We start from the raw sequence: 57,421 nt of genomic DNA on the forward strand, positions 1-57,421 counted from the left end.
GGAGGATCTCCATGGTCGCGTGGAAGAAGGCCGTCATGGCCTTGGTCGGGGCGGGCGCCGTCGTGGGCGGCGGCTGGTGGGTGGCGCAGCGGCAATCCGGGCCGGCGCTGCCGAGCAGTGCCGAGATCGGCGGCGAGCAGGCGGCCTTCGCGCTGCTGGACTGCAAGGCCCGCCTCTTCGACGGCTCGCCGGCCATCGCACTGAGCTTCACGCAGCCGCTGGACGCGAAGCAGGATTTCGCCGCCCTCGTCACCGCCCAGGAAGGCAGCGCCCCCACCGTCAAGGACGGCAAGAAGGAGGCGCCCGCCGAGGCCAGCTTCAAGCCGCTGGCCGCCCGCTGGGTGCTGGGCGACAACCCGCGCGTGCTCTACCTGCCCTTCGTGACGCCGGACCGCAGCTTCCGCTTCGTGTTCAACGCCCAGCTGGGCGCGCGCGGCGGCGCCAGGCTGGCCACGGCCCAGACCTGCGAGGCCTTCAGCGAGGCCATGCCCGACGCCTATTACTTCGCCAGCCGCGGCCTGGTGCTGCCGGCCGGCCAGAACGGCGGCCTGCCCGTCGTCACCATCAACACGCCCGAGATCGATGTGCAGTTCCTGCGCATCAAGCCGGCCTCGCTGCCGGCCTTCCTGGAGCAGGTGGGCGGGCGGCGCGAGCGCAACGTCAACGCCGGCGAAGAAGGCTGCGAGGAGGGCTGCTACTACGACGGCTACAGCGACAACCAGCGCCGCCTCAAGGGCACCGTGGGCGGCTGGGTGCTGGACGAGCTGCGCGCGATGAGCGACAGCGTCTACATGAGCCGCTTCACGACCGATGCGCGGCCCAACCGCCGCAATGTCAGCTTCCTGCCGGTGGAAGGCATCAAGGAGCTGCAGGAGCCCGGCATCTACGTGGCGATCATGAACCAGCCCGGCCGCTTCGGCTGGGACTACCAGGTCACGCATTACTACGTCACCGACATCGGCCTGCATCTGCGCCGCCATGCCGAGCAGCTGGATGTGTTCGCCACCTCGCTGAAGGGCGGCGGTGCGCTGTCGGGCGTGGAGCTGAGCCTGGTCGACGAGGCCGGCAAGGTGCTGGCCCAGGCCCAGTCCGATGGCGACGGCCACGCCGTCTTCACCGGCCGCAGTGACAAGGCCCGCGCCGTGCTGGCGCGCAAGGGCAAGGAGATGTCGGTGCTGTCGCTGCGCGATGCCGCGCTGGACCTCAGCGAGTTCGACGCCACCGGCCACCCCTCGCGCAGCAACAAGCTGTTCGTGTACGCCGGCCGTGACCTCTACCGGCCCGGCGAGGCCTTCCAGGTCTCGGTGCTGGCGCGCGATGCCGACGGCAAGCCGCTGGCCAAGCCTCTGCCCATCACGCTGACGGTCAAGAAGCCCGACGGCAGCAAGCTCGTCGAGCAACTGGTGCAGCCCGGCCAAGGAGTGACGGGCCGCCCCGAGCTCCTTGACCCCCCTCGGGGGGCGAGCCAGGCCAAGCCTGGTTCTGGGGGCAAACAGTCCTTGGGCACCGGCTACTACCAGCAGGGCATCAGCCTGCCGGCCGATGCGCCCACCGGCGGCTGGACGCTGCAGGCCCGCGTCGACCCCGGCGCCAAGCAGCCCGACGCGCAATGGGCCTTCAAGGTCGAGGAGTTCCTGCCCGAGCGCATGAAGCTCACGCTGATGGCACCCGAGGCGGTGCTGACCGGCCAGGGCGGCCTGAACGTGCAGGTCCAGGGCGACTATCTTTATGGCGCCCCCGCCGCCGGCAACCGGCTGCAGGCCAGCGCCTATTCCGAGCGCCTCGTGATGGCGCTGCCGGCCAAGCTGCCCGGCTTCATCTTCGGCGACCTGGCCGACGACAAGGCCAAGAACCGGCAGGACCTGGAAGAGCAGGAGCTGGATGCAGAGGGCAAGGCCAGCATGGACATCGCGACGGCCTTCGGCGAGCGCAAGTCGCCGATGCGCATCCGCGCGGCCTTCAGCCTGCTGGAGTCCGGTGGGCGCCCCGTGGTGCGCGCCATCGAGCGCAACTGGTGGCCGGCGCCGATGCTGGTCGGCGTGCGTCCGCTGTTCGACCGCAATGTGTCGGCCGAGAACGGCCTGGCCGAGTTCGAGCTGGCGCGTGTCGACTCAGCCGGCAACTTCAAGCCGGCCAAGCAGGTGCAGGTCAAGCTCATCTACGAGGAGCGCCAGTGGTATTGGCGCTATGACGACGGCCGCGGCTGGAACTCGGGCTTCAACGTCAACGAGGAGTTGATCGAGGCGCGCAGCGTGGCCCTGCAAGCCCGCAGCAAGATCGCCCTGCCGGTGCGCTGGGGCCGCTATCGCCTGGAGGTCCTGGACCCCGACACCGGCCTGACGACGCGCTATGGCTTCTATGCCGGCTATGGCGCCCAGGATGCCGACGACATGGGCAACCGGCCGGACCGCGTGCAGCTCAAGCTGCAGGGCGCGCCCTTCAAGCCGGGCGACGTGGCCAAGCTGGCCATCAAGCCGCCGCATGACGGCGAGGCCGTGGTGACCGTGGAAGGCGACCGCGTGCTGTGGACCAAGCGCATCGCCGTGAAGGCCAAGGGCACGGACATCGACATTCCCGTCGACGCCGCCTGGGCACGCCACGACCTCTACATCACCGTGGCCGCCTTCCGCCCCGGCAACCAGGGCGACAAGGTGACGCCGGCCCGCGCCCTCGGCCTGGTGCATCTGCCGCTGAACCGCGAGGACCGCAAGCCAAAGCTGGCGCTGACGGTGCCGGCCAAGACCCAGCCCTCGGTGACCCTGCCCGTCGGCGTCAAGGTGCCGGCCCTCGCGGGCAAGCCGGCCATCGTCACGGTGTCTGCCGTGGACGTGGGCATTCTCAACATCACCAACTTCAAGACGCCCGACCCGGCGGACTACTTCTTCGGCAAGCACCGCTACGGCGCCGACATGCTGGACCTCTACGGCCGCCTCATCGAGAAGATGGAGGGCAACGCGGCCAAGCAGCGCTTCGGCGGCGACGCCGGCAAGCGCGACTCGCAGAGCATGCCGCGCAAGGTGCTGCTGGTGGACCTGTTCAGCGGCCCCGTGCAGCTCGACGCCAAGGGCGAGGCCACCATTCAACTGAAGCTGCCCGACTTCAACGGCACGCTGCGGGTGATGGCGGTCGTGTCCAGCGCCGACAGCTATGCGTCCGCGCAGGCTGAAACGGTGGTCGCCGCGCCGCTGGTGGCCGAGCTCAACATGCCGCGCTTCGTGTCGCCCGGCGACAAGGCGACCATCGCGCTGGACGTGACCAACCTCAGCGGCGCGCCGCAGGAGGTCAAGGTGGCCGTGTCGGCCAGCGGCCCCGTCAAGATCAGCGGCGGTGCCGAGACGCTGAAGCTGGCCGACAAGCAGCGCCAGATCCTGCGCTTCCAGGCCGAGGCCCTGGATGCCTATGGCCTGGCGCCCATAGCGATCAAGGTCAGCGCCGGCGCCATCAACCTGACGCGCGAGGCGGCGCTGCAGGTCCAGCCCCTGACGGCGCTGACGCGCGAGAGCCGCCGCCTGCGCCTGGAACCCGGCGCCACGCAGACGGTCGACAAGGCCCTGCTCGACCCCTACTGGAGCGGCTCGGCCAGCCTGGCCCTGACCGTCTCCACCACGCCGCCCATCGACATCAAGGACCAGGTCAAGGGCCTGCTGATGTACCCCTATGGCTGCCTGGAGCAGACGACGTCGAGCGCCTACCCGCTGGTCTTCATCGACGACGAGGCCGCCAAGCGCTGGGGCATGACGCCGGTCCCGCGTGAAGAACGCGCGAAACGGCTGGACGGCGCCTTCGCCCGCCTGGCCGGCATGCAGCAACCCAAGGGCGGCTTCGGCCTGTGGGCCTCCGGCAACCCCTACGAGGCCTGGCTGTCGGCCTATGTGACGGGCTTCCTGCAGGACTCGCGCGACGCCGGCTTCGCCGTGCCCGAGGCCATGCTGAAGCGCTCGATGGACAACCTGCTGGAGCAGTTCCAGCGCGCGCCGGCCCAGCAGAGCGCGCCGCCCAAGGACCCCAAGCGCGACGACAAGGGCCGGCTGACGGACTACCGCGACGCCGAGCTGCTGCGCGTGTCCCACTCGCGCTTCGCCGAGGCCGCGCATGCCGGCTACATGCTGGCCCGCGAGCAGAAGGCGCCGCTGGCCACGCTGCGCACCCTGCACGACCAGCACCGCGCCAACGCGCTGTCGCCGCTGCCGCTGGTGCACCTGAGCCTGGCCCTCAAGCTGATGGGCGACGAGGCCCGCGCAAGGCAAGCGCTGGACGACGCGATGCTGCGCGGCTACGGCTACCAGGTCGACGATGGCTACTGGGGCTACTGGCTGGGCGACTACGGCTCACGCGTGCGTGACCGCGCCCTGGCCTATGCCCTGCTGCTGCGGCACAAGGTCCAGCACGACAAGCGCGAGAACCTGCTGTTCGACCTCAGCGACGACTTCGGCCGCCGCAACTACTACTCGACGCAGGAGCGCCTGGCCCTCTTCCTGGCCGTGCAGTCCTCCAGCGCCAACGCCGGCAAGGACGACGCCTGGAAGACGGCCGTCACCATCGGCGCCAAGGCCGACCCCTGGACGGGCAATGGCGTGGGCCAGCAGAGCTTCGGCGGCGCCCAGCTGAAGAGCGGCATCGCGCTGAAGAACGAGGGCACGGCGCCGCTGTTCATCGACGTGACCGCCCAGGGCTATCCAGTCAAGCCTCAGGCCCCGAGCAGCGACCGCATCTCGGTGGAGCGCGCGATGTTCACGGTCGAGGGCAAGCCCGTCACGGCGCGCCAGTTCACGACCGGCGAGATGTATGTGGTGCGCCTGAGGGTGAAGGCCAGCCAGGCCATCAAGGACGGCCTGGTGGTGGACCGCATTCCGGCCGGTTTCGAGATCGAGAACCTCAACTTGAGCCAGGGCCCCAAGGCCGGCGAGTTCACGGTGGAGGGCGTCAACATCGCCCAGGCCAATGCCAACGAGCGCATCGTCCACACCGAGTACCGCGACGACCGTTTCGTGGCCGCCGCGTCGCTGGGCGACAGGCTGGAGCTGTTCTACCTGGTGCGCGTGGTGACGCCGGGCAAATATGTGGTGCCGGCGACCTTTGCCGAGGACATGTACCGGCCGGAGATCCGCGGCATTGGCAAGGCGGAGGGGGAGATCATGGTGGTGGACAAGAAGTGAGGTAGAGCCATGGAAGCACCACGACTCGGATATCTCAGCCTCGAGGGCGACAAGCCCATGAAATTTACGGAGGGCGGGATTGAACCCCTTCCCCCTTGGACCCCTGAAGAAGCGCAGGCCGCCAATGTTGTCAGCAAGGCGATCAAAGCCTATGCGCAAGCCATCTCAGATCTTCTTGAAGGACGACTTCAGCATCTCCGCGGATCATTGCCTGACTATCTTGAAAGCCCAGGCAGCTGCCTAGTTGCGATATGCACCGATGGGATCGTCGTTCGATACGAACGGCGCTCGCAAGAAGAACCCAACCGTGTGGTTGGAGTCTTTCGACAGTCGATTCGAGCGGTGGCCACCTTGCTGTCGCAAAAGCTAGTGCATATCGAATCTGCGGAAGAGCCTCAACCACCGCTGGCGAATTTCGGCGTCGAACTAAAGTTCACGGCGGTGGCAGATGGCGTGCCAATCGACCTGTCGACGTCCCGAGTCTGGTTTCAAGTTGCGGCGCCGACTTTGCATGATCCGCTGCCAGCTGGAGCCAAACCACACTGCATGTTGTCGGTTCGCAATGAACTGGTTGTGGAGCTGCATGGAGCGTTGACGCCAGACGCTGAGAAGGCGAATGAACAGCCATTTGTTGCGCGTTCAGCCATGAGGCTTGGAGCGGGATGGGACTGCATAGAGGTGTTTCCTGGCTTAGATCTAGCGCCCTGGATTCCCGAATCAGCTGCTTTGTGGGCAGAACGTGATTTGATGGGAGCCGCGCTAATCGCCCACACGCTTGCAGCGCAATTGAACAGCCTAGACCCAAGAGCGTCGGCTCGTCGGCACTACGCCGCACTGCTCAACGCTTTCAGAGCGTTGCTCGATTCGAATCCTGATCGAGAGCAAGCTCTTCAGTCGTTCCTGCAACTCAATCCCATCTTGCTTTGTCCTACGCAAGTCAAGATGTGGCCCAAGCTAGCGTTCGGCGCGACCATCACTGACTTTGTATTCCGCGAAGCCAGCAATGAATACCTGCTTGTAGAGCTTGAACGATCCACGCTACGGTTGTTCCGCAAAGATGGACATGCGACCGCTGAGCTCACGCATGCCCATGGCCAAATCGTCGATTGGAAACGCTACCTGGAAGACAACTTGCAAACGGTTCAGCGTGAGCTGGGCCTGACCGGCATAACGCCGAACCCAAATGGGCTATTGGTGATCGGAAGATCAGCTTTATTGGGTCCGCAAGATCGCCGCAAGCTCCAGACCATGATGAACGAAAGTCCCAAGCTACGCGTTCTGACTTACGACGATGTTTATTCAAACGCAAAGGCTGTGTTTGAAAACTTGCTTGGACCGATGTGGGATGTCGGCGGTAGCACGCAAATCTTTTATCCAAGTCCTAGGTGAGCGTTGTACGGACACTGTGTTTGCGTCGCATGCAAGACGAAGCAAGCGATGGCTACACCCCCATCGCCCTCCCAATCAACCGATGAAAGTGATGCACCCCCTGCTCCCGCGTCGGCGAGTAGCGCCCGTGCTGGTAGAAGCGCGAGCGCAGCCCCTGCTGCACCGTCATGACGACGGCCTCGTCTTCCATTTCGACCTCGTCGAGCGCACCGCCGGCGCCGCTGCCCAGCAGCTCGGGTTTCCAGACATAGGAGCGGAAGCGCACCCGCGTGCGCGCCGGCCCGACGGGCATGACCTGGTTCAGCGACAAGCCCCAGGGGTAGAAGTTCAGCATCAGGTTGGGGAAGACCCACCAGTAATAGGCCGCAATGCGCTGGCCGAACTCGGCGGCCTCGGGCGGCAGGTCGAAGGCCGTCTCGTCGGCGCGCGCCACCGCGAGCTGCAGATTGCTCCACTCGTGCAGCTCGTAGCGGTACTGGCTCAGGTCCAGGGTCTGCGTCAGGCCAGGGTGCACGAAGGGGATGTGCAGGCCCTCGAGGTAGTTCTCGACGTAGAGGGCCCAATGGGCATCGAACTCGTAGTCGCGGCTGCGGCTGGCGTCGAGGCGGAAGTCCTGCAGCGGCAGCCAGTGCAGGCGCTGCAGGGCCGGGCCGAAGAAGGCGTGGAAGCTGTCCAGCGGATCTTCCAGCGCGACAAAACCCTGGCCGCCCCAGTCCCGCAGCGCGACTTGCGGCAGATGGTCGCAGGGGCGCGGGAAGTCCAGGGCCTGCTGGAACTCGGGCATGAAGACCATGCGCCCGTCCAGCTCGAAACGCCGCGAGTGGTAGCCGCAGCGGATCTGGGCCGCGTCCTGGCAGGGCTGGTGGATGAGGAGATTGCCGCGGTGGGTGCAGACATTGCTCAAGCAGCGCAGCGCCCCGGCCGCGTCGCGCGACAGCAGCAGGGGTTCGTCCAGGCTGCCCGGCAGCAGCGTCTCGGGCTGCAGGCTGCCCGGCGCCGCAACGCCATGCAGGTCGGACAGCCATTGCCAGCTGCGCGCCAGCACGCGTTCGTACTGCAGGCGCTGCGCGGCGGGGTCGAGGTAGAAGGCCTTGTCCAGCGTCTCGGCGCGCGCGACCTCGGGGTGGATTTGCCAGCGGACATCGGGCGTGGGCTTCATCGCAGTGCTCAAGCTCCGGCGTTGATGCTGATGACGACGCGCTGCTCGGACAGATTGGCCTCGAAGCCCGAGCCGTGCCGCAGCCAGGACGGAAACAGGATCAGGTCGCCCGGTGCCAGCTTGAACTTGGCCATCTCCATGTTGAATTCGGTGTGCTGTTCGGCACCGACAAAGCCGATCAGCGGATTGGGGTTGTCGAAATGCAGCTGACTGCTGTTCTCGTCGCTGGCGATGCACAGCGCCGCCGACACGCGCGAGTCGGGATGGGTGTGGTGCTTGAGCAGGCTGCCCGGGCGCTGCACGTTGAACCAGGAGTTCGTCAGCCTTGCGCCGTCGAAGCCCAGCTCCTGGGCATAAGCGTCCATCAGCCGCGCCAGACCCTGCGTCATGCCCTTCAGATTGGCGTGGGCCTCTTCCAGCTGCGTGACGACCTGGGCGCGCCGGTCGAAGGACGACAGGGCGTCGCCCAGCAGGGCTTCGTGGCGCTGGGTGTCGAGCTGCAGGCAATGCGCCAGGATGGTGGCGAGCTGGTCAGGGCTGAGCACCTCGGTGTAGCGGTGCACGAGGGTGGGGAAGAGCTTCCAGGCTTGTTTCTGCATGAGGGCGGTATCGCGGTTCGCGTCGATTCTGCGGTGGGCGCCCAACCCTCCGGCCGCGTGTTTTTCCCCCTGTGCAAGCCCTAGCATCCAAGCCATGCGTACCTTCTTCTTCGCCCTGCTGTTCTCCTTCGCCTCGGCGGCCACTTGTGCCGCACCCCTGCCGCCCGCCGCGCGCGCCGAGGTCGATGCGCTGCTGGGGCGCCTGCAATCCTCCGGCTGCGAGTTCAACCGCAATGGCAGCTGGTATGCCGGCGCCGAGGCCAAGGCTCACCTGCTGAAGAAGCTGGACTATCTGGAAGGCAAGGACCTGGTGAAGACGGCCGAGCAGTTCATCGAGAAGGGCGCGTCCGCCAGCAGCACCAGCGGCAAGGCCTATCTGGTGCGCTGCGCCGGCAAGGCGCCGGTGGAGAGCGCGCAGTGGCTGAAGGCGGAGCTGCAGCAGCTGCGGGCGGCGCGCTGATGCCATGAGCCGCCTGCGCCGCGCCGAGCTGGCCGTCGCCGCGCTGTTGACGGCCGTCCTGCTGCTCGACTTCCTTTTCCCCCTGCCCACGCCCGCCAGCGACTCCCCCACGCTGACCGTCCTCGCTGCCGACGGCAGCCCGCTGCGCGACTGGCCCGGCGATGACGGCGCGCAGCGCCACCCGACGACGCCCGAGGCGGTGTCGGCGAACTACACCGAGGCCCTGCTGCACTACGAGGATCGCTGGTTCCGCTGGCATCCGGGCGTCAACCCGGTGGCCCTGGTGCGCGCGGCCTGGCAGTGGGCGCGGCATGGGCGCATCGTGTCGGGCGGGTCGACGCTGACCATGCAGGTCGCGCGCCTGGTGGACGACAAGGCCGCCGGCCGCAGCGTGCCGGCCAAACTGCGCCAGATCGTCCGCGCCCTGCAACTGGAACTGCACTTCAGCAAGCACGAGATCCTGTCGCTCTATCTCAACCTCGCACCCATGGGCGGCCCGCTCGAGGGCGTGGAGACGGCCAGCCGCGCCTATCTCGGCAAGGGCGCGGCCGACCTGTCCAAGGCCGAAGCGGCCCTGCTTGCCGCGCTGCCCCAGTCGCCGACGCGGCTGCGCCCCGACCGTGCGGTCGCCGCTGCGCAGACGGCGCGTGACAAGGTGCTGACGCGCATGCAGGCGCTCGGCGTGTGGAGCGCCGCCGATGTGGCGGATGCCAAGCTGGAGCGCGTCTTCGCCCCGCCGCTGCGCGCGCGCTGGCTGGCGCCCCTCGCGGCCGAGCGCGTGCGCCAGGAGGCGAAGCGCAAGGGCGGGGCGCCCGCCGTCATCCAGACCACGCTGGACGCCGGCCTGCAGGCGCGGCTGGAGCAACTGCTGACGGACAGGCTCAACAGCCTGCCCGATGCGGTGTCCCTGGCCGCCCTCGTCGTCGACAACCGCACGCTGGAAGTGCGCGGCTATGTCGGCTCGGCGGATTTCAACGACGCGCGCCGTGGCGCCCATGTGGACATGGTGCGCGCCAAGCGCTCGCCCGGCTCCACGCTCAAGCCCTTCCTCTACGGCATGGCCCTGGACGAGGGGCTGATCCATTCCGAGAGCCTGCTCATCGACGCGCCGCAGAACTTCGGCGGCTATGCGCCGGGCAATTTCCAGGCCGATTTCTCGGGCCCGGTCAGCGTGGCTGAGGCCCTGCAGCGCTCGCTGAATGTGCCGGCCGTCGACCTGCTGGATCGCCTCGGCCCCGAACGCTTCGCCGGCCGGCTGCGCCATGCCGGGTTGAGGCTGCGCATGCCGGCCAATGCTTCGCCCAACTTGAGCCTCATCCTCGGCGGCGGCAGCACGACGCTGGAGGAGCTGGTCGGCGCCTACACGGCCCTGGCTCGCGACGGCATCGCCGCCCGGCCGCGCTTGACGGCCGATGAACCGCTGAAGGAGGCACGGCTGATGAGCGCAGGTGCCGCCTACATCGTGCGCGAGATCCTGGAGAACGGCGGCAGGCCCGGCTCGCCGTTTCGCGAGAGCGGCCAGCGCGTGGCCTGGAAGACGGGCACGTCCTTTGGCTTTCGCGATGCCTGGGCCCTGGGCGTGACCGACCGCTACACCTTCGGCGTGTGGATTGGCCGGCCCGACGGCACGCCCAACCCCGGCCACTTCGGCGCCAACTCGGCCGCGCCGCTGCTGCGCGACCTGGCCGCCGCGCTGGGCCCGGCCGAGGCGCGGCAGCAGCTGGCACCGCGCCGCAAGCCCGACAACGTGACCGCCGTGACCGTCTGCTGGCCGCTGGGCCTGGCGGAGTCGGCTACCGAGCCGGCCTTGTGCCTGCAGCGCCGCACCGCCTGGACGCTGGACGGCGCCGTGCCGCCGACCCTGCCCGACCGGCTGCGCCCCGGCCCCTTGGCCGAGCCCGTCTGGGTGGCCGGTGGCCAGCGAGTGCAGCCGTCCTGCGCGGCCGCTGCCGAGCGCTTCGAGGCCGTGCGCTGGCCGGCCCTGCTCGGCCCCTTCCTCGACGCCGAGCAGCGTCACCCGATGGAGCGCCTGCCCTGGCGGGCCGACTGCGCGGGCAGCCAACCCGTGGCGAACCGGCTGCGCGTCGTCGGCCTGGAGCCGGGCACGGTGCTGCGTCCCACGCCCGGTCAGCGCGAGGTGGTGGTCAAGCTGCAGGCCATCGGCGCCCAGCAGGGCGCGACCTGGCTGCTGGACGGGCAATGGATGGCCGACAGCCCCAAGGCCGCGGCGGCCCAGACGCTGCGCATCGAACGGGCCGGCAACCACCGCCTCACTGTCATGGATGGCCAGGGTCGCTGGGCCAAGGTGGACTTTTCTCTGGCCCAATAGCGGGCATGCACGTCAATCTTCAAGCGCTGGCGGAGCGCATCACCGAGCTCGAGATCAAGGCCAGCTTCGCCGAGGACACGGTGGAGCAGCTCAACCAGGTCATCGTGCGCCAGCAGGAGCAGATCGACCGCCTGATCCGCGAGCTCGTCGAGTTGCGCAACCGCGCCACCGCGGCCGAACCGGGCGAGGCGCGCAGCCTGCGCGACGAACTCCCTCCCCACTATTGAAGGGAACCAGCGGCGGCGGCGCGTCACCAAAGTGGCCTAGGAGATGCCATGACGACACCGAAGCTGGAATTGGCGGATGCGCCGCACTACACCCGCGTGCTCAAAGAAGAGCTGAAGAACAGCGAAGGCGCGGTGGTGCCGCTGCGCTACATCTACGACCGCAGTGACAAGCAGCCCGCGCTCATCTTTGTCGGCCCGGTTGGCCCCGGCATGGTCACCTTGCTGAAGAAGGCAGACTCGGGCATCAAGGTGCTCAGCGGCTTCATCGCTCAGACCGACGACGAGATCCTGTTCTCGATGGGCAGCCAGATGACGGACAGGTTCCTCAAGGAGGAGCTCGCCGCCATCCCGCTGCGCACCCCGGTGTCGCGCGTGGCCAGCGTGCAGGAAGCGCTGGACCTGAAGGCCGGCAAGGTGCCCGCACCCAAGGCGGTCAAGCCGGCCCCCGCCGTCAAGGCCCCGGCACCCGACGAAGGCGTGCTGCTGGACAAGGCCGAAAAGGCGTTCGCCGCCATGAAGTCGCGCGTGGCCGTCGCGCTCAAGACGGGCGCGGACAACCACAAGAAGCGCCTGGCCGAGGCGGTCAGGGAGTACAGCGAGCTGGTCAAGGCAAAGTCCGGCAAGGAAGCGCTGGTGACGGTGGTGAGCATCGGCAAGGTGCTGGCCCACATCGAGGGCGCCAGCCCGCTGCTGGACCGGGTCGGGGCGCTGGAAGAGCAGCGCGACAAGTTCAAGAACCCGGCGCTGCATCCCAAGCACCTCAGCGAGATCGACGGCGCCTTCGAAGCCGTGCGCCGCGAGATGTCCAAGGACAGCTTCGACGAGGCGCTGCTGACCCGCAAGCTCGACGCCGTCGAGAAGCTGCTGGACGACGCCTTCGACTGCGCGAAGATATTCCGCGACGAGAAGGCCGAGAACGAGGCGCTGACGCGCGAGATCGACCAGAAGGACCGCAGCCCCATCGGCCGGTCCGAGCTGCAGGTGCTGGCCCTGCAGGACAAGGTCATCAAGGCCCTGCAGGACAAGGCTCCGAAAACCGTGCTGGTCGCTGACCGCTACGAGCCGTTCACGCAGCTCATCACCGAGCAGAACAAGCTGCTGACTGCCCTGCGCAAGGCGCTCAAGCCCAAGACGGCAGTCGACCTCAGCACGGTGGCCGGGCGCAAGTCGGTCTATGCCTACAACGACGCATCGACCTGGGTGATGAATCCGGTCGACTACAAGAACGGCACGTCGAGCTCCAGCATGACGTCGCAGCAGCTCGCGCTGCTCCAGCAGGGGCAGCTCAAGTCCAACACGACGGCGGGCGGGTCGGTGCTCAAGGTGGGTTTCGAGGGCCACACCCACATCAACGGCGGCAGTGGCGGCCTGGCCTTCGTCTACGAGCTGGACGTGGCGCAATACAAGGTCACCCCCATCGTCGTGGACACCGCCAGCTCGCGCGGCAACGGCAAGGACAAGAACAAATACGCCTGGGACACCGGCGGCGCGCTCGACTACTTCCCACCCAACGCCAAATACTGAGCCCGGACCGAGGACAGGACCTGCGGCCTGTCCGACGCCTGGCGAAGGACGGGCCGCCTGCCAGCGGACCGGCATGAGCCCGGACCGAGGCCCGCTCTCAGGGCTCCCCCTCCCAGTAATCCAGCCCCGCCTCGCGCCGCTGCAGCAGGCGCAGTCCCGGCGCGAAGGCGCCCACCTTGCCCGAATCCGGGTAGACGCAGATCTCCGGCTCCTTCTGGTTGCTGATGCTGAGGTAGTGCAGCGGCGCGTCCGACGTGTTGATGATGTGATGCGGATACTCAGGCCCGGCCGGGATGTTGATGGTGTCGCCGGCGCGGATGGGCACCAGCTCGCCGGCCACGCGCAGCGTGCCCTCGCCCTGCAGGATGATGAACATCTCCTCTTCGGCGTAGTGGTAGTGGTAGGGGCAGCCCATCTGGCCCGGGGCCAGGATGTCGAAGCTGGCGCCGAGCTGCCGGGCGGCGGTGCCCTTGGACAGGGAGGCGCTCTCGGTGTCGTAGCGCGGCGCGCGCACGAAGCGCTCGCGCGGCGCTTCCTTGAAATTGCGGATCAGGGTCTGACGCAGTTCGGCGGGGGTGGGCATCGGGATCTCCGTGAAGCTCCTGGGACAATGGCGGCTGAATGAATCCGCCCCTGCATCTTCCAAGCCCGACCGACGATCTGCAATCCGCAGCCCACCAGGTCCTGTCAGCAGTTTTCGGCTACACCGCCTTCCGTGGGCAGCAGGCCGAGATCGTCGAGCAGGTGGCCGCCGGTGGCGACGCCCTGGTGCTGATGCCCACGGGCGGCGGCAAGAGCCTGTGCTACCAGGTGCCCGCCATCCTGCGCCACACCCGCCAGCAGGGCGTGGCCATCGTCGTCAGCCCGCTGATCGCGCTGATGCACGACCAGGTCGGCGCGCTGGAGGAGGCCGGCGTGCACGCCGCCTTCCTGAACTCCAGCCTGACCGGCGAGGAGGCCAGCCGCGTCGAGCGCGAGATGATGAGCGGGCGCCTGACCCTGCTCTATGTCGCGCCCGAGAGGCTGACGACGGCGCGTTTCCTGGCCCAGCTGGCCTCGCTGGACGAACGCGGCCTGCTGTCGATGTTCGCCATCGACGAGGCCCATTGCGTCAGCCAGTGGGGGCACGACTTCCGCTCGGAGTATCTGCAGCTGTCCCTGCTGCACGAGCGCTTCCCGGCGGTGCCGCGCATCGCGCTGACGGCCACGGCCGACGAGCTGACACGGCGCGACATCATCGAGAGGCTGCAGCTGCAGGACGCCCGCGTCTTCATCAGCAGCTTCGACCGGCCCAACATCCGCTACCTGATCGCCGAGAAGAGCGCCTCGCCGCGCGAGCAGCTGCTGCGCTTCATCCGCGACGAGCATGAGGGCGAGGCCGGCATCGTCTACTGCCAGAGCCGCAAGAAGGTGGACGAGACGGCGGTGTGGCTGGAGAGCGAGGGCATGAAGGCCCTTCCGTATCACGCCGGCCTGGACGCCGACGTGCGCCGCCGCCACCAGGACCGCTTCCTGCGCGAGGACGATCTCATCATGGTGGCCACCATCGCCTTCGGCATGGGCATCGACAAGCCCGATGTGCGCTTCGTCGCCCACCTGGACCTGCCCAAGAACATCGAGGCCTACTACCAGGAGACCGGCCGTGCCGGCCGCGACGGCGCGGCGGCCGAGGCCTGGATGACCTATGGCCTGGCCGACGTCGTCAACCAGCGCCGCATGATTGACGAGAGCCCGGCGGACGAGGTCTTCAAGCAGGGCCAGCGCGGCAAGCTGGACGCGCTGCTGGCCCTGGCCGAGGCGACGGATTGCCGGCGTGTGCGCCTGCTGAACTACTTCGGCGAGGAGGCTGAGCCTTGCGGCAACTGCGACAACTGCCTGAACCCGCCCCAGACCTGGGACGGCACCGAGGCGGCGCGCAAGCTGCTCTCCTGCATCTACCGCTTCCACCAGCGCGGCGAGCGTTTCGGCGCCGGCCATCTGATCGACGTGCTGCGCGGCAAGGTGACGGACAAGACCCGGCAGTACGGCCATGACCAGCTGTCCACCTGGGCCTGCGGCGCCGACCTGTCCGAGCAGCAATGGCGGGCGGTGCTGCGCCAGCTGATCTCGCTGGGCCATGTGGCCGCCGAGGGCGAGTTCAGCACGCTGGCCCTGCAGGACAGTGCGCGGGCGGTGCTCAAGGGCGAGGTGGAGTTGCGCCTGCGCGAGGCCGAGGAGAAGAAGCCGCGCAGCAGGTCCAAGACCTCGCGGGGCGGTGCGCGACCCAAGGCCGATCCGGCGCTGGGCCTGGATGCCGAAGGGCAGGAGCGCTTCGAGGCGCTGAAGGCCTGGCGCTCCGAGGTGGCCAAGGAGCATGGCCTGCCGGCTTATGTGATCTTCCAGAACACGACGCTGGCGGAAATGGCCCGGATCCTGCCGGGCGACCTCGCCGAGCTGGGCGAGATCAGTGGTGTGGGGGCGAAGAAGCTCGAGGCCTATGGCCGCGAGATCCTTCGCGTTCTGGGCCGCTGATTCAGCGGACCGCGGCCGTCAGCTCCGCGCTGGCCACTTGCGTGGTGTCCGGCGTGCGGCGGCCTTCGATGACGACGCGGGGCAGCTGAGCCACGACGGTTTCGGCGGCGCGCGTGCCTTCGATGACGACGCGCTCCAGCTTGACGATCTCGGGCGCGTCAGCCGGCGCGGTGATGGTCATCCAGGTGGCGCCGGTCAGGGCGACCAGGGCGACGAGGACGGCGGCGCTGACGGCTTGCAGGCGGGTGCGGGCGGCGGTGGTGGTGCTGATGCGGTTCATGGCTTACTTCTTTCTCTCTGGTGTGCCGCCAGTGTGTTCTGGAGAGCTCTTGCGATCTAAGGGTTTGCGATAGGTTGCGGCTTTTCGCGGATGAAATGCGTCCGGCGTGGATCAGCGGAGCCGTCGTCAGGAAGGCGCGCATGGGCCTGCGTTCCGTCCTTAGATCTGAGGGCGCGCCCTGACCCCACGGTCGCGCGGTACCGGGATACTCCTTCCCTAAAAGCTAGGGAGAAAAGTCATGGCACGGGGCAACGACGTCCAGCTCGGTGGTATCACCGACCTGAATCTGCTGGCCGACATCAAGCGCGGCTTTGTCGACGCGCTGGAGGTCCTCACCTATGTGGACCGCCTGCGCAAGGTGCTGAAGACGCTGAACGGCCTGCGCCTGGGTTCGCGCGAATCCAGCTCCCCCGCCTCGCCCTATACCGACATCGTCGCCCGCTGGCGCATCGTCCATTCCTTCCGCTGGAGCATCGTCGACGGCAAGGACGGCGCCCCGGACCGGCTGCTGCTGAGCGTCAACTTCGACGGCGGCTGGGAGCCCTATATGCGCGTCATCTGGGATCAGCTCGGCTCGACGCTGGACTTGATGCTCTGCCACACCGAGGGCTATACGCTGTCGCGCAACTGCAGCTTCGAGACCTATGCGCGCTGGGTGCGCGAGCACGAGATCTCGGCCGACTTCCTCTTCATCGAATCCGGCCGCAGCGTCGGTGACACCGAGTACCTGGCCAGGCTCGAGGCGGCCCAGCGCGGCCGCGCCAACGAGCTGGAGTTCAACCGCCTGCGCGCCCCGGCCTCCGGCGAGACGCCGCCCCTGCCGAGCGGCGACAAGGAGCGCTTCGCCATGGCCGCGCGCGGCCTGCCGCCGCTGGCGGGCCTGTACACGCTGCAGCGCTTCTTCGGTGCCGAGGCGCCTGACCGCGACTGCCTGCTGCGCGCGGCACACGACGTGCTGTTCGAGCTGCGCGAGCTGAACACCGCCGAGCAGTTCCCCAACGATGGCGGCAAGACCGCCGGCGGCCAGCTGCGCCTGCGCCATCACGAGATGCTGGCCTGGTTCGAGCAGCCCCTGCCCGAGCCCGAGGTGCAGGCGCGCGAGCTGTCGCTGAAGCCCGGCGACCTGCAATGCTGCGTGCTGACCAAGCCGCCCGGCAACCGTGGCGGCCTGGTGATGCTGCGCGTGGCCCAGCCGACGCAGGCGGTGGCCTGGCTCAGCACGGCGCCCGTGCAGCGTGACAACCAGGATGGCGAGGCGCTGGGCGTCTGGCGCCAGGTCGCGCTGACGCTGAGCGGCCTCAAGGCTCTGGGCGTGCCCGCTTCGCGCCTGGAGCGCTTCCCCCAGGCCTTCAAGGAGGGCATGGCCGCCCGCGCCGGCCTGCTGGGCGACGTACGCCACAACCACCCGGCCCACTGGGTGCTGGCGCCTCATGTCAACGGCATCGACCGCATCGCTCCCGCGGACGCCCATGTCCTGGTGCAGCTGCGCTTCGCGGCCGCCGAGCCGGGCGAGAACTTCACGGCGGCCGACGACAAGCGCTTGAAGGAACTGGCCCAGGAGCTGACCTTGGGCACCGGCCTGGCGCTGATGGCCATCGAGCCCATGCGCAGCAATGCCGCCGACAAGGAGCATTTCGGCTTCAAGGACGGCATCAGCCAGCCCGTGCTGGGCGGCGAGGCGACCGGCACGGCCTGGGACGACCGCGTCAAGACCGGCGAGGTGCTGCAGGGCTTCCCGACCGAGCGCGACAAGGGCTATGCCGTGCCCGAGCGGCCCGACGCCCTGCTGGATCGCAGCAGCTTCCTGGTGGTGCGCAAGCTGCGCCAGTACACCGGCCGCTTCGCCAAACGCACTTACCAGGAGGCCAAGAAGATCGGCCTGGACCATGCCCTGGTGCTGGCCAAGCTGATGGGCCGCTGGCAGGACGGCCGCGCGCTGGCGGCGTCTGGCACCAGCGGCAACGACTTCAATTTCTCCAAGGATGCCCAGGGCTCGGCCTGCCCCTTCCACTCCCACATCCGCCGCACCAACCCGCGCGACCTGGCCGGCACGGCCTTCTCCAGGAGCCGCATGCCGCGCATCCTGCGCCGCGGCATGAGCTATGGCGCGCCGGTCCACCCCGACGCCCCCGACGACGAGGACCGCGGCCTGGTCTTCATGGCCTACAACGCCCACCTGGCCGAGCAGTTCGAGGTCGTACAGCGCTGGGTGGCCGGCGGCAATGCCAGCGGCGGCTATTCGGCCCAGAGCGACCCGCTGCTGGGCGTCGTCGACGGCAGCGGCGGTCCGCGCCTGTTTCCCTTCGAGGTCGACGGCCAGCCTCACCAGATCGACCTCGGCCCCGACCCCTTCGTCACGCTGCAATGGGGGGCGTACTTTTTCGTGCCTTCCATCGCCGCGCTGAAGGGCCTGCCGGGCCTGGTCGAGTTGCCCCTGCCGCTGCCGCCCGCTGTCGCCCTGCCCGAGCGCGTGCCCGACTTGCAGGACAAGGCCGCCATGCAGCTCTGGCTGGAAGACACCACCAGCCGCGACGCCGCCTGGGCCTGGGTGCGCGCCCAGCCCGGCGGCGTGGTCGACACGGCCTATGGCGTGCTGGTGGGCGCGGCCGAGCGCGTCTGCGAGGTGCTGCGCAACGCCCCCGACCGCTACTCCAACAGCGGCTATGGCGAGCGCATGCACGACTCCATTGGCGTGGGCTACCTCGGCCAGGACGACGACAGCGGCCACCTCGACCTGGCCCCCGTCATCAATGCCGCCATCGAGGCCTACAGCGAGGCCCAGTGCTATGCCACGGCCTACCAGGTCGCCAAGGCTGGCCTGATGCAGTTGAAGAAGGAAGCCCGCACGCTGCTGGACGCCTTCCCGGCTTCACAGAAGCCGAAGGACCTGCCCACCGACACGCCGCTGGACTTCGAGCGCCTCAGCGAGGGCGTGTTGGCCGCGCTGTGCAAGATCTGGTTCGGCCAGCCCGACGGCCGCCACATCTGGGGCACCGAGTTCCATGCCGAGGCGCCCGCCCAGGGTGTGGCCGCGCGCTGCCCGCGCGACCTCTTCAAGGTCTCGCGCCATGTCTTCGGCCCCTACCCGACCGATGCGGTCAAAGCCGAGGGACGCGCTGCCGGCCGCCGCTTCACGGCCGCCGTCGAGGCCTGGCTGGCCGACCCCGGCGTGCAGCTGCCGCCGCTTGCCGCAAAGATCATTGCCGCCGCCAAGGCGTTGCCAGATGCCACGCCCGACCTGCCCGCGCGCACGCTGGCCGGCATCATGCTCGGCTTCCCGCCCACCACGCATGCCAACCTCGTGACCGTGCTGGCCGCCTGGGTGCAGACGCGCAAGCTGTGGGAGTTGCAGCCGCAGTGGAACCAGGTCCGGCCCGAGACGCAGGACGCCCCGCCTCCTTACGCCGAGGCCGTGGCCTGCCTGCGCCCGGCCCTGGTGGCGACGCTGAACGTGCGCCCGACGCCCTTCCAGATCTGGCGCAAGGCCAAGGTGGCTCACCGCCTCGGCCAGGTGGATGTCGAACCGGGCCGCGTCGTCGTCGTCGGCCTGGGTTCGGCGACTCAGCAGGACCCGCAGCGCCACCACGTCGCCTTCGGCGGCGACCGCGCCGACCCCAACGGCCCGCCGCCGCATGCCTGCTCGGGCTATGGCATGGGCATGGGCGTCATGCTGGGCGTCATCGCGGCGGTGCTGGATGCCGGGGTGCTGCGCTATACGGGGGCGCAGACGGTGGTGGCGATGGGGGTTTGAGTTTGCAGAGACCTTCGGCGTCCCTGGTGCTCGCGCCACAGAACGCGGAGTTGTCGAGCCTCATGCGGCGGGCATGGGATGGCGCGCAGGCCTCGTCGCAGCATCCAATCCAACCATGAAAACACTCTACGAAGCCGCCAACGCCATCGAAGCCCACATGCTGGTCGACCTGCTGAAGCAGGAGGGCATCACCGCGCAGATCCAGGGCGAGGCGCTGCAGGGCGCGATGGGGGAAGTGCCCATGTCTGGCCTGGTGCGCCTGCTGGTGAATGAAGAAGACCACGCGGCAGCCCGGGCCATCATCGAGCGCTGGGAGAAGACCGAGGTTGCAACGACGCCCAGGCCACAGGCCACATCCCGGTCATCCGGCCTGCGGGGCTTGCTGCTCGGGCTGGCGCTCGGCGTGGGCGCCACCTATGCCGTGTACCGGGCCCCCACGTCGATCGACGGCGTCGATCACAACCGCGACGGCGTGCTCGACGAGAAGTGGACCTATGCGCCCAGCGGCATGCCGCTCAAGTGGGAGGCGGACAGGAATCTCGATGGCAAGGTCGACTACGTCGCACACCACAACGCGAGGGGCATCGTCGAATCCGCTGAGTCGGACGACAACTTCGACGGCGTTTTCGAAACCAAGCAGGGCATGCGCAACGGCAGTGTCGAAGTCGCCGAGACCGACACCGATGGGGACAGCTTCCTCGATCTCCGAAGCCTCTACGTCCACGGTGTGATCGCCACCACGGAGTACATCAACCCTGCCACGGGCCGGCCGCTGCGGGTCGAGCACTTCAAGCTGGGCGTGCTGCAGTTTGCGGATGTCGATACGGACAAGGATGGCGGGCTGGATCTGAGGATCAAGTACACCCCGTTGGCCGAGGTGGCCTCCCGGGAACCGCGGCCCAAATAGAGGAGAAAGATGTTCAGCCGCTTCTTCAAGAAAAAGCCGCCGGAGCCGGCCGGTCAGTTCGTGATGGCGAAGCTCAACGCCCGATTGCAGCCCATGCATCGCGGAGAGTTCTTTGAAGATCCGCTCGATGCGGTCTTGAAGGAGCACCGCCACGGCGAAGTGAGCGGCGGTGGAACGATGCAGGCGGTCAGCGGCGAGATCGAGTACTGCGATCTGGAGATCCTGATGCCCGCCGCGACACCCGAGGCCTTGGCCCTTGTCGTCACGACGCTGGAGAAGCTGGGCGCACCCAAGGGCTCGAAGCTGACGGTGGAAAGCACCGACGAGAGCCGCTTCTTTGGTTCAGCCGAAGGCCTGGCCGTCTATCTCAACGGCACCGATCTGCCGGAAGAGACCTATCGCGACTGCGATTCCAACCATGTCTACGCCGAGTTCGACCGGTTGCTCGAAGGCGAGGGCCGGGTGTTGAGCTGGTGGCAGGGGCCGACCGAGACGGCCTTCTATCTGTACGGCTCTTCCTTCGAGGAGATGAAGAGGCGCCTGGCGGATTTCCTGGCGACCTACCCGCTGTGCGCGCGAAGCCGCGTGGTGCAGATCGCCTGAAGGGCAATCCCGAAAGACATCGTCCATGCCCAAGCTCGACGTCTCCCAATGGCAGGACCATCCCGCCAAGACGAATCGCCTGACCGGCCAGAGCAACGGCCCTTTCAGCGAGCTGGTGCTGGGCGATCAGGCCAAGCTGTCGCAATTCGGCGTGCACCTCGAGCGGCTGCCGCCCGGCTCCCGCTCTTCGTTCCGGCACTGGCACGAGACCGAGGATGAGCTGGTCTATGTGCTGGACGGAGAGGTGGTGCTGATCGAAGACGAGGAGTCGGTGCTGCGTACCGGTGACGCCGCCGCCTGGAAGGCCGGCGTGGCCATCGCGCATTGCCTGGAGAACCGGTCGGCGCAGCCGGCCACGGTGCTGATGGTGGGCACGCGCGCGTCCGCCGGCGTCGTGCACTACCCGGACCATGGCCTCGTCATGCGCCATGACGAGAACGGGCACAAGTTCTTCCGAGCCGACGGCTCACCCGTGCCCGAGCCTCAGGACTGACGAGCCGGCGCCGCGCCGGCCCGCCGCAGCGTCAGCAGCTGACCTTGGCGTAGTTGGTCCCCGCTCCCGCCGCCGCCGGCAGCTTCTGCTTCACGCAGGACGGCGCCTGCAGCGAGTAGCTGTAGGGAATGCCGAGCGGGAAGTTGGCCGTCGTGACCCAGTCCGTCGCATCCCGCGACGGTGAGGAGCCGCTGGCCACCCAGGTGATGCCATAGGTGGCGAAGTCGGCCGGGCTGGCGATGTTGTTGCTGCGCAGCTGCCAGTAGCCGATGGAAGAGCTGTCGCGCGAGGTCACCGGGTTCTGGGCGTTCTCGAACCAGTTGCCCTCGATCAGCGAATAGCCGCCCATGCGGATGTTGGCGCCCGAGGTCTTCACGCCGCTGTAGAGGTTGTTGTACAGGTGGGTGTAGCCGGCGCGCTGCAGCGGCAGGCGCGAGGTCACGTCCTTGTAGTAGTTGTGGTGGAAGGTGATGAAGCGGTCGCTGGCGTCGCTGTCGCTGGAGCCGATCAGGCCGACCTTCTGGTGGTCGTGGATGTGGTTGTAGGAGTAGGTGATGTGGTGGGCGCCGGCCTTGCTGTCGATCAGGCCGTCGAACTCCAGGTCGCCCGCGCCGCTGCATTCCTTGGTGCTGCTGAACAGGGTGTTGTGGTCGACCCAGATATAGCCCGGCGTGCCGCCGCTCTGGCCTTCGATGCCGATGGCGTCGATGGAGCCGGGCAGCAGGCCGATGGTCATGTTGCGGATGATGATGTTCTGCGCGTTGGCCTTGACGGCCAGGCCGAAGTTGGCCGACGAGCCGTTGGCACCTTCGATGGTCACATTGCTCTTGTTCTTGACCTCGACGATCGTGCCGGCCGGCTTCTGCCACTGGGCGCAGGAGTCGGTGATGGAGCCGAAGTCGAAGGTGCCGGTGTAGCGCAGCACCAGGCCGGAGCTGCCGTCATAGGCATTGATGGCCGCCTGCATGGCCGCGGCGGTGCTGACCGTCACCGGCGTCTTGCTGCCGCCGCCCGTCACGGTGCCAGCATAGCCGCCGCTGGCGCCGGCCGGGGCGGGCGCGGGTGTCGGTGCTGGCGCCGGGGCAGGCGTGGGTGCCGGTGTCGGTGCGGGCGTTGGAGCCGGGGTGGGTGCAGGTGTCGGTGCGGGAGTCGGTGCGGGTGTGGGCGCCGGGCTCGCCACCGGGCCGAGCGCGCATTTCTTGGTGATGCCGGGGTTGGGGTCGGAGCCGAAGGTGGCCGTCGTGCAGGCGATGTTGCCGCTCAGGTTCTTGATGACCCATTTGTCCTTGATGCCATAGGACACGGCGCGGGTGCTGGTGCCGACCTTGCAGGTCTCGCCCTCGTCGGCGCATTTGGAATAGCCCGAGGGCCAGTCGACGGCCTGGGCGGCCGAGGCGGCCAGAACGAGGGACAGGGCCGTGCCGGCAGTGCGCACGACGGGCAGGGGCGGGGGCGTCAGCTTCTTGGTGATCATGTTGATTTGTCTCCGGGTCGTTGTGGGGGCGCGCGTTTTCCGTCCGGATGCGCGCAGCTCGCCGTCACGACGGCCGGGAGGGGCCGCCGCGAAGGCTGTGGGGGCAAGGGAAGCAGGAAAACCGGTGCCGACGTCAGGTCGCACCCGGCCGATCCACGCGCAAGGCGTGCCGACTGCAGGTCGGTGCGGCATCGCCGCACATCGCGCAGCAACTATGGAACGTTGTTCCGATAATTTGGATCCGTGGTTTCACGTAGCCCGTGCGCGTGACGCGGGGGGCTGGTCGCGGGCATGGCGGCTGCCGGGCCGCGCTTCAGGTCCGGGTCTTGGGCAGCACCACCGTGAACACGACCAGGCCGTCCTCGTAGCCATAGACCAGGCTGCCGCCATGGCCCTGGGTCATCTGCTGGGCCAGGTAGAGGCCCAGGCCCAGGCCGGAGCGGTTGCGCTCGCGGTTGCCGGCCCGCTTGAAGGGGTCGAACAGCATGGGCACCAGGGCCGGGTCGATGGGCTGGGCGGCGTTGGCGATGCGCAGGCGCAGCGCGTCGGTGTCGTCATACAGGCGCACGGCGATGGGCTCTGCCTGGTCGCCATGGTGGCGGGCATTGCTGAGCAGGTTGCTGATGACCTGGGCGAGGCGGTCGGGGTCGACCTCGGCCAGCAGCACGGGCGGCGCATCGAAGGCGACGACGCGATGGGGGTGGGCCATGCGCATCTCGGCGATGAGGTCGCGCGCGAGGGCGACGAGGTCGGTCGAGCGGCGGTCCAGCTGCAGGCCCGAGCTGCTCTTCACGCGCGACAGGTCCAGCACCTGGGTGATGAGGCGCTGCATGCGGCCGCTGCTGTTGCGGATGCGCGTGCCGAGCTCGCCGCCGCGGCCGTCGCCCGCCGGACTGCGCTGCAGCGCGTGGGCGGCCATGGTGATGCTCTGCAGCGGGTCGCGCAGGTCGTGGCCCAGCATGGCCAGCAGCTCGGTGCGCAGGCGGATGCTCTCGGCCAGCTTGGCCGCATGGGCGCGCACCAGGCCGTCCAGCAGCTGCGTGGCGAGGTCCAGCTCCAGCAGGGTCCAGGGGACGGCCTGGCCGCGCGCCGTCTCCTTCCAGAGGTCGAAGGAGCCGCGTGGCGTCAGGCGCGGGCCGAGCGGGCCGGGCGTGTATTCCTTGACCGGCTTGCCGCCCCAGTGGATGGTCTCGATCTGCTCGGGGCGCAGCAGCACCACCCAGCCGTCGGCCGCGGCATCGAAGCGCAGGGCCAGCACGCCGCACAGTGGGGCGAGCCGGGCGCGCAGGGCGGCGGGCAGCTGGGCCGCGTCATGGCCGTGCAGCACATCGCTGCGCGCGGCCTGCAGCGAGGCGGCGGCGTTGCGGTCGGACAGCCAGCGCAGCAGGGCCTCGGCGGCGGCACCGTCCACGCCATGCGCGCGCAGCTTGCCACCCTCGCCGATGACGACGGCGCCGGCATGCAGCAGCTGGCACAGGGCCGGTGCCTCGGCGGACAGGGCACTCAGGGTGTCGTCGGCCTGCAGCACCTGCTCGGCGATGCGGGTGGACAAGCCGGCCGCGCTGCGCAGCTCGTCGGCGCGCTGGCCGGCGAGCAGGGTCTGCACGCGCGACGCGAGCAGCTGGCCGACGACGTCGCAGGCCATGCGCAGCGCATAGGGCACGCGGCGCGCCGTGTAGTGGTGGCAGGCCAGCAGGCCCCACAGCCGGCCGTCGACGACGATGGAGATGCTCATCGACGCGGCCACGCCCATATTGCGCAGGTACTCGATGTGGATGGGCGAGACGGCGCGCAGGATGGCGCCGCTCATGTCCAGCGGCTCGGGCGAGAGCGACTGCACGGGCACGGGTGTCGTGCTCACATCGCCGATCAGGCGCAGCGTGTTGACGACATAGAGGCGGCGCGCCTGGGCCGGGATGTCGCTGGCCGGATAGCGCCGGCCGAGGAAGGACTCGAGCGCCTCCGTGCGCGCCTCGGCGACGACGTCGCCGGAGTCGTCATGCCGGAAGCGGTAGCCCATGACGCGGTCGAAGCCGGTCAGCTGGCGCACCTCGGTGACGGCGGCGGCCAGCAGGGCCTCGATGCTGTTCAGGCGCTTGAGCCTGTCCATGGCCCGGTGGGCCATCAGCGAGAAGGTGGTGAGCTGGCTGGCCGCCATGGGCTGCAGCTCGAACTCGACGATGAGCAGGCCCTCGGCGCTGCGATGCGGCACGACGTCGAAGACCTGCTCGCCAACGCGCAGCTCCTGGGCCAGCGGGAGCGGCGCATCCGGTAGGGCCAGCGCGGCCAGGGACTCGGCCAGCAGCGCGTGCAGGGCGGCGTCGGCACCGAAGTGGCCGGGCTCGAGGGTGGCTCCGAGCGCCGGCAGCGTGCAGGGCGCCAGCAGGGCCGTCGCATTGGCGCTGGCCTGGCGCAGCACGCCGGCGGCGTCGAAAGCCAGCAGCACGCCATGCGACTGGATGGCGCCCGGCGTGTGGATGGGCTCGCGGTCGCAGTTGTCCAGCGTGACGGCCGGGTCGCTCGGCAGCGTGCTCATCGCGGCGCCGCCTCGCTCAACTGCGCATCGAAGGCCTGCTGCAACTGCTCGAAGGCCTGCACGGCCGCGCGGCAGGCGGCGGCAATGGCGGGGGCGTCGTCGCCCAGGGCCGCATGCAGCTCGCGCAGAAAGGCCTGCCAGCGCTCGCCCGTGCCCCGGCCGCGGCCCTGCAGATAGTGCAGGGGCTGGGGCGCGAGGCTGTCGGCGAGCCGGCGCGCCAGCACCTGGCCGCCCAGCTGCGAACCTTGCACGACATAGGCCACGCCCCAGGCCGCGGGTGGCCGCGCCCAGTCGGCGCGGCCTAGCGCGGCGGGCGTGTCATCGGGGCCGAGATCGGCCGCCATCCAGCCCAGCAGCAGGGCCGCATCGCCTGGGCAGGTAGCCTCCAGCGCCGGCCGGCAGGCCTGCAGCCAGGCGCGCAACACCTGCAGATGCTCGCGGTAGTCGGCGGCCGTGGCGCCATCGCGCGACAGCGGCAGGCCGGCATCCAGCTGGGCATGCTGGTGGGACGTGGCGGCGCGCAGGGCGGCGAGGGCGGGGGACGAACTGGCGGACGACGGGGACATTGCGCGGCATCGTAGCGGCGCAGGGGGGCGTGGGAGCCGCGGTTACACCCTGGCGCTCACAGTTGCAAGGCCCGCTCCAGGAAGCCCGTCATGCCCAGGCGCTCGAACTCGCGGCCGGCGCGGTCGCGGGCGGCCTGCCAGCTATCGTCCAGCCTCAGCTCGGCTTCCAGCAGGGCCGTGACGGCGGCTTCGTGCAGGGAATTGCGCTGCTCGCCGGCGCCACGGGCCAGGCCGAGATAGCGCTTGGCGCGCCCCGAGTCGCCCAGCCGCGCCGCCAGACGGGCCGCGGCGCGGTAGGCCATGGCGCCGCCGATCCAGTCGTGCTGGCGGCCGCGCCTGAGGGCCAGCGCGACATGGTGGCGGGCCGCGCCGGCATCGCCCTGGGTGGCCAGGATGTCGGCCAGCCAGCCGTGCTGGAAGCTGCTGTACAGGCCGCCGCCACGCGGCGCCAGCCAGGCGGTGGCGTCCAGGATGCGCTGGCGGGCGCTCGGGTCGGCCTCCTGCATCCAGGCGCCATAGGCCCCGGCGGCATGGCCCATGGCGCAGGTGAACATGCTGCGCACCTGGGCGCCGACGCGATGGGCGACGAGGGCGGCCTCGCGGGCTTCGGCCCAGCGGCCCTGCCACAGCAGCACGGCGGCGCGCCAGCCCTGGATGCTGGCCTCGACCGCGTGGCCGCTGCCGTTGAAGGGCGTCAGGGCCTCGCCGAAGATCTCGTGGGCCTGATTGAAATGGCCCTGGTCGCCCAGCACATAGGCGCGGCAGCACAGCGAGAAGGACAGGCCGATCTGGTTGACGGCGCTCTTGCGGGCGCGGGAGCGCTGGCGGGCGATGGCCAGGTCCAGCATGGGCAGGGCGTTGGCGTAATCGGCCGCGGCGGCCTGCAGCTGGCCGACGGTGCCGGGCAACTGGGCCAGCAGGGCGTTGTCGCCGCAGTCCTGGGCCAGCTCGACGGCGGCGCGGGCGTGCTTGAGGCTGTCGCGCGTCTCGCCGAGGGCATAGCCCACATAGGACAGCCAGTATTCGGTGCGGGCGATGAGGCCGGCATCGCCCTCGTCCTTGGCCAGGGCGGCGGCATGCCGGAGCACGCGCAGGTCGTCCTGCGAGGCGTCGAAGACGCAGGCCATGCCCAGGCGCTGGGCGATGGCGACCCAGCGGCGGCGGCGCTCGCGGCCCTGGTCGTCCCCGTCGGGCAGGAACTCGAGCGCCGCCAGCGCGGCGCGGAACTGCTTCTTGGCGCGGTCCAGGGCCGAGGCAGCCAGGGCCTGGTCGCCGGCGGCCTCGGCATGGTGGGCGGCGGCGGGCCAGTCGTTGGCGGCCGCGCCGTGATAGGCCAGCGGCTCGTGCAGCTCCTGGCCGCCGTGTTCGGCCAGCTCGATGCTGATGCGCCGGTGCAGGGCCTGGCGCTCGTGCAGGCCGGTGGCCTCGTAGACGACGTCGCGCGTGATGCCGTGCTTGAAGCGCAGATGGCCGGGGCGCTGGTCCGGGAAGATGAAGTCCTGGGCCGCCAGGGCCTGCACGGCGGGATGCTGTTCGCCACAGCCGGACAGGGCTTCCAGCAGCCAGACCGGTATGACATTGCCGATGACCGCGGCCAGGCGCACCAGCTGAGCCTGGTCGGGCGGCAGGCGGCCGACGCGCGACTCGACCAGGGCGGCCAGCCAGGCCGAGCTGCTCTGACCGGCGACCAGGCCCTCGCCGGTATCGGCCGCGGCGTGGCAGAGCTCCTCGATGAAGAGGGGGTTGCCGCCGGCATGGCGCTGCACCTCGGCGGCGATGAAGGGGTCGATCTGCGGCAGCAGCTGCTGCACGGCGCGGGCGGCCTCGGTCTCGGTCAGCGGCGGCAGCTCGATGAGGTCGGCGTCGCCGTCGTTGGCCCCGACAAGTCCCTGCAGGGCCGGCTGCGGGCGGCTGGCGGTCAGCAGCATCAGCGGCAGGCCCTCGCGCTGGGCGCCCGCGCGCAGGCGGTGCAGCAGGCGCAGCGAGGCGTCGTCGGCCCATTGCAGGTCGTCGATGAAGACGAGCTGGGGCGTGCGCCGCGCCAGCGCCAGCAGCAGGGTCAGCAGCGCGTCGGCACGTTGGCCGGCCTGGCTGTGCTGGGCGGCGAAGAGCTCGGGCGGTGCCTCGTGCAGGCCCTCCAGGCCGCGCAGCATCTGCAGGAAGGGCTGCAGGGGCTCGGCGCTCAGATAGCTTTCGCAGTAGCCGCGGTGGACCTGCACCGGGCGCTCGGCCTGGTCAGCGGCGTGGCGCAGGAACTCCTCGGTGAGCCGGGTCTTGCCGACGCCGGCGCCGGCGCGTATGCCCAGCCACAGCGTGCGGCCGCCCAGCGCGCGGGCCAGGGCGGCATCCAGCGTGGCCAGCTCGGCACCGCGGCCGACGAAGGGAGCGAGGCCGCGGCGCATGCTGGCCTCGAAGCGCCGGCCCACCGGGGCGCGGCCGAAGACGCGGTAGGCGGCCAGCGGCGTCGCGCGGCCGCGCAGCTGCAGCGAGAAGCGCGGGCCGGTGTCGAAGAACTGGCTCTGCAGGCCCAGGCTCTCCTCGCTGGCGATGATCTCGTCGCGCTTGGCGGCCTCGGACAGCCGGGCCGCGATATTGGGCGCATTGCCGAGCAGCTCGAAGCGGCCGCGCATCTGGTCGCCCTCGTTGACGAGGACGATGCCGGCATGGATGCCGCTGTGCAGGGACAGGCCGGGGAAATCGGCGGGGCGGGGGCCGGGCGGCTGCAGCTCGCGCACGGCGGCGTGCAGCTCCAGCGCGGCCTCGGTGGCGCGGCGGCCATCGTCCTCGCGCACCTCGGGGTGGCCGAACACGGCCAGCATGCCGTCGCCCTGGATGCGCGCGATGACGCCGCCGTGGTGGGGCACGATGCGTTCGTACAGGGTGCGCAGCCCGGCCAGCATGGCCGCGTAGTGCTCGGCCTCCATCCATTCGGCCATCGCGGTGGAGCCGCTGAGGTCGACGAAGAGCAGGGTCAGCAGCCGGCGCTGGCCGACGGGGGCGGGTGTTGCAGCGAAGGGAGCGGAGGACTCGGTCACGGCGCCGTCGATCCTAGCCGCTGCACCTTGGGGCTGAGCGCATGGACAGGCCGTTTTGGGGGCTTGGCTCTAGCGCCGTGTCGCTTCCTGACCTTCGTCAACCTTGCAACGGCACGAAATCCGTGTCCGCCACCGTGCGCGGCGCGTCGGGGGGCAGGTCTTCCTCGCGCAGGCCGAGGTAGATGGGCTCGCCGTTGCGGCGATGGATGTTGATCTTGGCGTTGTAGACGCGGTGGATCAGCCCGTGCTTGTCGGCCATCTGGTATTCGCTGATGCCCCACAGGCCGGTGTCGTCGCGCCGGCCGGTCAGGTAGCAGGCGATCTCGTCGACCTCGGAGCCGGCCAGCTTCAGGCCGTTGAGGCTGCGCAGCGGCGCGCGCGTGCGCTCGACGAAGTCCAGGCTGTCGATGCGAACGTCCTCGCCCGAGCTCTCGTCGTGCATCAGCGTGTTGAACTTGCCCACCAGGATCTGGCCCGGCTCGGCGCGCTCGATCATGCGGGCCAGCTCGATGGTGACCTGGCCGACCAAATAGCTGAAGGAGGTCGGGTTCAGGCCTTCGGACTGGTAGAACTCGTAGTGCGAGCCGACATGGAAGCAGGCACGCAGCCGCGGCACCGACTCGGGCCGCGTGGCGCGCTCGCGGGCCAGCGCGTTGTCGGCCAGGATGAACTGCATCAGCTGGTAGAGCTCGACGTTGGCCGACACGCCGCGCATGCGGTTCCAGATGTAGAAGCCATCGCCCGTCGTCGTGCGGGCGAAGTTGATGTTGATCTCCTGGGCCAGCAGCTTGGCATAGGCCGCGTTGACCGAGCAGGACAGGCTGTTGAGCTGCACGACCTGCTGCAGCGGCGTCAGCAGCGAGAAGCCGACGGCGTCGAACAGGATGACGGCGCGGTCCTCGACCAGGCGGATGCCGTAGCGCGCCGCGATGGCGGCGATCAGCGGCAGGCCCAGGCCGCGCTCGGGCGCGAAGGGCAGTTCGATGAGCTTGGGCGTGACGCTGAGCGCGGCGGACACGCTGTCGAAGGCCTGCTTGTCCAGGTGCTCCTGGTGGGACAGCAGCTTGTCCAGCAGGCGCGTGCGGCGCGTGACCTCGGCCGGCGGCGAGGTGCCGTCGCCCAGGGTGTACTCGCTCAGCATCTGGTGCGGCGCGACCAGCACGCGCAGGCCGCGGGGTTCGGGCGTCCAGGCGTAGATCAGGTTGTCGCCCAGGCCCCACAGCGTGTAGAGGGCTTGGTCGAGCAGGATGATGTTCTCGCGCAGTGCGGTTTCGCTCAGGCCGGCCGGGGCCGGATAAGCCATGAAGCCATCCAGCCAGGACCGGCGTTTGCGCAGCTCTTCTTTCAAAGCGGGCTCCAGTCAGAAGCCCGGATTGTCTTTCAGAGCGGGGCCAAATGTTGACACCCAGCCGACTCGTCGGCACAGCAGTGGCCGCCGGCCTGCTGCGCCGGCGACTCGGCTCGGTTGTCGTGGGTCATCTCAATCGTCATGAGAGGACTCAGGCGCGGCGGGCCGTGACGGTGACGCGGGGCAGCTGGGCCACTTCGCGGACGGCATAGCCGGTCACGACGACGCGCGGCAATTGAGCGACTTGAGGGGCGACTTCCTTGACGGCCTTGCCGGTGATGACGACGCGCGGCAAGGTCTTCACTTCCTGCGGGGCGGCGTGGGCGGCGAAGGCGGTGAACGCGAAGGCGGCGACGGCGGCGGCTTGGATCAGGACGGTGGCTTTCATGATGCTTCCTTTCGGGGTCGTCACAGCGGGATTGCTGTGTCGATGGAAGCAGTTTCGTCACCGAGCCTGGGCGCCGCCATGGCGCTGCGATGAATCGCCGGACGCGGGCCGCGAGCTGCAGGCGGCCCGGATGAACGGTCAGTTCTTGAGCGCGAGATGCGTGGCCAGGAAGGCCTCGATGCGCTGCATCAGGTCGCGGCGCTGGTCGGCCCGCCACGGGCCGTGGCCGGCGTCTTCATAGGCCACCCATTGCGGCGCGCGGCCCAGGGCGGTGAGCCTGTCGCGCAGCGCCGTGCCATGGATCAGGGGCACGCGCAGGTCGCGTTCGCCATAGGCCAGCAGCAGCGGGCCGTGGATGCGTTCGGCCTGCATCAGCGGGGATTGGGCCGCCAGCATGGCGGCGTCGGCCTGGGGATCCCCGATCATCTGGGGCAGCGTGAAGGTCAGCGTGTCGCGGGACTGGTGGCTCCAGTGGCGGGACCCCAGGCGCGGCAGGTCCGTCGGCGCGAAGCTCGCCACGGCGCAGGCCAGCTTGCTGGTCTTCTCGCTCCTTGCGAGGCCCATCAGCGCCGCGTAGCCGCCGTAGCTGGCGCCCACCATGCACACCCGCGCCGGGTCGCTCAGGCCTTCCTTGGCGGCCCAGGCCAGCACATCGTCCAGGTCGTCCTGCATGGCCTGGCCCCATTGCTTGAAGCCCGCCTGCAGATGCCGGCTGCCATAGCCCGCGCTGCCGCGGAAGTCGGCCTCCAGCACCAGGTAGCCGCGCGAGGCGTAGAACTGCGATTCGGCCTCCCAGGCCCAGTGGTTGCCGCGCACCCAGGGGCCGCCATGGATGAGCAGCACCGTGGGCGCCGGCCCCGCCACGCCGGCCGGCCGGGTCAGCTGCACGGCGATGGGCATGCCGTCGCGCGCCGGCACAGTGGTGACCTGCTGCGCGCTGCCCTCGGGTATCCAGGGGCGGCTGCCGGCGAGCGGTGTCAGGCGTTGCGCCTTGCGGTCGTAGACGAAATAGCGCGGCGGCCGGCGGTCGCTCAGGGAGTTGACGAGCAGCTGGGGCACGGCCAGGCAGCGCGTGCATTGCAGGCGGTTGACGGCACCGGGCAGCAGCCGGTCGATCTCTGCCTGGGCGGCGGCCAGCTCGGCGTTCAGCCACAGCGTGCGCGGGATGTCGGTCTCGTAGTGGATGCCGACGGTTTCGCCGTTGTCGCGGTCCAGCACGGGCTGGGCGTCGATGTCGTACTGGGGCGAGGCCAGCAGCTGGGTGGTGGGGGCGTCGGGCGCCAGGCCGGACGCCCGATGCAGGGCCATGCGTCCGGCCGGGCCGCCACTGGGGCGCAGCAGATAGAGGTTGCCGGCCTTGTCCACCCAGCGCGGCAAGCGCGGCGGGGCGATGAAGGCCTGGTCGGAGACGGACCATGGCGTCAGCGTGCCGGCTTCATCGCGGCGCAGCACCTGCCAGCGGCCCTGATCCAGGTTCTGGAAGGCAAACAGCGGCTGCAGGCCCGTGTCGAGCACCCAGTCGAAGATCTTCTCGGGGATGTTCTCGGTCAGGGGCTGGCGGCCGCCGGTCACGATGTTCAGGCGCATGCGCCAGTCGCGGTTGGCCATGATGACGGTGTCCGAGCCGTCGTAGGGGATGTCGCTGAGGGTCCACCAGCCACTGAGCGGGCGCGCGGCCTTGGGCGAGCGGATGCTGCCGCCGCGGCCGGCGGCGTCCACCCATTGGCGCATGCCGCTGCCATCTTTTTCAATGGTCCACAGGCCGGGCAGGACGCCCTTGCTGTAAGGCTCGTCCTGGCCTCGCACGGTGAAGGCCAGGCGCTTGTCGTTCAGCCAGTGCACGCTGGCAATGTCGACCTGGGCGAAGGCGTGGATGCCGGTGGCCTGGCTCGGCTTGTCGGTGGGCATGACGGCCAGGGTCGTCATGCCGCCGGGCATGGTCATGATGGCGGCGATGTGGCTGCCGTCCGGCGACAGCGTCGGGCCGGAGAACGCCGGCTGGCGCTCGAAGTCGTCGATGCTGGGCGGCGCGGCTTGGGCGATCGAGGCGGCGAACAGCAGGGGAAGCAGGCGCAGTTTCATCGTCAGGGTGCGGCGGTGCCGATGTGACGGGCCAGGAAGCGCTCGACACGCCCCCAGAAGTCTTCGTTGGTCTTGAGGTCGAACCAGCCATGGCCTTCCTCGGGGTAGACCACCCATTCGAGAGGCTGGTCGGCGCGCAGCGCGGACCTGAGGTCGGTGCCGTGCTTGAGGGGCACGCGGCGGTCCTCGGCGCCATAGGCCATCAGCAGCGGGATGCGGATCTCGCCGGCGCGGGCCAGCGGCGAGGTCTTCTTCATCTGCTCGGCGTCGCTGTCGGGGTCGGCGACGAGCTGCTTCATGCCGTACTTCGTCCATTCTTCGGAGCTGTCGCTCCAGCTGATGCTGCTCATCAGGCCGATGTCGGTGACGCCGACCCAGTTGACGGCGCACTTGAAGCGGTCGGCCTGGGTGACGGCGCCCATCATGGCCGCATAGCCGCCATAGCTGGCGCCCATGATGCAGACGCGCTGGGGATCGGCCCAGCCCTGCTTGACGGCCCAGTCCAGGGTGTCGGCGAGGTCGTCCTGCATGGCCAGGCCCCACTGCTTCCAGCCGGCGCGGAACAACCGGAAGCCATAGCCGGTGCTGCCACGGAACTCCGGCTCCAGCACCAGATAGCCGCGGCTGGCCAGGAACTGGGCCTGCGGCTCCCAGGGCCAATGCGTGCCGCGCAGATAGGGGCCACCGTGCACCAGCACCACCGTCGGGCGCGGCGTCGGCTTGCCGGGCGGCGTCGTCACGAGCAGCGGGATCTCCAGGCCGTCGCGGGCCTTGAAGCGCACGACGTCGCGCTGGCCCATCTCGCGCAGCGGCAGGTCGGGGCGCGAGCCGGCCAGCGGCTGGATGCTCTTGTCGGCCGGCTTGTAGAGCCAGTAGCGCGGCGGCAGCTGGTCGGACAGCGAGGTCACGACGAGATGGCTGGCGTCCAGGCAGCGCTCGCATTCGATGCGGTTGACGGTGCCGGGCAGCTTGGCATCGATGTCGGCCTGCACCGCCTTCATCGTCGCGTCCAGCCACACGGTGCCGGGGGCGTCGGTCTCGATGCGCAGGCCGAGCAGGCGCTTGGCCACCGGGTCAAAGACCAGGTCGCCCTCGAAGTCATAGCCCTTGAAGCTGACCAGCGGCTCGGCTTCGGGCTTCTCGGTCTGGGGATCGAGGCGGAACAGGGCGCTGAAGCCGCGATGGCCGGCCTCGACCAGGGTCTGTCCATCCGGGCCGAACCAGTAGGGATGAAAGCCGCTGCGCTGGTTGGCGGCATCCTCGTACCAGGGCTTCCAGCTGCCGTCGGCCTGGCGCAGATAGCCCTTGACCCGGCCCTTGCCGTGGGTCTCGACAGCACGCGGTTCACCGCGCCAGTCCACCCACCAGCTGCTGACACCGTCGGGCAGGCCGCGGTTCAGGTTGCGCGTCAGGCCGGTGCGGGTGTCCAGGCGCGCCAGCTGCACGCTGCTGGATTCACCCTCCTCGGACCAGGGCAGGCGCTTGACGAGGATCTCGTCGCCGCCCTCCGGCAGAGTGTCGAAGAAGCTCCAGTTGGCCTCCAGCCGGCGGTCGTTGATGAGGCTGCTGGAATTGCTGATCCACTGCTTGTCGCTGTTGATCAGCTGGCGGTATTTGCTGCCGTCGCGGTCCACGGCCCACAGGCCCGGCTGAAAGATGCGTGTGCTGCCGTCGGGCGAGTTGGTGACCTGGAAGACGAGGCGGTCCTCGTTGACCCAGTGGTGATTGCCGATGTCGGCGTCGTTGAAGCCGGCGACGATCTTGGGCGTGGCCAGGTTCTGCAGGTCCATGACGGCCAGCCAGACGCGGTCGCCCTTGCCCGCGGCCAGCACGGCCAGGTAGCGGCCGCTCGGGCTGAGCTTGGGCTTGCTGACGGCCGGGCGCTTGAAGAAGGCCGTGGCGGTGGGGGGAGCGGCCGCCGCGGGGGGCGCGACCGAGCCGAGCGAAACAACGGCCAGCAAGGCCAGGGCCAATGTCTTGATCATGATTTGGCGGCTCCGATGTGGCGGGCGAGGAAGCGCTCGACGCGCCCCCAGAAATCTTCGTGGGTCTTGAGGTCGAACCAGCCATGGCCTTCTTCGGGGTAGACCACCCATTCGAGAGGCTGGTCGGCGCGCAGGGCGGACTTGAGGTCGCTGCCGTGCTGCAGGGGCACGCGGCGGTCCATGGCGCCATGGGCCATCAGCAGCGGCAGCTTGATCTCGGCGGCGCGCTGCAGCGGCGACGTGGCGCGCAGCCTTTCGGCATCGGCCTGCGAGTCGCCGACGAAGGACACCATGCCATGGCGCTTCCAGTCGTCGGAGAGGTCGCTCCAAGGGATGCTGGACAGCAAGCCGATGTCGGTGACGCCGGCCCAGCTGATGGCGCACTTGAAGCTGTCGGCCTGGCGGATGGCGGCCATCAGCGCGGCGTAGCCGCCGTAGCTGGCGCCCGCGATGCAGACGCGCTGCGGGTCGATCCAGCCCTGCTGTTTCGCGAAGGCCACCGTGTCCGCCAGGTCGTCCTGCATGGCCAGCCCCCATTGCTTGAGGCCGGCCTCGAAGTGGCGGGCGCCATAGCCGGTGCTGCCGCGGAACTCCGGCTCCAGCACGACATAGCCGCGGCTGGCCAGGAACTGGGCCGTTGGCTCCCAGGGCCAGCTCGTGCCGCGCACATGGGGGCCGCCATGCACCAGCACGACGGCCGGACGAGGCTTTGCCGGGCCCGGCGGCTGGGTGACGAGCAGCGGAATCTCGAGGCCGTCGCGGGCCTTGAAGCGCACGACGTCGCGCTGGCCCATCTCGCGCAGCGGCAGGTCAGGCCGCGCGCCGGCCAGGGGCTGCAGGCTCTTGTCGGCCACCTTGTAGAGCCAGTAGCGGGGCGGGATCTGGTCGGACAGGGCCGTGACGACGAGGTAGGGCACATCCAGGCAGCGCGCGCATTCGATGCGGTTGACCGTGCCGGCCAACTGGGCGTCGACGTCGGCCTGCAGGGCCTTCATCGTCGCGTCCAGCCACAGGGTGCCGGGGGCGTCGGTCTCGTAGCGCAGGCCGAGCAGGCGCTTGGCGACGGGGTCGAAGACGAGTTCGCCGCCGAAGTCATAGCCCCTGAAGCTGACCAGCGGCTCGGCCTCGGGCTGCCTGGTGCCGGCGTCGAGGCGGAACAGCGCGTCAAAGCCCTTGTGGCTGGCCAGCACCAGGGTCTCGCCGTTGGGGCCGAACCAGTAGGGCACGAAGCCCTTGCGGGCGTAGGCATCGTCCTCGTACCAGGGGTTCCAGTGGCCTTCCGCGTCGCGCAGATAGGCCTTGACGCGACCGTCCACCAGCGACTCCACGGCCACCAGCTCGCCGCGCCAGTCCAGTTTCCAGTGGACGACCTTGCTGGGCAGGCCGGTGCTGATGCTGCGCACCTGGCCGGTCTTGGTGTCCAGCCGACCGAGGCTGGCGCCGGCGGATGCGCCCTCCTTGGCCCAGGGGCGGCGCATGAGGACGACCTCATCGCTGCCGTCGGACACCGTGCCGAAGAAGCTCCAGTTCGCCTCCAGCCGCCGGTCGGAAAGATGGGTGCCGAAATTGCTTTTCGACCCGATCGTGTTGTGGATGAGCTGCCGGAGGCTGCTGCCGTCGCGATTCACGGCCCACAGGCCCGGCTGATAGATGCGGGTGCTGCCTTCGGACGAAGTGCTGATCTGGAAGACCAGGCGCTCGTCGTTGACCCATTGGTGGGCGCCGACGTCGGTTTCGTTGATGCCGGCGATGACCTTGGGCGGCGCGGGCGCCTGCAGGTCCATGATGGCCAGCAGCAGGCGGTCGTCCTTGCCGGAGACCAGCACGGCCAGGTAGCGGCCGTTGGGGCTGAGCCGCGGCTGGGTGGTGGGGGCGCGCTTGAAAAAGGCCGCAAGCGGCGGCGGCTCGGCGGCCGCGGGCGCGCTGGCCAGCGTGCCGGCGAACCCCATGGCCAGCAAGGCGGCGGCCCTGCCCAGCATCCTCCTCATGGAGGCCTCCCTGTTGTGTGTTTTGAGCGCCGGATTGTGGCGGCCTATCATGGCCGGTTCGCTTGTGAAAACTGCCATGGCTCCTCCGGATCTGCCCGAAGTCCCCGAATCCAGATTCATCCGTGTGCGCGGCGCGCGCACCCACAACCTGAAGAACATCGACGTCGACCTGCCGCGGCATGCGCTGGTCGTCATCACCGGCCTGTCCGGCTCGGGCAAGTCGTCGCTCGCCTTCGACACGCTGTATGCCGAGGGGCAGCGGCGCTATGTCGAGAGCCTGTCCAGCTACGCGCGCCAGTTCCTGCAGCTGATGGACAAGCCCGATGTGGACATCATCGAAGGCCTGTCGCCGGCCATCTCCATCGAGCAGAAGGCCACCTCGCACAACCCGCGCTCCACCGTCGGCACGGTCACCGAGATCCACGACTACCTGCGCCTGCTCTACGCCCGCGCCGGCACGCCCTTCTGCCCCGACCACGACCTGCCGCTGGAGGCCCAGTCCGTCAGCCAGATGGTGGACGCCGTGCTGGCCATGCCGGACGAGTCCAAGCTGATGCTGCTGGCGCCGGTCGTGCGCGACCGCAAGGGAGAGTTCGTCGAGCTCTTCCAGGACCTGCAGGCCCAGGGCTATGTGCGCTTCCGCGTCGACGGCGCGACGGTGGAGGCGCCCGACGTCCCGGCGCTGAAGAAGGCCGAGAAGCACGACATCGACGTCGTCATCGACCGCATCAAGCTGCGCCACGACGCGGCCGACAGCCTGCGTCAGCGCCTGGCCGAGAGCTTCGAGGCGGCCCTGCGCCTGGCCGAGGGCCGGGCCCTGGTCATGAACATGGATTCGGGCGAGACGACGCTGTTCTCCAGCAAGTTCGCCTGCCCGGTCTGCTCCTACTCGCTGCCCGAGCTGGAGCCGCGCCTCTTTTCCTTCAACTCGCCGGTGGGCGCCTGCCCCAGCTGCGAGGGCCTGGGCCAGGTGACGGTCTTCGACGCCGACCGCGTCGTCGCCTTCCCCACGCTGTCGCTCGCCAGCGGTGCCGTCAAGGGCTGGGACCGCCGCAACCCCTACACCTTCTCGCTGCTGGAATCGGTGGCGGCGCACTACAAGTTCGACGTCGAGGCCCCGTGGGAGAGCCTGCCCGCCAGCGCCCAGGAGGTGCTGCTGCGCGGCTCGGGCACCGAGGACATCAGCTTCGTCTACCAGGCCGAGACGGCCTCGGGCAAGAAGCGTTCGGTGAAGCGCCAGCATCCCTTCGAGGGCATCCTGCCGAACCTGCAGCGGCGCTACAAGGAGACCGACTCGGCCGCCGTGCGCGAGGACCTGGCGCGCTACATGGCCGCCAAGCCTTGCACGGCCTGCGAGGGCTCGCGCCTGCGCCGCGAGGCCCGCCATGTGGTGCTGCAGCCGGCCGACGCGCCCGCGGGCGTCAAGGGCCGGCCCATCTACCAGGTCGAGCATTCGACGCTGCGCGAATGCCTGGACTATTTCGAGGGGCTGAAGCTCAAGGGCAACAAGGCCGAGATCGGCGACAAGGTCATCCGCGAGATCGCCTCGCGGCTGCGCTTCCTGAACGATGTCGGCCTGAACTACCTCAGCCTGGACCGCAGCGCCGAGACCCTGTCGGGCGGCGAGGCCCAGCGCATCCGGCTGGCCTCGCAGATCGGCTCGGGCCTGACCGGCGTCATGTATGTGCTGGACGAGCCCAGCATCGGCCTGCACCAGCGCGACAACGACCGCCTCATCGCGACGCTGCGCCGGCTGCGCGACCTCGGCAATTCGGTGCTGGTCGTCGAGCATGACGAGGACGCCATCCGCGCCGCCGACTGGGTGCTGGACCTCGGCCCCGGCGCCGGCGTGCACGGCGGCCAGGTCATGGCCCAGGGCACGCCCGACGAGGTGGCGGCCAACCCGAAATCATTGACGGGCCAGTACCTGAGCGGCGCGGCCCGCATCGAGGTGCCGGTCAAGCGCCACCCGGCGACCGCGGAGGTCATGCGCATCGTCAACGCGCGCGGCAACAACCTCAAGGGCGTGACCGTCGAGATTCCCGTCGGCCTGTTCACCTGCGTGACCGGCGTGTCCGGCTCGGGCAAGAGCACGCTGGTCAACGACACCCTCTACGCCGCCGTCGCCAAGAAGCTCTACCAGAGCCATGCCGACCCGGCCGTGCACGACGAGATCGAGGGCCTGGACGCCTTCGACAAGGTCATCAACGTCGACCAGTCCCCCATCGGCCGCACGCCGCGCTCCAACCCGGCCACCTACACGGGCCTGTTCACGCCCATCCGCGAGCTGTTCGCCGAGATGAACACGGCGCGCGAACGCGGCTACGGCCCCGGGCGCTTCAGCTTCAACGTGGCCGGCGGCCGTTGCGAGGCCTGCCAGGGCGACGGCGTGCTGAAGGTGGAGATGCATTTCCTGCCCGACGTCTATGTGCCTTGCGACGTCTGCCAGGGCCGGCGCTACAACCGCGAGACCCTGGAGGTGCTCTACAAGGGCAAGAACATCACCCAGGTGCTGAACATGACGGTGGAGGACGCCTACGAGCTGTTCAACGCCGTGCCGACGCTGGCGCGCAAGCTGCAGACGCTGCTGGACGTGGGCCTGGGCTATGTGAAGCTGGGCCAGAGCGCGACGACGCTGTCCGGCGGCGAGGCCCAGCGCGTGAAGCTGGCGCTGGAACTGTCCAAGCGGGACACCGGCCGCACCCTCTACATCCTGGACGAGCCGACCACGGGCCTGCACTTCGCCGACATCGCCCTCTTGATGAAGGTGCTGCACCAGTTGCGCGACGCCGGCAACACCATCGTCGTCATCGAGCACAACCTGGACGTCATCAAGACGGCCGACTGGCTCATCGACATGGGGCCGGAAGGCGGTTCGGGCGGCGGCACCCTGCTGGTGGCCGGCACGCCCGAGGACGTGGCGGCCTGCGAGGCCAGCCACACGGGGCGCTATCTGGCCCCGCTGCTCAAGAAGCGCTGATCAACGGCGCCGTTGGCGGGCGCGGAACAGAATGACCAGCAGGCCCAGGGCGATCATGGCCCAGGTGCCGGGCTCGGGCACCGGCGGCGTGCTGGGCAGGTCGATGGGGCCGTCGGCCGGGCGGATGGTGCCGGGCGGCAGGCCGGGCATGCCGATGTTGATCAGGCCGGGGCCACCGCTCGGGGTGGGGGAGCTGGGCGTGCTGCCACCGGCCAGCAGGCCGCCGCCGGGGGCGGATGAGCCGCCCAGCGTCGGCACGCCGGAGGTGCCGGCAAAGCTGTCAGGCGCCGCGGCGGCCATGGGGCCGGCGGCCGGGGCCTCGAACTCCAGCGGTGCGATCTCCTCGCCCTCGCGGGTCGACGAGGCGACGTTGGCGGCCTGGGCCGGCGCGACGGCCGACGGCTTGTCCAGGCGCTTGATGCGGCTGACATTGCGGCAGACGGTGGGCACCAGGATGCACTGGCCGTCTTCGCAGTAGACGAGGCCGCGCTCCTGGGTCGTGGCCGTCCACTTGCTGCGCGTCACCGTGCGGCAGACGGCGCCGGGCCCGAAATGCATGTCGCGGATCTCGGGGGCGTAGTTGGCCTTGCCCTTGATGGCGTCGCGCTCGATGACGGCAATGTCGTCATAGCTGCGCGCCTTCATGCGGGCCTTGAGCTTCTCGCGGGTGGCCGCTGGGATGTCCTGGTAGCGATCGACGGCCGCGACGACGTCTCCCATGAAGGGATTGACCCCGGGGCGGTCCCAACTGCACTGGGGCAGCGTGGAGCCGGCGGAGACGGCGAGAGCGAGGCTGGCGATCAAGGACATCGGATGGCCCACAAAAAGCGAAGCGCCCGAACCAGGGCGCATGCCCCTAGTATTAGGGAATACAAGGGTTTTTACGCGTTGAAGACCCGCAAAGAGGGGGTGTCCGGTGGGTGAGATAAATCACGCAAAACGCTGAAAACGTTTGTCAGTGACGCCGCGGCGGGGCGGGCCGGCATTGCTGCTATCGTGCCGACCGCTCCCTGCCGTCCCCGAACCCGCCATGCCCGACCGCGCCGCGCCGCTGGTGCTCTACGTCGAAGACGACCGCATCCACCTGATCCTGATGGAGGAGGTGTTCCGGCTGCTGTCGGGCTGGGAGCTGCGCATGGCCGAGACCGGTGCCGAGGCGCTGGCGGCCCTGGCCGAGTGCCGGCCGGCCCTCGTCCTGGTCGACATGAACCTGCCCGACATGACGGGCCTGGAGTTGCGCCAGCGCGTGGCCACGGACGAAAGCCTGGCCGCCGCGACGCAGGGCGTCCGCTGGGTGGCCCTGTCGGCCGACAACCCGGGTGCCGTCGTGCGCGCCGCACGCGCCGCGGGCTTCGACGACTACTGGCTCAAGCCCATCGACGTGCCGGTGCTGGAGGCCGGGCTGCGCAAGCTGCTGGGATAGATGCCCCTCGCCCGGTCTGCTCCGGCTGAACGCCGGCAGCCTGGTCGGTCTTGCAGACCGCGCCGCGGCAGTGCCGCAGCTCTTCGGCAGGCACAGGCCGCCCACTGGGCGCCTTGTGTCCGGCCTCAGCCGCCGAGGGGACGGCGATGCTTGCCGGATGGACCGGCAAGCACATCGCCCAACGCGGGCCGGCCAGGGAGCGGCCCGGCGCTCGGCCCGCAAATGCGAAAACAAGACCGCGGCCGATGTGGGCGAAAAAAAGCCCGGCAGGACCGGGCTTGTGTTGACGAGGCCGCGGCAAGCGCGGCGCCGTTTCACTTCAGGTGGCTGTTGATCAGCTTGGTCATCTCGAACATGTCGGCCTTGGCCTTGCCGAAGATTTCCTTCAGCTTGGCGTCGGCGTTGATGACGCGCTTCTGCAGCTCATCCTGCAGCTTGTTCTTCTTGATGTATTCCCAGACCTTCTTGGTCACGTCGGTGCGCGGCAGGGGAGCCGCGCCAACGATGGCGGCCAGAGCCGCGCTGGGGGTCAGTGCCTTCATGAAGGCGGCGTTGGGCGTGCGCTTCTTGGCGGGAGCAGCGGCCTTCTTGGCCGGAGCTGCCTTCTTCGCAGGCGCGGCCTTCTTGGCCGGAGCCGCCGCCTTCTTCGCAGGCGTCTTCGCAGGCGTTGCCGCCTTCTTCGCCGGTGCGGCCTTCTTTGCCGGTGCCGCCTTCTTCGCGGGCGCGGCCTTCTTCGCAGTTGCCATGTCGATTCACTCCATCAAAGGTTGTTGATGTGCCGGGTCCGGGTGAAGGCCGCGTAAGCCTTCAATACTCTCTAGCACCCTGCGGCGGCGATGGTACTGCGCTCCCCAGGGGAAGAGAAGCTTTTCATAGAGGGGATGACCCGCAGAGGCCCATGAAATCGGCCCTTTGAGGCCCTGCTTGTCGCGAGGCCGCATCATTCCTGGGTTTCGCGGAGCTTGCGTCAGTCGATATCGTCGTCCTGCGGGGCGCGCTTCAAGCCGCTGAACATCGCGCCGACGAGGTTCTCGCGATGCCGCCAGCTTGTCACGACGACGCCGCCGAGATGGCCGATGACGAGGGTCGCGATGCCCCAGGCCAGCCAGGCGTGCAGATCCGACAGCCACTCGTAGCCCCACAGCCAGTCGGTCGTGTAGAGCCAGCCGGTCAGGGCCAGCGCGGCGGCGGTGGACCACAGCGCCAGCACCATCCACCCACCCAAGGGGTTATGGCCGATGTAGCGCTTCTCATGGCCGGCGCGCATCTCGCGCGCGTAGGCGAGCACCGCGCTCGGGTGGCGCACGAACTGCGCGAGGCGCGCATAGCGGCCGCCCGCGAAGCCCCAGACCAGGCGCAGCAGCACCGCCACGGCTGCGACATAGCCGGCGGTGTGGTGCCAGTCGTCGAAATGGCTGGGCGGCCAGTGGCCGCTGATCCAGGCGGTGGCGATGGCGGCGGCCAGCGTCCAGTGCAGCAGCCGGACGAGGCCGTCCCAGACGCGGATGCGCATGCCGCCTTACTTCTTGTCGCTGGGCTGCTCGCCTTCGGGCCAGACGCGCTCGAAGGTCTTGGGGTTGAAGAAGGCCTCGGCCTTCTTGCCCTGGCTGTCGAAGCCGTAGACCTCGTAGCAGCCGTTGAAGTTCTGCACCTTGCGGACCTTCCAGCCCTCGCCTTCCAGCTTCTTCTGCAGTTCCATCTGGCCCTTCTTCTCTTCCTTGGGCACGGCGGGGCAGGACACGTTGCCGTGAGCGAAGGCGAGGGAGGAAGCGAGGGTCAGAACGAGGGAGGCGAGGAGTTTCATCGGGAGTCCTTCAACGGGAGTTGCCAGGCCAGAGCAGCGCCGGGCCGGCATCGGCGAGAGTCTTGCAGCCCGAGAGCGCCATCGCGATCTCGAGTTCGTCGCGCAGCAGGCGCAGCGCGTGGGCCACGCCGAGAGCGCCGCTGGCGGCCAGGGCGTGCACATAGGGGCGGCCGAGCAGCACGGCATTGGCGCCCAGGGCCATGGCCTTGAGCACGTCGGTGCCGCGGCGGATGCCGCCATCGACGAGCAGGGGCACGTCGGGCCCGAGGGCCGCGCGCAGGGGCGGCAGCAACTCGGCGGTGGTGGGTAAGGTGTCCAGGGCGCGGCCGCCGTGGTTGCTGACGACGAAGCCGGTCACACCGCGGGCCAGGGCCTCGCGTGCATCGTCCGCATGGGTGACGCCTTTGAGCAGCAGCGGCAGTTTGCTTTCCGAACGAAGCCAGTCGATTTCGCGCCAGGTGGCGGCGCGCGGCATCAGGCCGTCGAAGAGGGCGCTCTGGCCGGGCAGCAGGTTGAGCGGCTTCTTCAGGCCGCCGAGGTTGACGGCGCGGATGTCGTCGGGCAGCTTGAAGGCGATGCGGCGCTCGCGGTCGCGGGCGCCGTGCACGGGCGCGTCGACGGTCAGCACCAGGGCCTGGTAGCCGGCGGCCTGGATGCGCTGCAGCAGGGCGCGCATGAAGTCGCGGTCGTCGCGCCAATAGAGCTGGAACCACAGCGGGCCGGCGCCGGGCTCGGCCAGCATGGGTGCGGCGACCTCTTCCATGGGCATGCTGGCCTGGGCGCTGAGGATGAGGCCGGCTTCCTGGGCCGCGGCCGCGTGGCCGATGGCGACCTCGCCGTCGGCATGGAAGAGGCGCTGATAGGCGATGGGCGCCAGCAGGATGGGGTGGCGCAGTTCGCGGCCGAGCAGGGTCAAGCGGGTGTGGCCGCCGGACAGGTCGCGCAGCACGCGCGGCTGCAGCCGGATGGCGTCCCAGGCCGAGCGGTTGGCGCGCAACGTGATCTCGTCGGCGGCGCCGCCGTTCAGATAGGCCCAGGCAGCCTCGGTCACGCGGGCCCGGGCGGGCGCTTCGAAGTCGGCCAGATTGGCCAGGCCCTCGGGCAGGGCCTCGATGGCCGGCGCGCTCATGTGTCGGCCCACATGCGCAGGAGGTTGTGATACGTGCCGGTGAGCTGGACCAGCTCGTCGGTTTCGCCCAATTCGCCGCGCAGCTTCATCAGGCTCATGTCCATCTCGTAGAGCAGGCGGCGCTGCTCGTCGCCGCGCACCATGCTCTCGATCCAGAAGAAGCTGGCCAGCCGCGTGCCGCGCTTGACCGGCTCGACGCGGTGAACGCTGCTGCCGGGGTAGACGACGAGGTCGCCGGCCGCCAGCTTGACGCGCTGCTCGCCGAAGGCGTGCTCGATGACGAGCTCGCCGCCGTCATAGTCGGCCGGCTCGCTGAGGAAAAGGGTGCAGGAGATGTCGGTGCGCACGCGCTGCAGGCCGCCGGGCAGATAGCGCACGGCCTGGTCGACATGGCTGCCGTAGGCGTTGGCGGCGCCGCTGTAGCGGTTGAACAGCGGCGGCAGCACGCGCTTGGGGAGCGTGGCGGAGAAGAAGAGGGGGTGCTTCTCCAGCGCCTGCAGGATCAGGGCCTGCAGCTCGCGGTGCTGTTCGCTGCCGGGCTGCAGTTGTTCGTTGTTCTTGACCTGCGCGGCCTGGCGGCCGGCGGTCTTGCGGCCATCGGCCCAGGGGGCCGAGGCCAGCAGTTCGCGGGCCCTCGCCAGGCCGGCCGCATCCAGAATCTGTTCAATCTTGAGCAGCATGGCTAGGCGAGGAGACTCCGTCAGAACTTGTAGGTGCCGGTCAGGCTGGTGACACGGCCGGTGCCGGGCACGTAGAAGGACGTGTACAGCTGGTCAGCATAGAGCTTGTTGGCCACGTTGCTGACGTAGAGCTTGAACAGCAGCTGTTCCGGAATGACGGCGTATTCGGCCATCAGGTCGGCGGTCACGAACTTGGGCGCGTAGAAGCCCGGGTTGCGGTTGGGCTGCTGGCCGCTGCGGGCATTGACGCCGGCACCGACGCGCAGCTGGGGGAGGACCTGGTAGGCCGTCCACAGCGAGCCGGAGTACTGGGGCGTCAGCGACGGGCGGGTGCCCTGGCCTTCGGCGCCCGGCGAGGCGACGTCGATCTTGGCGACCGGCATCCAGGTGAAGTTGCCGAAGACTTCCCACTGCGGCGTGATGCGGCCGAGGACGTCGACGTCCAGGCCGGCGGCGTGGCGCTTGCCGGACAGGGTCACCAGGTTGACCAGCGGGTCGGTGTTGCGCTCATGCAGCTTGGTGTTGCGGAAGGCGCTGCCGCGCAGGCTGAGCTTGCCGTCGGCGCTGTCCCACTTGGCGCCCAGCTCGACGTTGACCGACTGCTCCGGCGGCACGTTCACGTTGGCCGCGCTCAGCGAGTAGGCGTCGCCCGAGGTGTTGAAGGACGTGGCGCCCATCAGGTGGAAGGACCATTGCGCGTTCGGCTGGAACAGCACGGCGGCGCGCTTGCTCACTTCCGAGACCTTCATCTGGTAGGAGGTGACGACCGGCGGCGTGGCGGCGGAGTACTGGAAGTAGTCGCCCTTCAGGTTGTCGTAGCGCAGGCCGGCCAGCAGCTTCCAGGCCGGTGCGACCTGGATCATGTTCTGCACATAGCCGCCGTAGCCGGTGGACTTGTAGTCGCTGGTGGTGCGGAAGACGCGCAGGGTCTCGTCGTAGTAGGCGCTGTCGAAGGGCGTGCCGATGGTCGTGGCGGGCTTGGGCGTCTGGGTGCCAACGGTGCCGAAGACCTGCTTCTCTTCACGGGAGAAGTCGATGCCGGCCTGCAGCGTGTTCTCCATGCCGAAGGCCATGAACTTGCTGCTCAGGTCGCTCTGGGCCGTGACCGTCTGCATGTCCTGCTTCTTCAGCTGCAGGCCGCGGGTGACGACGGTGTTGGGGTTGATGTTGTCCAGGGCGACGGTCAGCTGGGTCGGCTGCTGGGCGGCGGCCGCGAAGTTCCACAGCGTGGCGCGCTGGTCACGCGTGTAGTTGGCGGCGCGCACCTTGGTCACCACTTCCACGTCCTTGGAGAAGCGGTGGGTGTGGCTGAGCATGCCGTAGTAGGCCGAGCCCTTGTTGAAGTCGCTGGTCATGCCGTAGTAGGCGTCGGGGTCCAGCGTGGTGTTGAGCCGGTTGGCGGCGGTGGCCGTGGCCGTCGGGCGGATCCAGCGCACGCCGTAGTTGATGCCGTTGTCGTTCTGCAGGCCGTAGACCGTGATGCCGAACTCGTCGGTCTCGTCGATGCCGATGCGGTAGTTGACGCCGACGCCGCGCTTGTCGATCTTGGAGCCGGCGCCATTGCTGTCGGCCGTGTTGGTCATGACGCTGGCGCGCAGGGCCGCGTTCTCGCCGGTGCGCTTGTTGAAGTCGGCGATGGCGCGCAGCGCGCCGTGGCTGCCGGCGGACACGTCGATCTGGTTCTGGTCGGCCAGCACGGCCTGCTTGGTCACCTGGTTGACGGCGCCGCCGGTGGAGCCGCGTCCGAACAGCAGCGAGGCCGAGCCGCGCAGCAGCTCCAGGCGATCCAGGAAGAAGGTGTCGCGGTCGTAGAAGGCCGGGTCGCGCATGCCGTCGATGAAGATGTCACCGGTGCCCTGCAGCGAGATGCCGTGGATCTTGATGTCTTCCTCGCCGCCTTCGGCCGCCTGGAAGCTGATGCCGGAAGTGTTCTTCAGCACTTCCTTGACGCTGTTGAAGTTGCGGTCGTCGAGCAGCTTCTCGGTGACGACGGTCAGCGCTTGGGGAATGTCGCGGATGTCCTGCTTGCCCTTGCCGATGCGGGTCTCGGTGGCCTGGTAGTCGTCCTTGCCCTGCTTCTCGGCGCTGGCCTTGGCGCGCACCGTGGGCAGCACGCTTTCTTCCTTGGCGGCAGCCTTGGGCGCGGGGACGGCCGTCTGGGCCAGGGCGGCCGTGGCCAGGCCGAAGCCGGCGGCCAGTGCACCCAGGGGCAGCAGCACCGGGGTCTTGTTCGATTTGTTCTTGCGGGACATGGATTTCTCCGGGGGATCGTGGTGAATGGGCATGGCTTTGCCCACGACGGCGCAAAAGCGCCGCCCACGGCATGGCTACTCAGGGAAAGGGGGCAGGGGTCAGCGGTCGACTTCGTAGGACATCGGCGCGATGACCTCCCACTCGACGGGCTGGCCGTTTTCCGTGTACGGGGCGAACCGGGCGCTGCGCATGTCCTGCAGTGCCTGTTCATCCAGACGGGCAAAGCCCGAAGACTTGGCCAGCGTGATCTCGCGAGGCTGGCCGTTCACGTCGACGACGACGCGCAGATGCACGATGCCGGATTCGCGCAGCCGCTTGGACAGCAGCGGCACCGTCATGCGCGGCTCTCTCAGATAGCGCACGGCGCTGGCCGGGATCTGCTTGATCTGGGGCGCAGGCGGCTGGACGATGGGGATGACGGGCGTCGGCGCCGCCTGCACCGGCACGGGAGCGGGCGGCGGCGTCGGAATGGCCGCGAACACCGGCGCGGGCGCGGGCGCGGTGGCCACGGCGATCAGCGGCGGGTCGATCATGGTCAGCACCGGCGTCTGCAGATGCGGCATCGCGACGGGCGGCGGCGGCAGGGGCTTGGGCGGCTCGGCCGGCGCCACCAGGCGCACCACGACGGGCGCGACGCGGGCGATCTTGCCGCGCAGGTCCTGGACCTGGCTCAGACCCCAGAAGGCCAGCACATGCAGGCCGAAGATGCCGGCCAGCAGCAGGCGGCGGCTGCGCGGCGGAGCCGACACCTCAGCGAAGCTCGGCCGCGGCTCCTTCACCATCTGCGGCACGACCAGAGCCGGCCGCTGCGGGACGGCGACCGGCGCGGCAGCGGCTGAAGAGGTGGCGACGAAGGCGAGAGCGGGCTTCACGACAAGGGTTGAACCGTATTCGAGCCACAGACTCTAACACGAATGCGAACAATTCCTATTTGCAAGTTGGCCGCGATGAGGCAGGAGCGCGACACGGGTGGGGCGGCCCGCCGATATGCTCGCGGCCATGACCAAGGTCCTCGTTCGTTGGCTGCTGCTTGCCGGTGCGCTGCTGCTGGTGGCTCACCTTTATCCCGGCGTCGTCGTCAGCAGCTTCACGTCGGCGCTGATCGCGGCCTTCGTGCTCGGCCTGCTGAACACGCTGCTGCGCCCCATCCTCGTGCTGCTGACGCTGCCGGTGACGGTGCTGACCCTCGGGCTCTTCCTATTCATCATCAACGCGCTGATGTTCTGGGCCGCCGCCACGCTGCTGGACGGCCTGGCCGTGACCGGCTTTGCGGCGGCGCTGATCGGCTCGCTGATCTACAGCCTGTGCGGCATGGTCATCGACGTGGTGGTTGAGAGAGTCTTCCCCGCAGATTGACAGCCCCTCGCCCAGCCCTGCGCCGCTGAACGCGGGCATGTCTGGTCGGTCCCCCGAGGGGACGGCGATGCATGCGGCATCAAGCCGCATGCACATCGCCCAACGCGGGCCGGCTCGGGAGCGGCCCGGCGCTCGGCCCGCAAGATGGGACGTCAGCGGCAGATGAAGTCCAGGCTCGCGACCGCGAACGCGGCCACCTCCTCGCGCGGGTCGCCGGCGCGGGCGCGCAGCGCCATCGAATGCAGCACCGCTGACGCCAGCTGGGCGCGCATTGCGACATCGGTGCCTGCCGGCAGCTCGCCGCCGTCCACCGCCTGCTGCAGCCGAGCCTCGAAGGCGGCGTTGAAGCCGCGCAATGAATCGCCGAGCTGCTGGCGGATGGCCTCGTCCCGAGGCGCCTCGGTGGCGGCCGTGCCGATCAGCAGGCAGCCGCGCGCGGCCGCGTCGGCCGGGTAATAGAGCTGCAGGGCCAGCTCGTAGACGCGCAGCAGGCCGTCGCGCAGCGAACGGTCCGCCAGTGCCGCCGCGATGGCCGCATCCGACTGCTCGGTGTAGAGCCGCAGCGCCTGCAGATAGAGCTCGTGCTTGTCGCCGAAGGCGCCGTACAGGCTGGGCCGGTTCAGGCCGGTGGCCTGGCTCAGGTCGTCCAGCGAGGTCGACGCATAACCGCGTTGCCAGAAGGCCAGCGTGGCCTGGGCCAGCGTGGCTTCGGTGTCGAAGCTGCGCGGGCGGCCGCGCGGCCGCGCCGCAGGGGTGAGAGCTCCGTCTTCAGATTTTTGTACCACGGCGCATGAAATTCATTGACGACGGTGAATTCTATTCAATACAGTACAAAAACACTGTTGGAGACTTTGATGGAGCTGTTCTTCTCCCCCATGGCCTGTTCGCTGGCGAGCCGCACCGTGCTCTACGAAGCGGGCGCCGAGGCGCGGCTGACGCAGGTCGACAGCGCGGCCAAGCGCACGCTGGATGGCCGCGACTACTGGCAGATCAATCCCATGGGCCAGGTGCCGGCGCTGCGTACGCCCCAGGGCTGGCTGCTGACCGAGAACGTGGCGGTGCTGCAATACCTGGCGGAGGCCCATCCCGCCGCCGGTCTGCTGCCCGCCGACGCGGATGCGCGAGCCCGGGTGCGCCAGTGGCTGGGCTTCATCGGCACCGAGCTGCACAAGGCCGTCTTCGTGCCGCTGCTGGACCCCAAGGCCAGCGCCGACGTGAAGGCCTATTCGATGGACAAGGCCGCCCTGCGCCTGAGCGTCCTGGAGGCGCATCTGCAGCAGCATGAACACCTCGAGGGCGACTACGGCATCGCCGACATCTACCTCGCGGTGGTGCTGAACTGGGCGCCCTATGCCGGCGTGGACTTGAAAGCCTGGCCGGCGCTCAAGGCCTATCACCGCCGCATCGGCCAGCGCGAGGCCGTGGCCCGCGCGCTGCGCGAGGAGTTCGCCCTCTACCAGGAAGAGCAGCGCGCCCGCGCCTGATGCCGCCGTCTTTCGGGCCGAGCGCTGGGCCGCTCCCGAGCCGGCCCGGCTGGCGATGTGCTTGCGGCTCAACGCTGCAAGCATCGCCGTCCCCTCGGGGGACCGGCTGGACCTGCCGGCGTTCAGCCGGGCAGGACCGGACGAGGGGCATCAATTCGGCAGTTCGACGTCCGGCGGGATATAGCGGCCGCGGTACATCTCGCCGAGGATGGACTGGCGCTCGTAGACGAGGGCGCGCAGGCGGGCGTCGATGACCGAGGCCTCGACCTGGTCGGCGTCCGGGCCGCGCGACTGGCGCAGGCCCGAGCGCATGCGGTCGATGGCGCCGTTCAGGTCGCCGGCGGCGGCATGCACCTCGGCCTGGGCGCGCACCGCCCGCAGCGGGTGGCCGAGCTTCTGCCAGATCAGGGCGAGCTGGGCCCAGGCGAGCGAGTCGCGGGGCTCCAGGCTGACATGGGTCTGCAGTGCGTCCGCGGCTTCGCGCAGGGCGGGCGATGCCGGGCCGGCCGCCAGGGCCAGGCCGACCCGATGCATCAGCATGGGGCGGGACTTCTCGTCCGGCAGCGTGTCCAGCGCGGCGGCGCCCTCCATGGGTCGGCCGCGGGCCTGGGCCAGCTCGGCGCGCAGATAGGTCAGCTGCCGCGTGGCCGCCACGGTCTCCGCCGGGCTGGGATTGATGAGCTTGAGCGTGACCTCGGCGCTGCGCAGCGTGGCTTCGGCGCGGTCGAAGTTGCGCAGCTTGATGGAGGCCAGCGCAGCGGCATAGCGCGCGCCGAGCTGCTCGTAGCCGCCGCTTTCGCGGATGTTGCGGGCGCCGGCGTCGTAGTTCTCCAGCACCTTCCAGGCCTCGACGCGCGGGTCCATCAGCACACGGGAGCGGGCCGCCATCAGCGCATGCTCGGCCAGGCCCCGGGGGCGCGCGAAGGGTTCGAGCGCCAGGCGGGTGCGCGCATCGCCGATGCGCTCGCTGGTCAGCGGGTGGGAGCGCAGATAGGGAAAAGCGCCGTTGTCCATCAGGTGGTAGGCCTGCTCCATGCGCTCGAACATGCTGACCATGCCGCTGCCCGCGAAGCCGGCTTCGACCAGCACATTGAAGCCGACGCGGTCGGCCTCGCGCTCCATGTCGCGCGAGAAGTTCAGCGACAGCTGCGTGGCCGCGGCCTGGCCGCCGACGATGCCAGCCTGGGCCAGGTCGGCGTTGCCGCGCGAGGCGGCCAGCACGCCGAGCAGCAGGCCGGCGACGGCAATCCAGCTGTTCTTGGAGTCGCCGGCGATGCGCCGCGCGATGTGGCGCTGCGTCACGTGCGAGATCTCGTGGCCCAGCACCGATGCCAGCTCGTCGCGCGACACCGTCATCGCGATCAGGCCGAGATGGGTGCCGATGAAGCCACCCGGCAGCGCGAAGGCGTTGACGCTCTTGTCCTCGACGAGGAAGCTCTCCCAGGCGAAGCGGGTGTGGATGTCTTCGCCGATATGGCCGAGCTTGCGCGACGCCGCCACCAGCGGATCGAAGATGCCCGCCATGTATTCCGTCAGCAGCGGGTCCTGCACGACGGCCGGGTCGATGCGGATCATGCGCATATAGCGCTCGCCCAGCTGCCGCTCGGCAACGACGTCCAGATCCTGGGAGACCGAATCGCCGAGGGCCGGCAGGTTGACCTGGGCATGGAGCGGCGCACCCGGCAGTGCCAGCGTCGCGGCGGCAAGCAAGGTCAGCAGGGGACGGGTGGCGAATGACTTCTTCATCGGGAAAGGACTCCGGCCGCCGCGCCGGCAGGTGCCGGGCGGCTGCCTATGATGCCTGGAACTCGAAACCTCAATGTTTCGTGAAGATGAAGGGGCCCGGCACTCGGCCTGCAACGATTGGCAAAGAAATGAACACTCCGCTGACCCACTTCGACGCCCAGGGCCAGGCCCATATGGTGGACGTGTCGGCCAAGGCCGAGACGCATCGTGTGGCCGTCGCGGCCGGAGAGATCCGCATGCAGCCCGAGACCTTCGCGCTGATCGCCAGCGGCACGGCCAGGAAGGGCGATGTGCTGGGCGTGGCGCGCATCGCTGCCATCCAGGGGGCCAAGCGCTGCTCGGACCTGGTGCCGCTCTGCCATCCCCTGCCCATCACGCGCGTCGAGGTCGAGTTCGACCTCGACGAGGCCGGCAGCCGCGTGCTGTGCCGTGCCCAGGTCGAGACGCTGGGCCGCACCGGCGTCGAGATGGAGGCGCTGTGCGCCGTGCAGGTCGGCCTGCTGACCATCTACGACATGTGCAAGGCGGCGGACCGCGGCATGGTCATCGACCGCGTGCGGGTGCTGGAGAAGCAGGGCGGCAAGTCGGGCGACTGGCACGCCGACGCCTCAGCGTAGCGTGCGCCAGTCGATGACGCCGGCGGCCGGCTGGCATTGCGGCATGGCCGGTGCCGACGCGGCCGGCGCGGACGCGGATTCCGGGCAGTTCGAGAACCAGTTGTCGCCCGTCGGGTTGCGGAATTCGCGCAGGCGATCCGCCAGGTAGCGGGCGCCGTTGAGGTCGCCCTGGGTTTCCAGCGAGCGCGACCAGTACATCAGCAGGCGCGCGTCGATCAGGTTGAAGGCCGTGCGGCGCGCCGCGGCCAGGGCCAGCGGCCCGGGGGGCTGGCTGGTGGCGGCCGCGTAGTCGGCCTGATGGCTGAAGAAGATGGAGCGCTGGCCGGCCTGGATGCGGTCGCCCAGCGGCTGGGCGTCCTCGCTGGGTGCGTAGATGGCGACGACACGCTGGTAGTCGAACACCGCGAAGAAGCTGCCGGCGATCAGCAGGCCGCCCAGCACCTGCCAGGGCCTGGCGCCAGCCGGCTTCGCAGGCGCTTCGGCCGGCAGCGCGAGGCCCAAGGCGAAGCAGGCCGGCAGCAGGAAGTAGGCGTACCAGAGCGGGTACTCGAGCAGGCTGTGCAGGGCGATGGTCAGCACGATCATCAAGGCAGCGCGGCGCAGCGGTGCGTCCTCGTCGGCCTGCCAGCTGCCGTACCAGGCCTTCCACAGCGCCCAGCCCAGCAGGGCCAGCACGGCGCCGGCCCAGGGCAGGCCGAGCTCGACGGCGAGCTGCGAGGGCAGGTTGTGGGTGTGGTCGAAGAAGGCGATGGGCCGCGCCGGGAAGGGGCTCAAGCTCCAGGCGAAATTGAATTCGCCCCAGCCGACGCCGAAGATGGGGTTGGCCAGGGTCAGGGCCCAGGCATCGCGCAGGATGGCCAGGCGCGACGGCGAGCCGGCGCCTTCGGACAGGCGCGAGGCGGCGCCGAAGGCATGGGCACCCTCGGCCGCCCACAGCGACATCAGCCACCAGCTGGCGCCCAGCATCAGCAGCGTGGAGAGCAGGGACAGGCGGGCGCTGCGCGACAGCTTGTGGTCGACGGCACCCCAGACGGCCAGCATGGCGATGCCGATGAAGCCGGTGCGCGAGGCGCTGAGCACGACGGCGAAGACGCAGGCGAACAGCAGCGGCGGCAGGGCCTGGCGCCAGCCGCGCTTCTCGGTGATGAAGACGGCGGCGACGGCCGCCCACATCATCAGGCTGGCCAGGTGGTTGGGCTGGCGCAGATTGCTGACGGCGCGGCCCGCGATGCCCGAGCGCGCGATGAGGGTGCCGTCGGCCAGGGCAGGGGTGAAGACCTGCACGAGGCTGACGAGGATGTTGAGCCCGCCAGCCACCAGCAGGCCCCAGCACAGGGCTTCGGCGGCGAGGCTGCGCTGCTCGCGCGAAAGGCCCTGGGCGACCAGGAGCACGGCCAGGCCGGCGCCGATGACGGCGGTGGCGCTCAGGCCCAGCGAGGCCGGCAGATGGCGCCAGACCACCGAGACCAGCGGCGCGGCGAGCAGCAGGGCCAGGGCCGAGGCCGCCGGGCTCTTCAGGCCGGCGCGCCAGCCGGGCGTGGCGTGGGCCCACAGCAGCAGGGCGGCACCCCAGCCGGCGAGGGCGAGCAGCTGGTTGTAGAGGGTCGCCGCCGGCGTCTGGTTGAAGGCCAGCAGCGTCGGCAGGGCGGCGGCCAGCACGATGCCGATGAAGGCGGGGGTGATGGCGGGAGAGGAAGGTGTCGCGGCAGACATGGGCGCGCATGATGGCATGCGTGAGGCCTCAGCTCTTCTTCTCCGCTTCCTCGTGATAGTCGTCGTCGATGTTGACGGCCCAGATCGCTTCGCGCCCCGCGCCACCGTTCAGGATGGCCTGGGCGGCCAGGCGGGCGGACAGCATGGAGTGGTCCTGGTTGTTGTAGCGGTGCATGCCGTTGCGGCCGCACAGATACAGATTGCCCAGGCCGTCCAGCCAGCTGCGCAACTCGTCGAAGCGCTGGAAGGCCGCGCCGAAATAGCCCGGGTAGGCCTTGGGCTGGCGCAGCACGGTGGCGTCCAGCAATTCGGCCTCGTCGGCCAGGCCCAGCTGCTGCATCTCGCGCACGGCGAGCTGCTTCAGGGCGTCCTCGCTCATCGCCCACAGGTCGTCGTCGTCGCGGGCGAAGAACTCCAGGCCGAGCCAGACGGTGTCCGGGTCGGCCACCATATAGGGGCTCCAGTTGTTGAAGACCTGCAGCCGCCCGACCTTGACGCCCGGCTCCTGGATGTAGATCCAGTTGTCCGTCACATAGCGCGCCTTGCCGGCCACCTTGGGCGACATGCGGCGGTAGAGCAGGCCGACGGTGATGAAGTCGCGGTATTCGAGACCGCTGGCGATGGCCAGGGCCGGCGCGTCGGGGGCCGGGCGCAGGGCCTGGACGAGCTCGCGGATGGGCATGGTCGACACGACGGCGCTGGCATCAAAGCTCTGGCGCTGGCCGGCGGCATCGCGGGCGACGACGCGCTCGACGCGGTCGCCCCGGCGATGGATCTCGTCGACGGCCCAGCCGCGCAGCAGGCGGCCGCCGCGGCGCTCGAACTCTGCGGCGGCCGTCTCCCACATCTGGCCGGGGCCGTACTTGGGATAGAGAAAGCTTTCGATCAGCGAGGTGTGCTGGGTGTCGGTGTTGCCGGTGAAGATCTTCTTCAGCGCCTGCCTGGCGGCGCTGCCGATGGACAGGCTCTTGATGCGCTGGGCACCCCAGTCGGCGCTGATGTCGCGGCAGGGCACGCCCCAGACCTTCTCGGTGTAGTCCTTGAAGAACTGCAGATAGAGCTGGCGGCCGAAGCGGTTGATGAAGAAGTCTTCCAGCGTCTGCTCGGGCTGGATGGGGCGGGCCGCGGCGGCCATATAGCTGCCGGCGAACTGCAGGCAGCGACCGACGCCCATATTGCGCACCAGGCCCATGCCGGGCTTGAGCGGGTAGTCGAAGAACTTGCCGCCGAAGTAGATGCGCGACTGGCGGCTGCGGATCAGCATGACGGCCTCGTCCGCTTCGCTGGCCGTGGCCTCGTGGCTGCCGAGCAGGCGCTGCTGGCCCTGGTAGGCCAGGGGCATGTCGCCGTCGTGCATGGGCCGGGCGACGGGCAGCACGTTGCGCCACCAGTCCATGACCCAGTCGGACTTGGAGAAGAAGCGGTGGCCGCCGATGTCGATGCGGTTGCCCTTGTAGGCCACCGTCTTGGAGATGCCGCCGATGGCGTCGGTGGCCTCCAGGATCGTGACCTGCGGATAGCCGGCGCGCAGCAGCTCCAGGCCGGCGGTGAGGCCGGCGGGGCCGGCACCGATGATGAGGGCGGGGGCAGCGGTCATGGACGGGACGGGCGCGAGAACAGCAGCAGCTTGCGCAGCGTGAAATTGAAGGCGAACACGCCGACGGCGGTCAGCAGCTTGGCGGGCACGGCGGGCCAGTGAAGCCGGGACACCAGCCACCACAGGCTGGCCTGCGTCAGCAGCAGGCCGAGCAGGCCGATGACGGCGAAGGCCGCGAACTCGGCGCGGCGGTCGCGCAGGCGATGCTGGTCGAAGACCCACAGCACGCTGCCCGCGTAGGCAATCGTCAGCCCGAGGGCGAAGCCCAGCGCGATGGCGAGGGCCAGCGGCAGGCCGGCCTGCAGGGCCGCCGCATAGGCCGCGGTGTCGCCCGCCAGGGCCAGGGCGCTGACCAGCCCATAGCGCCAGCCCTCGCGGGCGAGCGCCAGCAGCCGCTGCGGGAGCGGCGCCGGGGACGCATGGGGCAGGCTGGCGGTGAGGGGCGTCATGGCGCGGCGGGGCCGGATGCGGAAGGGGGCTGGAACTGGCTGCAGGTGTACAGGGAGAAGCGTGCCTGATCTACCGACCAGGTCGACAGGGGCTGGCGGGGCAGGGGCGTGCCGAAAATCATGAAATCCGGATGTGCGGGCCGGCCGCAGAGTTCGACGAGGAGATCCACGCGGGGCGTGGCGCAGGCGGCCAGCATCTGCCGGGTGCCGCCCAGGGCCACGCCCATCTCGCATTGCAGGCGGGCCTCGTCGATGCGCTTGTAGGCTTGCCGCAAGGGGGCGAAGGTTTCCGCCGTCGTCTGGTTGAACAGCATGCCTGCGGCCTGGTGCTGGGAGTAATGGCTGGCGCGGCCGAGCAGGACCCAGATCGCGCCGAGATTGTCGGGCCAGTACACCATGGCGCCGGCAGGGATCAGCTCGCCGAACGGCGGCTTGGGCGGCATGGCTTCGGTCAGGCGCGCGAGATCGTCGCGGCGGTCCCAGGTCGCGGCGGCCAGGCACAGCAGGGCCGCGCCGAGCGCCAGGGCCATGCGCCGTCCCCACGCGCCGCGCGTGGCCCACCAGCCCAGCAGCCCCACCAGGCCGGCGGCCAGCAGCGGTTCGGTGGCCGTGCGGGCCATGCGGGCGACGAGGCCGGCGTTGGGCTGCAGCCAGGCGATGCGGTCGAGCTGCCAGGCCAGGTGGGTGCCGCTGTAGGCGACGATGCCCAGGGCGCAAAGGCCCAGCAGCAGGCGCAGCACGGCCTGGGAAACGGCCACGCCGCTGAAGGCCAGGCCGGCGCTCAGCAGGCAGCCCAGCAGCAGCGGCCAGCCATAGCCGGCGCTGGACTGGGCGTCCATCACGGCGAGGGCGACGAAGGCCGCGGCCAGGCGCCACAGGCCGCCGCGCCGCCAGAACTGCCAGATGACCCAGGGTGACAGGGCCGCGGCCAGCAGATGGGCCAGCCACAGGATGCGCCAGAGCTGGATCTGGGTGATCAGCACGCTGTGCAACTGGACGGTGCCGATCTGGCTGGCGGCCATCAGCAGCGCGGTGGCGGCCAACACGGCCAGCAGTAGCTGGCGGCCGGGCTGGCGCGCCTCGAGCAGCTTGGCCGCGAAGGCCAGCACGATGACGTCGGTCAGCGCATACCAGGCGTCGCGCGGCAGCCAGTTGGTCAGCACGACCTGCTTGTTGGTGCTCTCGACCAGGGCCCACCAGCGCGCGTCGTAGAACTGCAGCAGGCGATCCATCGGAGAGATGCCCCGGTAGGCCAGCACCAGCACCAGGGGCAGCAGGCTCAGGGCCCACAGCCAGCGGCGGTCGCGCATGACCGCCATCAGCCAGGTCACGGCGACGGCGGGCAGGGTCATCAGCGGATGCAGGGCCAGGGCGGCGGCCTGCAGGGCGAAGGCCAGCAC

43 protein-coding genes (1 of these 43 only partly in view) are annotated in these 57,421 nt (G+C 69.5%); 16 read left to right on the plus strand and 27 right to left on the minus strand.

Annotated elements, in window-relative coordinates:
• Positions 1-11 precede the first annotated feature (11 nt).
• Positions 12-5,156, plus strand: coding sequence for an alpha-2-macroglobulin family protein (locus AC07OY_RS13770; protein ID WP_495043157.1), 5,145 nt, complete (start codon positions 12-14; stop codon positions 5,154-5,156).
• A 9-nt stretch (positions 5,157-5,165) separates the two neighbouring features.
• Positions 5,166-6,545, plus strand: a complete 1,380-nt coding sequence (locus AC07OY_RS13775; RefSeq protein ID WP_495043158.1) for a Shedu anti-phage system protein SduA domain-containing protein — start codon at positions 5,166-5,168, stop codon at positions 6,543-6,545.
• 52 nt (positions 6,546-6,597) lie between these two features.
• Here the strand turns inward: AC07OY_RS13775 and AC07OY_RS13780 are convergent, their stop codons facing one another.
• Both AC07OY_RS13780 and AC07OY_RS13785 read right to left on the minus strand, forming a co-directional pair.
• Positions 6,598-7,704, minus strand: a complete 1,107-nt coding sequence (locus AC07OY_RS13780; protein WP_495043159.1) for an aromatic ring-hydroxylating oxygenase subunit alpha — start codon at positions 7,702-7,704, stop codon at positions 6,598-6,600.
• 8 nt (positions 7,705-7,712) lie between these two features.
• A complete protein-coding gene (locus AC07OY_RS13785) occupies positions 7,713-8,303 on the minus strand; it encodes a putative 2OG-Fe(II) oxygenase (protein WP_495043160.1) in 591 nt (196 codons plus the stop codon).
• Between the two features lie 94 nt (positions 8,304-8,397).
• On the opposite strand from AC07OY_RS13785, the gene AC07OY_RS13790 reads away from it, so the two are divergent.
• The 4 genes from AC07OY_RS13790 to AC07OY_RS13805 are packed head-to-tail and all read left to right on the plus strand — an operon-like array spanning position 8,398 to position 12,843.
• Positions 8,398-8,763: a YfeK family protein gene (locus AC07OY_RS13790; RefSeq protein WP_495043161.1), complete on the plus strand. Its 366-nt coding sequence runs from the start codon at positions 8,398-8,400 to the stop codon at positions 8,761-8,763.
• 4 nt (positions 8,764-8,767) lie between these two features.
• Positions 8,768-11,092 carry a penicillin-binding protein 1C gene (pbpC, locus tag AC07OY_RS13795; RefSeq protein ID WP_495043162.1) on the plus strand — a complete coding sequence of 775 codons (2,325 nt, stop codon included), beginning with the start codon at positions 8,768-8,770 and terminating at the stop codon, positions 11,090-11,092.
• 5 nt (positions 11,093-11,097) lie between these two features.
• Positions 11,098-11,319, plus strand: coding sequence for a SlyX family protein (locus AC07OY_RS13800; RefSeq protein ID WP_495043163.1), 222 nt, complete (start codon positions 11,098-11,100; stop codon positions 11,317-11,319).
• A 48-nt stretch (positions 11,320-11,367) separates the two neighbouring features.
• Positions 11,368-12,843, plus strand: coding sequence for a hypothetical protein (locus AC07OY_RS13805; protein ID WP_495043164.1), 1,476 nt, complete (start codon positions 11,368-11,370; stop codon positions 12,841-12,843).
• A gap of 97 nt (positions 12,844-12,940) precedes the next feature.
• Here the strand turns inward: AC07OY_RS13805 and AC07OY_RS13810 are convergent, their stop codons facing one another.
• Positions 12,941-13,426 carry a cupin domain-containing protein gene (locus AC07OY_RS13810; protein WP_495043165.1) on the minus strand — a complete coding sequence of 162 codons (486 nt, stop codon included), beginning with the start codon at positions 13,424-13,426 and terminating at the stop codon, positions 12,941-12,943.
• 38 nt (positions 13,427-13,464) lie between these two features.
• Between AC07OY_RS13810 and recQ the strand changes: the two genes are divergently transcribed.
• Complete coding sequence (gene recQ, locus AC07OY_RS13815; protein ID WP_495043166.1) at positions 13,465-15,354, plus strand: DNA helicase RecQ; 1,890 nt, start codon at positions 13,465-13,467, stop codon at positions 15,352-15,354.
• A 1-nt stretch (position 15,355) separates the two neighbouring features.
• Here the strand turns inward: recQ and AC07OY_RS13820 are convergent, their stop codons facing one another.
• Positions 15,356-15,634: a hypothetical protein gene (locus tag AC07OY_RS13820; RefSeq protein WP_495043167.1), complete on the minus strand. Its 279-nt coding sequence runs from the start codon at positions 15,632-15,634 to the stop codon at positions 15,356-15,358.
• Between the two features lie 238 nt (positions 15,635-15,872).
• On the opposite strand from AC07OY_RS13820, the gene AC07OY_RS13825 reads away from it, so the two are divergent.
• The 4 genes from AC07OY_RS13825 (at position 15,873) to AC07OY_RS13840 (ending at position 21,388) form a co-directional block, all read left to right on the plus strand.
• A complete protein-coding gene (locus AC07OY_RS13825) occupies positions 15,873-19,385 on the plus strand; it encodes a Dyp-type peroxidase (protein WP_495043168.1) in 3,513 nt (1,170 codons plus the stop codon).
• Positions 19,386-19,500: 115 nt separating this feature from the next.
• Positions 19,501-20,292, plus strand: a complete 792-nt coding sequence (locus tag AC07OY_RS13830) for a putative signal transducing protein (protein WP_495043169.1) — start codon at positions 19,501-19,503, stop codon at positions 20,290-20,292.
• Between the two features lie 9 nt (positions 20,293-20,301).
• On the plus strand, positions 20,302-20,895 hold the full coding sequence (locus AC07OY_RS13835) for a hypothetical protein (protein ID WP_495043170.1): 594 nt from the start codon (positions 20,302-20,304) through the stop codon (positions 20,893-20,895).
• Between the two features lie 25 nt (positions 20,896-20,920).
• Positions 20,921-21,388, plus strand: a complete 468-nt coding sequence (locus AC07OY_RS13840; RefSeq protein WP_495043171.1) for a cupin domain-containing protein — start codon at positions 20,921-20,923, stop codon at positions 21,386-21,388.
• Positions 21,389-21,419: 31 nt separating this feature from the next.
• Here the strand turns inward: AC07OY_RS13840 and AC07OY_RS13845 are convergent, their stop codons facing one another.
• The 9 genes from AC07OY_RS13845 to AC07OY_RS13885 form a co-directional block, all read right to left on the minus strand.
• Positions 21,420-22,862: a pectate lyase family protein gene (locus AC07OY_RS13845; RefSeq protein ID WP_495043172.1), complete on the minus strand. Its 1,443-nt coding sequence runs from the start codon at positions 22,860-22,862 to the stop codon at positions 21,420-21,422.
• Between the two features lie 313 nt (positions 22,863-23,175).
• Entirely contained in the window at positions 23,176-25,398 is a 2,223-nt protein-coding gene (locus AC07OY_RS13850; RefSeq protein WP_495043173.1) for an ATP-binding protein, read from the minus strand.
• On the minus strand, positions 25,395-25,964 hold the full coding sequence (locus AC07OY_RS13855; RefSeq protein ID WP_495043174.1) for a biliverdin-producing heme oxygenase: 570 nt from the start codon (positions 25,962-25,964) through the stop codon (positions 25,395-25,397). Before AC07OY_RS13855 ends, AC07OY_RS13850 begins: the two co-directional genes overlap by 4 nt.
• A 56-nt stretch (positions 25,965-26,020) precedes the next feature.
• The gene (locus tag AC07OY_RS13860) at positions 26,021-28,999 is read right to left on the minus strand and encodes an ATP-binding protein (protein ID WP_495043175.1); all 2,979 of its coding nucleotides are present in this window, start codon (positions 28,997-28,999) and stop codon (positions 26,021-26,023) included.
• A gap of 97 nt (positions 29,000-29,096) precedes the next feature.
• Positions 29,097-30,302 (minus strand): hypothetical protein, encoded by a 1,206-nt coding sequence (locus AC07OY_RS13865; RefSeq protein WP_495043176.1) that lies wholly within the window; start codon positions 30,300-30,302, stop codon positions 29,097-29,099.
• A gap of 196 nt (positions 30,303-30,498) precedes the next feature.
• On the minus strand, positions 30,499-30,735 hold the full coding sequence (locus AC07OY_RS13870) for a hypothetical protein (RefSeq protein WP_495043177.1): 237 nt from the start codon (positions 30,733-30,735) through the stop codon (positions 30,499-30,501).
• 138 nt (positions 30,736-30,873) lie between these two features.
• Positions 30,874-32,817 carry an alpha/beta hydrolase family protein gene (locus AC07OY_RS13875; protein WP_495043178.1) on the minus strand — a complete coding sequence of 648 codons (1,944 nt, stop codon included), beginning with the start codon at positions 32,815-32,817 and terminating at the stop codon, positions 30,874-30,876.
• Positions 32,818-32,819: 2 nt separating this feature from the next.
• On the minus strand, positions 32,820-34,802 hold the full coding sequence (locus AC07OY_RS13880) for an alpha/beta hydrolase family protein (protein ID WP_495043179.1): 1,983 nt from the start codon (positions 34,800-34,802) through the stop codon (positions 32,820-32,822).
• The gene (locus AC07OY_RS13885) at positions 34,799-36,790 is read right to left on the minus strand and encodes an alpha/beta hydrolase family protein (protein WP_495043180.1); all 1,992 of its coding nucleotides are present in this window, start codon (positions 36,788-36,790) and stop codon (positions 34,799-34,801) included. The genes AC07OY_RS13880 and AC07OY_RS13885 overlap by 4 nt, the downstream gene beginning before the upstream one ends.
• Before the next feature lie 76 nt (positions 36,791-36,866).
• Between AC07OY_RS13885 and uvrA the strand changes: the two genes are divergently transcribed.
• Positions 36,867-39,770, plus strand: coding sequence for an excinuclease ABC subunit UvrA (gene uvrA / locus AC07OY_RS13890; RefSeq protein ID WP_495043181.1), 2,904 nt, complete (start codon positions 36,867-36,869; stop codon positions 39,768-39,770).
• Here the strand turns inward: uvrA and AC07OY_RS13895 are convergent, their stop codons facing one another.
• Positions 39,771-40,580, minus strand: a complete 810-nt coding sequence (locus AC07OY_RS13895) for an MHFG family PEP-CTERM protein (RefSeq protein WP_495043182.1) — start codon at positions 40,578-40,580, stop codon at positions 39,771-39,773.
• A gap of 220 nt (positions 40,581-40,800) precedes the next feature.
• Here AC07OY_RS13895 and AC07OY_RS13900 point away from each other — a divergent pair, with 220 nt between their 5' ends.
• A complete protein-coding gene (locus tag AC07OY_RS13900; protein ID WP_495043183.1) occupies positions 40,801-41,193 on the plus strand; it encodes a response regulator in 393 nt (130 codons plus the stop codon).
• Positions 41,194-41,507: 314 nt separating this feature from the next.
• On the opposite strand, the gene AC07OY_RS13905 is transcribed toward AC07OY_RS13900, so the two are convergent.
• The 7 genes from AC07OY_RS13905 to AC07OY_RS13935 all read right to left on the minus strand — a co-directional run bounded on the left by AC07OY_RS13905 (position 41,508) and on the right by AC07OY_RS13935 (position 47,931).
• A complete protein-coding gene (locus tag AC07OY_RS13905; RefSeq protein WP_119040350.1) occupies positions 41,508-41,939 on the minus strand; it encodes an SWIB/MDM2 domain-containing protein in 432 nt (143 codons plus the stop codon).
• Between the two features lie 221 nt (positions 41,940-42,160).
• Positions 42,161-42,706, minus strand: a complete 546-nt coding sequence (locus tag AC07OY_RS13910) for a cytochrome b/b6 domain-containing protein (protein ID WP_495043184.1) — start codon at positions 42,704-42,706, stop codon at positions 42,161-42,163.
• A 6-nt stretch (positions 42,707-42,712) separates the two neighbouring features.
• Positions 42,713-42,997 (minus strand): PepSY domain-containing protein, encoded by a 285-nt coding sequence (locus tag AC07OY_RS13915; protein WP_495043185.1) that lies wholly within the window; start codon positions 42,995-42,997, stop codon positions 42,713-42,715.
• Positions 42,998-43,007: 10 nt separating this feature from the next.
• Positions 43,008-44,126, minus strand: a complete 1,119-nt coding sequence (locus tag AC07OY_RS13920) for an alpha-hydroxy acid oxidase (RefSeq protein ID WP_495043186.1) — start codon at positions 44,124-44,126, stop codon at positions 43,008-43,010.
• A complete protein-coding gene (locus AC07OY_RS13925; protein WP_495043187.1) occupies positions 44,123-44,806 on the minus strand; it encodes a Fe2+-dependent dioxygenase in 684 nt (227 codons plus the stop codon). The genes AC07OY_RS13920 and AC07OY_RS13925 overlap by 4 nt, the downstream gene beginning before the upstream one ends.
• Positions 44,807-44,826: 20 nt before the next feature.
• Positions 44,827-47,058 (minus strand): TonB-dependent receptor, encoded by a 2,232-nt coding sequence (locus AC07OY_RS13930; protein WP_495043188.1) that lies wholly within the window; start codon positions 47,056-47,058, stop codon positions 44,827-44,829.
• Between the two features lie 99 nt (positions 47,059-47,157).
• Positions 47,158-47,931 carry an energy transducer TonB gene (locus AC07OY_RS13935; protein ID WP_495043189.1) on the minus strand — a complete coding sequence of 258 codons (774 nt, stop codon included), beginning with the start codon at positions 47,929-47,931 and terminating at the stop codon, positions 47,158-47,160.
• Positions 47,932-48,058: 127 nt separating this feature from the next.
• On the opposite strand from AC07OY_RS13935, the gene AC07OY_RS13940 reads away from it, so the two are divergent.
• Positions 48,059-48,415, plus strand: a complete 357-nt coding sequence (locus AC07OY_RS13940; protein ID WP_495043190.1) for a phage holin family protein — start codon at positions 48,059-48,061, stop codon at positions 48,413-48,415.
• A gap of 152 nt (positions 48,416-48,567) precedes the next feature.
• On the opposite strand, the gene AC07OY_RS13945 is transcribed toward AC07OY_RS13940, so the two are convergent.
• Complete coding sequence (locus AC07OY_RS13945; RefSeq protein ID WP_495043191.1) at positions 48,568-49,200, minus strand: TetR/AcrR family transcriptional regulator; 633 nt, start codon at positions 49,198-49,200, stop codon at positions 48,568-48,570.
• 69 nt (positions 49,201-49,269) lie between these two features.
• Between AC07OY_RS13945 and AC07OY_RS13950 the strand changes: the two genes are divergently transcribed.
• Positions 49,270-49,899, plus strand: coding sequence for a glutathione binding-like protein (locus AC07OY_RS13950; protein WP_495043192.1), 630 nt, complete (start codon positions 49,270-49,272; stop codon positions 49,897-49,899).
• A 150-nt stretch (positions 49,900-50,049) separates the two neighbouring features.
• Here the strand turns inward: AC07OY_RS13950 and AC07OY_RS13955 are convergent, their stop codons facing one another.
• Positions 50,050-51,645, minus strand: a complete 1,596-nt coding sequence (locus AC07OY_RS13955) for a M48 family metalloprotease (protein ID WP_495043193.1) — start codon at positions 51,643-51,645, stop codon at positions 50,050-50,052.
• Positions 51,646-51,773: 128 nt separating this feature from the next.
• On the opposite strand from AC07OY_RS13955, the gene moaC reads away from it, so the two are divergent.
• Entirely contained in the window at positions 51,774-52,262 is a 489-nt protein-coding gene (moaC, locus tag AC07OY_RS13960) for a cyclic pyranopterin monophosphate synthase MoaC (protein WP_495043194.1), read from the plus strand.
• Here the strand turns inward: moaC and AC07OY_RS13965 are convergent.
• The 4 genes in view from AC07OY_RS13965 to AC07OY_RS13980 are tightly spaced (at most 28 nt apart) and all read right to left on the minus strand, a layout consistent with a single transcriptional unit that may run on beyond the window.
• Entirely contained in the window at positions 52,254-53,975 is a 1,722-nt protein-coding gene (locus AC07OY_RS13965) for a PglL family O-oligosaccharyltransferase (RefSeq protein ID WP_495043195.1), read from the minus strand. The two genes, moaC and AC07OY_RS13965, sit on opposite strands and share 9 nt — an antisense overlap.
• Before the next feature lie 28 nt (positions 53,976-54,003).
• Positions 54,004-55,572, minus strand: coding sequence for an NAD(P)/FAD-dependent oxidoreductase (locus AC07OY_RS13970; RefSeq protein WP_495043196.1), 1,569 nt, complete (start codon positions 55,570-55,572; stop codon positions 54,004-54,006).
• Positions 55,569-56,021, minus strand: coding sequence for a GtrA family protein (locus tag AC07OY_RS13975; RefSeq protein ID WP_495043197.1), 453 nt, complete (start codon positions 56,019-56,021; stop codon positions 55,569-55,571). Before AC07OY_RS13975 ends, AC07OY_RS13970 begins: the two co-directional genes overlap by 4 nt.
• A protein-coding gene (locus tag AC07OY_RS13980; protein WP_495043198.1) for a hypothetical protein crosses the window boundary here: on the minus strand, positions 56,018-57,421 show its 3' portion. 477 nt of this gene lie beyond the right edge of the window; 1,404 of the gene's 1,881 nt are visible here — the last part of the coding sequence; its start codon lies beyond the right edge, outside the window; it ends in the stop codon at positions 56,018-56,020. Before AC07OY_RS13980 ends, AC07OY_RS13975 begins: the two co-directional genes overlap by 4 nt.

Source organism: Roseateles sp. GW821-FHT09H10, assembly GCF_059415865.1.

What these genes read in the sequence shown, in the direction of transcription:
- AC07OY_RS13770 (WP_495043157.1), top strand. Translation starts at nt 12, where the DNA reads ATGGTCGCGTGGAAGAAGGCCGTCATGGCCTTGGTCGGGGCGGGCGCC.
- AC07OY_RS13775 (WP_495043158.1), top strand. Translation starts at nt 5,166, where the DNA reads ATGGAAGCACCACGACTCGGATATCTCAGCCTCGAGGGCGACAAGCCC.
- AC07OY_RS13780 (WP_495043159.1), bottom strand. Translation starts at nt 7,704, where the DNA reads ATGAAGCCCACGCCCGATGTCCGCTGGCAAATCCACCCCGAGGTCGCG.
- AC07OY_RS13785 (WP_495043160.1), bottom strand. Translation starts at nt 8,303, where the DNA reads ATGCAGAAACAAGCCTGGAAGCTCTTCCCCACCCTCGTGCACCGCTAC.
- AC07OY_RS13790 (WP_495043161.1), top strand. Translation starts at nt 8,398, where the DNA reads ATGCGTACCTTCTTCTTCGCCCTGCTGTTCTCCTTCGCCTCGGCGGCC.
- pbpC (WP_495043162.1), top strand. Translation starts at nt 8,768, where the DNA reads ATGAGCCGCCTGCGCCGCGCCGAGCTGGCCGTCGCCGCGCTGTTGACG.
- AC07OY_RS13800 (WP_495043163.1), top strand. Translation starts at nt 11,098, where the DNA reads ATGCACGTCAATCTTCAAGCGCTGGCGGAGCGCATCACCGAGCTCGAG.
- AC07OY_RS13805 (WP_495043164.1), top strand. Translation starts at nt 11,368, where the DNA reads ATGACGACACCGAAGCTGGAATTGGCGGATGCGCCGCACTACACCCGC.
- AC07OY_RS13810 (WP_495043165.1), bottom strand. Translation starts at nt 13,426, where the DNA reads ATGCCCACCCCCGCCGAACTGCGTCAGACCCTGATCCGCAATTTCAAG.
- recQ (WP_495043166.1), top strand. Translation starts at nt 13,465, where the DNA reads ATGAATCCGCCCCTGCATCTTCCAAGCCCGACCGACGATCTGCAATCC.
- AC07OY_RS13820 (WP_495043167.1), bottom strand. Translation starts at nt 15,634, where the DNA reads ATGAACCGCATCAGCACCACCACCGCCGCCCGCACCCGCCTGCAAGCC.
- AC07OY_RS13825 (WP_495043168.1), top strand. Translation starts at nt 15,873, where the DNA reads ATGGCACGGGGCAACGACGTCCAGCTCGGTGGTATCACCGACCTGAAT.
- AC07OY_RS13830 (WP_495043169.1), top strand. Translation starts at nt 19,501, where the DNA reads ATGAAAACACTCTACGAAGCCGCCAACGCCATCGAAGCCCACATGCTG.
- AC07OY_RS13835 (WP_495043170.1), top strand. Translation starts at nt 20,302, where the DNA reads ATGTTCAGCCGCTTCTTCAAGAAAAAGCCGCCGGAGCCGGCCGGTCAG.
- AC07OY_RS13840 (WP_495043171.1), top strand. Translation starts at nt 20,921, where the DNA reads ATGCCCAAGCTCGACGTCTCCCAATGGCAGGACCATCCCGCCAAGACG.
- AC07OY_RS13845 (WP_495043172.1), bottom strand. Translation starts at nt 22,862, where the DNA reads ATGATCACCAAGAAGCTGACGCCCCCGCCCCTGCCCGTCGTGCGCACT.
- AC07OY_RS13850 (WP_495043173.1), bottom strand. Translation starts at nt 25,398, where the DNA reads ATGAGCACGCTGCCGAGCGACCCGGCCGTCACGCTGGACAACTGCGAC.
- AC07OY_RS13855 (WP_495043174.1), bottom strand. Translation starts at nt 25,964, where the DNA reads ATGTCCCCGTCGTCCGCCAGTTCGTCCCCCGCCCTCGCCGCCCTGCGC.
- AC07OY_RS13865 (WP_495043176.1), bottom strand. Translation starts at nt 30,302, where the DNA reads ATGGCTTATCCGGCCCCGGCCGGCCTGAGCGAAACCGCACTGCGCGAG.
- AC07OY_RS13870 (WP_495043177.1), bottom strand. Translation starts at nt 30,735, where the DNA reads ATGAAAGCCACCGTCCTGATCCAAGCCGCCGCCGTCGCCGCCTTCGCG.
- AC07OY_RS13875 (WP_495043178.1), bottom strand. Translation starts at nt 32,817, where the DNA reads ATGAAACTGCGCCTGCTTCCCCTGCTGTTCGCCGCCTCGATCGCCCAA.
- AC07OY_RS13880 (WP_495043179.1), bottom strand. Translation starts at nt 34,802, where the DNA reads ATGATCAAGACATTGGCCCTGGCCTTGCTGGCCGTTGTTTCGCTCGGC.
- AC07OY_RS13885 (WP_495043180.1), bottom strand. Translation starts at nt 36,790, where the DNA reads ATGAGGAGGATGCTGGGCAGGGCCGCCGCCTTGCTGGCCATGGGGTTC.
- uvrA (WP_495043181.1), top strand. Translation starts at nt 36,867, where the DNA reads ATGGCTCCTCCGGATCTGCCCGAAGTCCCCGAATCCAGATTCATCCGT.
- AC07OY_RS13895 (WP_495043182.1), bottom strand. Translation starts at nt 40,580, where the DNA reads ATGTCCTTGATCGCCAGCCTCGCTCTCGCCGTCTCCGCCGGCTCCACG.
- AC07OY_RS13900 (WP_495043183.1), top strand. Translation starts at nt 40,801, where the DNA reads ATGCCCGACCGCGCCGCGCCGCTGGTGCTCTACGTCGAAGACGACCGC.
- AC07OY_RS13905 (WP_119040350.1), bottom strand. Translation starts at nt 41,939, where the DNA reads ATGGCAACTGCGAAGAAGGCCGCGCCCGCGAAGAAGGCGGCACCGGCA.
- AC07OY_RS13910 (WP_495043184.1), bottom strand. Translation starts at nt 42,706, where the DNA reads ATGCGCATCCGCGTCTGGGACGGCCTCGTCCGGCTGCTGCACTGGACG.
- AC07OY_RS13915 (WP_495043185.1), bottom strand. Translation starts at nt 42,997, where the DNA reads ATGAAACTCCTCGCCTCCCTCGTTCTGACCCTCGCTTCCTCCCTCGCC.
- AC07OY_RS13920 (WP_495043186.1), bottom strand. Translation starts at nt 44,126, where the DNA reads ATGAGCGCGCCGGCCATCGAGGCCCTGCCCGAGGGCCTGGCCAATCTG.
- AC07OY_RS13925 (WP_495043187.1), bottom strand. Translation starts at nt 44,806, where the DNA reads ATGCTGCTCAAGATTGAACAGATTCTGGATGCGGCCGGCCTGGCGAGG.
- AC07OY_RS13930 (WP_495043188.1), bottom strand. Translation starts at nt 47,058, where the DNA reads ATGTCCCGCAAGAACAAATCGAACAAGACCCCGGTGCTGCTGCCCCTG.
- AC07OY_RS13940 (WP_495043190.1), top strand. Translation starts at nt 48,059, where the DNA reads ATGACCAAGGTCCTCGTTCGTTGGCTGCTGCTTGCCGGTGCGCTGCTG.
- AC07OY_RS13950 (WP_495043192.1), top strand. Translation starts at nt 49,270, where the DNA reads ATGGAGCTGTTCTTCTCCCCCATGGCCTGTTCGCTGGCGAGCCGCACC.
- AC07OY_RS13955 (WP_495043193.1), bottom strand. Translation starts at nt 51,645, where the DNA reads ATGAAGAAGTCATTCGCCACCCGTCCCCTGCTGACCTTGCTTGCCGCC.
- moaC (WP_495043194.1), top strand. Translation starts at nt 51,774, where the DNA reads ATGAACACTCCGCTGACCCACTTCGACGCCCAGGGCCAGGCCCATATG.
- AC07OY_RS13965 (WP_495043195.1), bottom strand. Translation starts at nt 53,975, where the DNA reads ATGTCTGCCGCGACACCTTCCTCTCCCGCCATCACCCCCGCCTTCATC.
- AC07OY_RS13970 (WP_495043196.1), bottom strand. Translation starts at nt 55,572, where the DNA reads ATGACCGCTGCCCCCGCCCTCATCATCGGTGCCGGCCCCGCCGGCCTC.
- AC07OY_RS13975 (WP_495043197.1), bottom strand. Translation starts at nt 56,021, where the DNA reads ATGACGCCCCTCACCGCCAGCCTGCCCCATGCGTCCCCGGCGCCGCTC.